Here is a 57,179-nt window from a genome sequence, read left to right as displayed (position 1 = left end):
CACGGCGTCCATCTCGGCGCGGATCTGCGCGCGCTCTTCCGGATAGCCCTCGAACAGCACGGAGGTGAAGATCAGATCTGTCGATGCGGTCGAATGCCGGTAGGAATAGCCCATCTCGGCATTGGAAAGCACATGCTTGTCGCCCTTGCGGTCGACCGCATGGACTTCGATCAGCCGCTCGCGCGTCTCCACGCCATTGGCCCCGGCATTCATGCGCGCCGCGCCACCGATGCCACCGGGAATGCCGTAGAAGAAATGGAAGCCGCCGATGCCGTTGTCCATCGCCATCGCCGCCACATGTTTGTCAGGGCAGATGGCGCCGGCCAGGATGCGGTTTTCGCCGGCAAGTTCGACGAAGCCGAACCCCTTGGCCGACAGGCGCAGCACGACGCCGGGAATGCCGCCATCGCGCACCAGAATGTTGGAGCCGACGCCGACCACCGTCAGCGGCACCTCTTCCGGCAATATCTTCAGGAAGGCGATGAGATCGTCGATGTCATGCGGCTGGAACATCAGCTCGGCCAGGCCGCCGGCCCTGAACCAGGTGACGCGGTCCATCGGGGCATCCGGCGTGATACGGCCGCGGATATCCTTTACACCCTCTCCGAGAGACGCGAGAAGCTTTTCCCCATTCACCTGTTTCATACGGACTTTCCCGATAGGCCTTCCAGTTGCTTGGGCAGCGCCGCTGCCCAGGATGTGATGCTCCCAGCCCCCAACAGAACCACGAAATCGCCAGGCTTTGCAACCTCCGCGACCATCTGCGGCAAAAGCTCCGCCGAGGTGAGAAAGCGGGCGTCGCGATGGCCGCCGGATTTTATGCGCGAAACCAGCGACACGGAATCGATACCCTCGATCGGATCCTCCCCCGCTGCATAGACAGGTGCCAGGAAGATGCTGTCGGCATCGTTGAAGCAGGCGGCGAATTCCTCGAACAGGCTCGCAAGACGACTATAGCGGTGCGGCTGGTGGACCGCGATGATGCGCCCCTTGCAGGATTCGCGGGCAGCGCGCAGCACAGCCTTGATCTCGACGGGATGGTGACCGTAATCGTCGAAGATCTGCACCCCGTTCCATTCGCCGGTCAGCGTGAAGCGCCGCTTGACGCCGCCGAAGGAAGCAAGCCCCTTGGCGATATCGGCGCTCGATATGCCGAGCCGGTTGGCAACGGCAATCGCCGCCGTCGCGTTGGAGATATTATGCCGTCCGGGCATCGGCATGACCAGCCCCTTGAGCTCGATCACCTGGCCGGTGCGGCGGCGGCGGATTTCGACGTCGAAGATCGAGCGCGTGCCGTCGATGCGGACATTCTTGAAGCGCACGTCGGCCTGCGGGTTCTCGCCATAGGTGATGATCTTGCGGTCCTCGATGCGGCCGACCAGCGACTGCACCTCGGGATGGTCGAGGCACATGACGCCGAAGCCGTAAAACGGCACGTTCTCGACGAACTGCCGGAAGGCGGCGCGCACGGCGTCGAAATTGCCGTAATGGTCGAGATGTTCCGGGTCGATATTGGTGATGACGGCGACATCGGCCGGAAGCTTGAGGAAGGTGCCGTCGGATTCGTCGGCCTCGACCACCATCCACTCGCCCTCGCCCATGCGGGCGTTGGTGCCGTAGGCATTGATGATGCCGCCATTGATGACGGTCGGGTCAAGCCCGCCGGCTTCGAGCAGTGTGGCGACCAGCGAGGTGGTCGTCGTCTTGCCATGCGTGCCGCCGATGGCGATCGCATTGCGGAAGCGCATCAACTCGGCCAGCATTTCAGCACGGCGCACCACCGGCAGCAGCTTTTCGCGCGCGGCGACGAGCTCCGGATTGCTCTTCTTGATCGCCGTCGAGACGACCACGACTTCGGCCTCACCCAGGTTTTCGGCTCGGTGACCGACGAACACCTCGATGCCCTTGTCGCGCAGGCGCTGGACATTGGCACTGTCGGCCTGGTCCGATCCCTGCACTTTGTGGCCGAGATTGTGCAGCACCTCGGCAATACCGCTCATGCCGATGCCGCCAATGCCGATGAAATGGACGAGACCGATCGTCTTCGGCAGTTTCATGCGCGTGTCCTCTTGAATTCCGCAATTGTCCGTCCGGCGGCAATAGCCTCAACCATGTCGGCAAGCAAGTTTGCGGCGTCGGGTTTCCCAGCGAGTTTCGCTGCCGCCGCCATGTGCGAAAGCTTTTCCGGATCGTTCATGACAGCCGTCAGGATCGCCGCAATCTTCTCCGGCGAAAGCTCTGACTGGGCAATCACCTTCGCCCCGCCGGTCGCAGCGAGTGCCGCGGCATTCGCCGCCTGGTCGTGATCGAGGGCGTGCGGGTAAGGCACGAGCACGGCAGGCCGCCCGATGACGGAGATTTCCGAAACCGTCGAGGCGCCCGAACGGCAGATGACAAGATGCGCCCTCGCCAGCCTCTCGGCCATGTCGGTAAAGAAGGGTGCGATATCGGCCCCCATCTCCAGCTTGGCGACGCAGCCGCTGACCATCTCCATGTCCTCGGGACGCACCTGCTGGGTGATGCGCAGGCGCACGCGAAGCGCGTCGTCGAGCAGGCTGATCGCCGTCGGCAGCGCCTTGGAAAAATATTGCGCGCCCTGGCTGCCACCGAAGACGACGAGGTTGAAGGCCTCACCCGGATGCGACGGCGTGTAAGGCACCTCGGCCGCGGCAATGATCGCCGGGCGGACGGGATTACCCGTCATCACCGTCTTGTCTGGAAAGGCGGCACCGCCCTCCGGCAAGAAACCGCCGGCGATGGCCTGCACACGGGTTGCTAAGGCCTTGTTGGCGCGGCCCATCACGGCGTTCTGCTCGTGGATCATCGAGGGCACGCCGAGCCGGGTAGCGGCAAGCAGCGGCGGCACGGTGGGATAACCGCCGAAACCGACGACGATGACCGGCTGCAGCCGCTGGATCAGTTTCTTTGCGGCCCGCATGCCGCTCCAGAGCGTCCACAGCGAGCGGGCCACAGCAACCGGGTTCTTCGAGCCGATCGTCGCCGACGGCACGACATGGATCTCCTCGGCCGGGAATTTGCCGGCATAACGCTCGGCTCGGCTGTCCGTGACGAGATGCACCGAATAGCCGCGCTCCTTCAGCTTGAAGGCCAGCGCCTCCGCCGGGAACACATGGCCGCCGGTTCCCCCGGCGGCAAGCAGCACGATGCCTTTGCTCATAGTCTTCTACTCCGCCGGCATGCCGTGCGGGACGCGGAAGAGGCTCCGGTCCTGCGCGCGTTTTTCCGGTCGATGCCGCGTCAGCGCCAGAATGAAGCCGGCGGTGACGCAGATCGCCACCATGGACGAGCCGCCATAGGAAATCAGCGGCAGCGTCATGCCCTTCGCCGGCAGCAGTTCGAGATTGACGCCGATATTGATGATCGACTGGATGCCCATCTGCAGCACGAGGCCGGCGACGGCGAAGCGGTTGAAGTCGTTCCGCTCGCGATAGGCATGCGAGAGGCCGCGCAGCACCAGCACGGTAAACAGCGCAACGAGCGCCATGCAGAAGACGATCCCGAATTCTTCGGCAGCGACCGAGAAGATGAAGTCAGTATGCGCATCCGGGATGATGCGCTTGACGATACCCTCACCCGGTCCCTGGCCGAACCAGCTGCCGCGGATGATCGCCTCGCGCGCGGTGTCGATCTGGAAAGTATCACCCTCGCCGGTCATGAACTTGTCTATTCGGCCGGCGACGTGCGGGAAGACGTAATAGGCGCTGAGCAGGCCACCGGCACCGCCGATGCCGAGCAGCATGATCCAGATCCATGGCATGCCGGCCATGAAGAACATCCCGCCCCAGACGGCCGTGGTCAGGATGGTCTGGCCGAGGTCCGGCTGCGCGATAAGAAGTGCCGCAACGATGCCGAACAGGATGATCGCAAAGAGATTGCCGGGGATCTCCGGCTGGCGCGCATGTTCGGCAAACAGCCAGGCGCAGACCACGACGAAGGCGGGCTTCATGAATTCCGACGGCTGGATGGAAAGGCCGGCGATCCAGATCCAGCGCCTGCCACCCTTGACCTCCTGCCCGACGAAGAGCACCAGCACCATCATGGCGACGGAGATGATCAGGATCAGGATAGCGGTTCGCCGCACCTGGCGCGGCGTCAGGAACGAGAGCCCGAGCATGACGCCGATCGAGGGGATCATGAAGGCCGCATGGCGCTTGACGAAGTGGAAGGGTTCGAGCCCGATGCGCTCGGCGACCGCAGGAGATGCCGCAAACGACAGCATGAAGCCGATGCCCATCAGGAAGATGAACATCGCCAGGAAGAAGCGGTCGATGGTCCAGAACCAATCGGCCAGAGGCCCACGTTCCGCGCGGCTTACCATGTCATTTCTCTCCTGTTGCCGGACCGCCGATCAGCATCGCAATCCCATCAAGCGCTGCCACGTGGCCGACGAAGGCATCGCCCCTGACTTCGAAATTCTTATACTGGTCGAAGCTTGCGCAAGCCGGGGATAACATCACGGCCGAAGCACTGCTTTCGTCGCGATCGGCATCGGCTGCCGCATGCGCGACCGCGCGCTCCAGCGTACCCGAAATCTCGTAAGGCACGGCCTCGCCGAGCGTCGCTGCGAATTCCGCGGCCGCCTCGCCGATCAGATAGGCCTTGGCGATGCGCGGAAAATAGGGAGCGAGCGTCGTGATGCCGCCAGCCTTCGGCAGGCCGCCGGCGATCCAATAGATGCGATCATAACTCGAAAGAGCGGGTGCTGCGGCATCGGCATTGGTCGCCTTGGAATCGTTGATGAAAACGACGCGGCCACGCTGTCCGACCGGCTGCATGCGGTGCTTGAGTCCGGGGAACGAGGCAAGGCCGGCGCGGATGTCGTCGGCGGAAACCCCGACAGCGAGGCAGGCGGCGACGGCGGCGGCGGCGTTCTGCGCATTATGGCTGCCGCGCAGCGTCTGGATACCGTCGAGATCGGCGAAAGGCAGCATAGCGCCGCCGGCGGCCTGGATGAGTTTGGTGCCCTCGGCGTAAATGCCGTCCGCCACCACGTTGCGGCGCGAAATGCGGACCACTTTGACGCCTGCCCGCTGGACGCGGTCAGCGATCAAGGCGGAATGGCTGTCGTCGACGCCGACAATCGCGACATCGCTGCCGGCGACCAGCCGTTCCTTGATATCGGCATAATGCTGCATCGTGCCGTGACGGTCGAGATGATCGGGCGTCAGGTTGAGCAGGATTCCGGCCGACGGGTCCAGCGTCGGCGCCAGATCAATCTGGTAGGAGGAGCATTCGACGACGTAAAAGCGCTCGGCCCTCGGCGGATCGAGGGTCAGCACCGCCGTGCCGATATTGCCGCCAAGCTGCGTGTCGTAGCCTGATGACTTCAGGATATGGGCGACCAGCGCCGTCGTGGTCGACTTGCCGTTGGTGCCTGTTATGGCGATGAAGGGGCAGTCCGGCGCATGAGCGCGGCGCTCGCGCACGAAGAGCTCGACGTCGCCGACGATATCGACGCCCGCCGCACGCGCAAGATCGACCGTCCAGTGCGGCTTCGGATGGGTGAGCGGCACGCCGGGTGACAGCACGAACAGCGTCTGCTGGCTCCAGTCGATGTTGTGCAGGTCTTCCGTTCTGATGCCTTCGGCCGCAGCCTTGGCGACGCTGTCGGGATTGTCGTCCCAGGCGGTCACATCGGCACCGCCTGATATCAGCGCCCGGGCAGTGGCGAAGCCGGAGCCGCCGAGCCCGAAGAGCGCGACCTTCCTGTCCTTGAGCGTCGTGACCGGGATCATCGCCGCCTCACCGGAGCTTCAGCGTCGAGAGACCGAGCATGGCAAGGCCGACGGCGACGATCCAGAAGCGGATCACCACCTGGCTCTCGGTCCAGCCCTTCTTCTCGAAGTGATGATGGATCGGCGCCATCAGGAAGACGCGCCGGCCGGTCATCTTGAAGAAGCCGACCTGGATGATGACCGAGAGCGTCTCGATGACGAAGAGGCCGCCGATGATTGCCATGACGATCTCATGCTTGGTGGCGACGGCGACGGTGCCGATCGTGCCGCCGAGTGCCAGCGACCCGGTGTCGCCCATGAAGATGGCGGCCGGCGGAGCATTGAACCAGAGAAAGCCGAGGCCGGCGCCGATGACGGCGCCGAGCACGACGGCGAGCTCGCCGGTGCCGGGCACGAAATTGATCTGCAGGTAGTTCGCAAACACCACGTTGCCGGCGAGATAGGCGATGACGCCGAAGGAGGCGGCTGCAATCATCACAGGCACGATGGCAAGTCCGTCGAGACCGTCCGTCAGATTGACGGCATTGCCGGCCCCGACGATGACGAAGCCGCCGAAGACGACGAACATGATGCCGATATTGATCATGAAGTCCTTGAAGAAGGGAAAGGCAATCGAGGAGCCGAAGGTCGAGCCGGCAATCCCCGAAGCAAGGGCGGTGCGCATCATGAAATAGACGGCGATGCCGGCGATGACGAATTCGATGCCGAGACGCGCCTTGCCGGAAAAGCCCATGTGGCTCTGCTTCGTGACCTTAAGATAATCGTCGTAGAAGCCGATCGCGCCGAAGCCCAGCGTCACCAGCAGCGTGGCGACGACATAGACGTTGGAAAGATCGGCCCAGAGCAGCGATGCGCCGACGATACCGGCGAGGATCATCAGCCCGCCCATGGTCGGCGTGCCGGCTTTCTTGAAGTGCGTCTGCGGCCCATCGGCGCGGATCGGCTGGCCCTTGCCCTGCCGGATGCGCAGCGAATTGATGATCGTCGGCCCGAACAGGAAGACGATCAGTGCTGAGGTGAAGAGAGCAGCCCCCGTGCGGAAGGTAATATATCTGAACAGGTTCAGAAATTTGAAATATTCCGACAGTTCGACAAGCCAGATCAGCATTCAGGGCCCCTTGTTTACCCGATCAAAATTCGCGTTGCGTGTCGGCAAATGCCGGGAACTTGTCAAGGAGCGCGGCGACGATCTTGCCGAAACCGATGCCCAGAGACGATTTCACCATCAACACGTCGCCTGGCGCGACCGAGTTCAATACATAGTCCGTCAATTCGTCCGTGTTCTCGCGATAGTCGACGTGGACGCTTTCCGGCAACGATTCCTTCAGCGCAGCCATCTCGGCTCCAGCCAGCCAGACATGCTCGATGCCGGCCGCAAGCAGGGGCACGGCAAGGTCGGTATGGACCTTCTGCGCAGAGTCGCCCATCTCCAGCATGTCGCCGAGCACGGCGATACGGCGTCCGCGGCCGGTCGGCTCGGAGGCCGCCAGCAGCGCGATCGCCGCGCGCATCGAGGCTGGATTCGCATTGTAGCTCTCGTCGATCAGCATGAAGCTGCCGCCGCCGATTAAAAGCCGGTGGCGCTTGCCCCTGCCCTTTTCCGGCCTCAGCGTCGCAAGCGCTTCGATCGCCTTCTGCATATCGGCGCCGACGATCCTGACGACCCCGAGTGCTGCGAGCGCATTCTCGGCGATATGGCGGCCCGGCGCGCCGAGCGCGACTTCCAGCGTCTCGCCACCAATCGTCAGCCACAGCGTCGAATTCTCGTCGGAGCCATTGAATTCTGCGAGCCGGAATTCGGCCTTGGCATGCTGGCCGAAGGAATGGATATGCTCGATGCCGAGCGATTGCGCCGTGCGGTCGAGGAAATTGAACTGGTCGTTGTCGCGATTGAGCACGACATGGCCGCCGGATTCGAGCCCCTCGAAGATCTCGGCCTTGGCAGCGGCGATTTCCTTGATGTTCTTGAAGTTGCCGAGATGGGCCGGCGCGATCGTGGTGATGATGGCGACATCGGGACGGATCATCCCCACCAGCGGCCGGATCTCGCCGGGGTGGTTCATTCCGACTTCGAAAACGCCATAATCCGTATCCTCAGGCATGCGCGCCAGCGTCAGCGGCACGCCCCAATGATTGTTGAAGGAGGCGACGGAGGCGTGCACCTTGCCGCAGGGCGACAGCACATGCCGCAGCATTTCCTTGGTGGTCGTCTTTCCCACAGATCCGGTCACCGCGATGATCCGGGCCCGCGAGCGCTCGCGCGAGGCAAGGCCGAGCCGGCCAAGTGCCGCGAGCACGTCTTCCACGACGATCATCGGCACCGTCAGGCGGCCCATGGCGGGAAGCCTCGCCTCGCTGACGACGAGAAGGGAAGCGCCGTTCGCCGTCGCCATCGATGCGTAGTCGTGACCGTCGACACGGTCGCCCTTGATCGCGAAGAAGGCTTCGCCTGGAGTAATCGAGCGGCTGTCGATGGAAATGCCGGTGATGCCTTCGGGCAGCGTGCCGAAAGGGCGCCCCGCCATCGCTGCGATCATGTCTTCCGTCGTCCAGAGCCAGCTCAAGATTTCAACTCCTCCAAGGCCTTGCGCACCTCCGCATGATCGGAGAACGGCAGGGTGACGCCGCCGATCGTCTGCCCTTCCTCATGCCCCTTGCCGGCGACGATCAGCGTATCGCCGGATCTCAGCATGCCAACAGCCTCGCGGATCGCCGTGGCGCGATCGGCGATTTCCGCGGCGCAGCTTGCTGCTGCCATGATCTCCGCCCGGATCGAGGCCGGCTCCTCAGAACGCGGATTATCGTCGGTGACTATAACGACGTCGGCAAGTCGGCAGGCGATTTCGCCCATGATCGGCCGTTTGCCGCGGTCACGGTCGCCGCCGCAGCCGAAAACGACAATGACGCGGCCGGTGGTGAAGGGTCTGACCGAGCCCAGCACGTTTTCCAGCGCATCCGGCTTGTGGGCGTAGTCGACATAGGCGAGCGCGCCGTCTTTTGTATGGCCGACGAGTTCGAGACGGCCGGACGCGCCGGTGAGCTTCTCGAGCGCCGCCATCGCAACCTTTGCGGCCACGCCGGTCGACATGGCAAGCCCTGCCGCGACCAGCGCGTTGGCCACCTGGAAATCGCCGGCCAGCGGAATGTCTACCTCGAAGATCTCGCTGCCGATGTGTATCTCGGCCATCTGCTTGTGGCGGAAGTGCTCGACGCGCTTCAACGAGAGGTAATCGCCCTTTCGCCCAACGGTACGAATGTCGTGACCGGCATCGGTTGCGGTCTTGATCGCCTTCGACGACCACGGATCGTCGGCGAAGATCACCGCCGGTGAACCCTTCGGCAGCAGCGTATCGAAAAGCCGCATCTTGGCGGCCATATAGGCCTCGATCGTGGGATGATAATCCATGTGGTCGCGGCCGAGATTGGTGAAGGCAGCGGCAGCAAGCTTCACCCCGTCGAGCCGGCACTGGTCGAGGCCGTGGCTGGACGCTTCCATCGCGGCATGCGTCACGCCTTCTCCGGCGAGTTCCGCCAGCAGCGCGTGCAGAGACACCGGATCGGGCGTTGTCAACGAGCCATATTCGTTACGCGTCGGCGAGACGACGCCCGTCGTGCCGATCATCGCGGCCGCGTGGCCCGCATGCGCCCAGATCTGCCGGGTGAAAGAAGCGACGGAGGTTTTGCCCGCCGTGCCGGTGACGGCGACCATGGTATCGGGCTGCTTGCCGTGGAAACGCGCGGCGGCGATGGAAAGGAAACGGCGCGGCTCCTTGACCGCTAGCACGGGGATCGAAGCATCGACGGCTTGGGAGGCGATCGCGACGGCAGCGCCATGGCCGGCGGCATCAGCGATGAAGCCCGCGCCGTTCGCCTTGGTGCCGGCGACTGCGACGAAGGCATTGCCAGGCGCCACCTTGCGGCTATCCGAAGACAGGCCTGAGATATCAAGCAAGCCTGCCGGGCCTTCGAGCTGTGCTTCAAGTTCCGGAAACTGATCTCCGGCCAGGTCTCGCAATTTCATCGAACGCACTTTTCTCTCTTGAAGCCGGTTCACCCCTCGCGAATCGGCGTCGATATTCATTCACACTCAATAAGACACCAGCAAGGCCGATCCGCCCTCCCCGAATTTCGGCTCGATGCCGAGAATGGGGGCCGCGCGGCTGATGATCTCACGAGCGATCGGGCCGGCGGTGCCGGCGGAGATCGTTCCGCCATATTGCTTCTCACCGGTCTTCGGCTCGTCGCAGAAGGTGATCACGGCATATTTGGGATCATTGATCGGGAATGCGGCAATGAAGGAATTGAAGTTCAGCGTTGCCGAATAACGCCCGTTCACCACCTTGTCGGCCGTACCGGTCTTGCTGCCGACGGCAAAGCCCGGCACGCGGGCAACACGCCCGGATCCCTTGTAGCCGTTGAAATCAAGGAGATAGCGGATGTTGTCGCTGGTCGACTTCTTGATCACCTGCGTAGCGATCTGATCGGCCTGTTCGCGCGTGCGCGGCAGGAATGTCGGCTCGATCAGCTTGCCGCCATTGACGAGGGCGGCGGCGGCCACCCCTGTCTGCAGCGCCGTCGTCGAGACGCCATGGCCGAAGGAAATCGTGATCGAATTGATCTTCTTCCAAACGCGCGGCTGGCTCGGCATCTTCACTTCGGGCAGTTCGGTCTGCATCTTCGTCAAGAGGCCGAACTTGGTCAGATAGTCCTTCTGCGCATCGATGCCGACGATGTCGATGACGCGCGCCGTACCGATATTGGAAGAATATTGGAAAATCTCGGGAACGGTCAGCCAACGGCGCTGCCCGTGAAAATCGTGGATGGTGAAGCCGCCGATATAGATCGATTTGCTGGCATCGAAACTGTCGGTCATCTTCACCTTGCCGCTATCGAGCGCCATGGCCAGCGAAAAGGTCTTGAAGGTCGAGCCCATTTCGAAGGTGCCGTTGGTCATCCGGTTGAGCCAACCGTCCTTGGCGCCTTCCTGCGGATCGTTCGGATCGAAATCCGGCGCCGATGCCATCGCCAGCACTTCTCCCGTATGCACGTCGATGACCGCGGCACCGGCGCCCTTGGACTGGAAGTTGTTGACGGCGTTGACGACCGCGTCCCGCACGATGTTCTGCACGCGCAGGTCGATCGATAGCCGCACTGGCTCGAGCGGCTGATCGCTGGTCATGCCGACCGAGGCGAGATCGGCAAGCCCCTGGTCGTCGATAAATTTCTCCATGCCGGCGACACCGCGGTTGTCGATGTTGACGTAACCGAGGATGTGCGCGGCGGTCGACCCGCCCGGATAAAAGCGGCGCTTCTCCGGCCGGAAGCCGATGCCAGGAATGCCGAGCGCCAGGATCTGGCTCTGCTGCTTCGGCGTCAGCTGCCGGCGCAGCCAGGCGAAATGCGAGGTCTTGACCGAGAGCTTCTTATAAGTGTCCCTGACGTCGAGCTCGGGCAGCACCGTTGCAAGCTTCTCCACTGCCTCGTCGGCGTCGACGATCTTGTTCGGTTCGGCAAACAGCGAGACGGTGCGGATGTCGGTCGCCAGTACCTCGCCGTTGCGGTCGAGAATGTCCGGGCGCGAGGCCATCAGCCGGTCGGGCGGCAGAATGCTGGAGACGACCTCCTGATCCTTCATCGCATATTCGACGAGGCGGCCGCCGATGACGGCGTAGACGCCCATGAAGCCAAGGATCAGCAGGCCGACGCGGCTTTTCGCCTGCCCGGATTTCTTCTTGCGCGATCCCTCGATCGCCAGGCCGGCGGGGGAAGGACCGCCGAACCGGTTATAGACGCCGGCGGAGAAATGCGCCTGGCTCTTCAAAACCATGATGCGGGAAAGAAACGACATTATTCCTCCACCGATCCGGTTTCGATCTGGTCTGCATCCTCTGCCTCGCCGCGTGGCGCAGGCATCGGAATGGGCTGCGCCTTGGCGGTGGCTTGCGCGCCCTTGGCGGTGTCCGGCGCGCTCTTGGCGCTGGCCACGGTCGCGCCTTTGGCGCTGGCCTTGGCCTCCGTCACGTCAGGTACGGGAACCTCGGATTTCAGCATCGGCAATTCCTTGGCATGCACGAGCGCCGTCGATTCCGTCGGCTGCAGCTTCAATTCGTCATTATAGGCCTTGACCAGCCGCTCCAGCCGGTTCGGCTGCGATTGCAGCGCCCAGTCGGCCTTGAGAAGGTCGATCGTGTCCTTCTCAAGCTTGATCTCGGCTTCGAGGCGATGAACCTCCTCGAGCTTCAATTCGGCGCGGTGCTTGATCGTGTAGGTCACGGCGGCGGTGGCCGTCATGACGCCGATAAGCACGAGATCGAACGTTTTCAGCATATCAACCACCAAGCTTTCCGAGACTGGCAAGATTGGGAAACCCAAAGAGCGACATATCCGCGGCTTCGGCGGCGGCGTCCGTCCTCAGGCCGGCGCGCAGCTTGGCGGAGCGGGCGCGCGGATTGATCTCGGCCTCCGCCTCGCTTGCCGAAACCATCGCCTTGCCGATAGCCGCAAAAGTTGCCGCTCGCTCATGCGCGACCGGCAGATGCCGTGAACCCGACGCCTTGCCGGCGCGGTCGGAGAAGAATTTCTTGACGATGCGGTCTTCCAGCGAATGAAAGGTGACGACGACGAGCCGCCCGCCGGGCTTCAGCGCCGTTTCCGCCGCAAACAGCGCCTGCGCCAGTTCGCCGAGCTCGTCATTGACGAAGATGCGCAATGCCTGGAAGACGCGCGTTGCCGGATGGATCTTGTCCTTCATCTTGCGCGGCGTAACGAGCTCGATGAGACCGGCGAGATCGCGCGTCGTCTCAAATGGCTTTTCGGCGCGACGCTTCTCGATCGCATGCGCGATGCGCGGCGCCTGGCTTTCTTCGCCGAGAAAATGGAAGATGCGGATGAGATCGGCGACCTTGGCGCGGTTGACGACATCGGCGGCCGAAACACCTTCGGCCGACATGCGCATGTCGAGCGGTCCGTTCTTCTGGAAGGAGAAGCCGCGCTCGGCCTCGTCGATCTGCATGGAGGAGACGCCGATATCGAGCACGACACCATCGAGCCCGCCCTGCGGCGCATGATCGGCGAGATGCGAGAATTGCGAATGAACAAGCTTGAGACGACCACCATGGGCGGCGACCATCGCCTGCCCCGATGCAATCGCCGTCGGATCGCGGTCGAGCGCAATCACCTCGGCGCCGGCCGCAAGGATGGCCGAGCTGTAACCGCCCGCACCGAATGTACCATCGAGGATGAGCTTGCCGGGCGCGGGCGCCAGCGCCGCAAGCACTTCTTCGAGTAGAACAGGAATGTGACGAACCGGTCCGCCACCGGCATCAGTTGAACCTCCGCCAGGATTCGCCACCATTCCGTTCCCTCGTTCTTTCAGGAACGCTTGCCCGCCAGCTTGCGCTCCCCTCGTGCTTGCGCCTGTGCGGCCACAAAAGCCTGCGGCTGCCAGAGCTGAAAATGATCCGCCCGACCGACGAAGGTCACTTCGTCCGAGATACCGGTAAAGCCGCGAATGAAATCCGTGACCATTAGCCGCCCCTCGGCATCGAGCTTCATGAAGACCCCGCCTCCATGAATGAGAAGCGACATCTCGTTCGCATCCGGCGAAAACGGATCCTCCGCAGCAATCTGCCGTTCGAATCTTTCGAGAAGATCCGGACCGCCGATGCTGATCGCCGGAAACACAAAGTCCTGGAAGCAATAGAGCTCCTGAACATTGCGCTGCGCCAGCACGGAACGAAAAGCCGAAGGCACGGAAACCCTGCCCTTGGCATCGATCCTGTTGGTCGCGTTCGAAAGGAAGCGGTTCATGACACGAAACATCCGTTCCCGCAGGGATCCGGACCAAAAGACGCCCGAAACTCCCGATATCAGGCACAGCTTCGCAAGCCGGATGAGCCAAAACCCCTCCGACGCTTCCGGAGAGGAAGACGCCTTTGCTTTGCGATGAATGGGCAGGTGATTGCCCTGGTGCTGTGCGCATTTGGGATAGCATGGGACCATATGGGCGTCAATGGGATACGCCCATTTTGCAATGGACGCATGATCAAAAATTTATAAGCCGTTAAGTTTAACAAAGGGTTAGCATCGCCATCTTACAAACGACACGTAGTGGTGGCTAAGCGAACAAAATCAACCCCTGAATGCATTAACATCCGCTCGATAACAGTCAGTTTCAGCGACTTACGGTGAAAATCCGGCCGACGCGCCGCAAGATGTTAATCGCCAGTTGGCCTGTAAGCCGGGTTCTGTAAGGCTCCGGCGTGAACCGGAACGTGGCAGCCATTCCTCTGGGACAGCGTTCGCACGCTGCCTCGCGCAACCCACCCGGATGACTGGCCTGGAAACCAGCCGGAAGGCCTTTCGGCCTGCCGCGTCATCCCTATTCGGTCTTGCTCCCGGTGGGGTTTACCGTGCCATTTCCGTTGCCGGAGATGCGGTGGGCTCTTACCCCACCCTTTCACCCTTACCTGTCATGACAGGCGGTTTGCTTTCTGTGGCACTTTCCCTGAGGTCGCCCTCGCCGGACGTTATCCGGCACCGTGTTTCCGTGGAGCCCGGACTTTCCTCACCCTACCGCCTTTCGGCATTGGTAAAGCGCGGCTGCCCAGCCAACTGGCAGGGCTCCCATAAACGAGAGAGATCGCAATTGCTATCGAAATAAATGATATCGCTTGGAGCTATTCCAGCAAAAGTGCGCAGCGGTTTTGCGTCCGCAATTGCGTAGGAACAAAAGAGAGAGCACTTCCGTGATTCGGAGAAAAACGGAAATGCTCTAGCGAAATTGCGGTGTGAAATCCGTGGAGTAGCCCTCTTCGCCGATTCCGCCTGATAAAAGCAGCTCGGCCCCAAGCCGGCCGATTTCGTCCGAGCTCTTGGCCGACGTGCCGGCGCAGCCCGTCAGCACCGCGATCTCGGGCGAGGAAGTATAGCCAATCATCGGATAGCCGCTTTCCGTATGCGACACGACGCAAGCGGCCGTCGAAATCGAAAGCGGCACGATATTGGGCACAAGACCTTCAACGATGCGTTTGAGATGCGCGCGCACCGTATCGCGCCCCTCGGTCTTGAACCAGGCGCGCATCTCCGCGTCGTCGCTAAGCGCCAGATCGTCAGGATCGCCGCCGATCTTCAGGTAAAATTTGCCGTTGGGATACCGGATCGGCGGCAGCAGGTAGATATCGATGCCGGGCGCCCTGAGAATGAGCGACGGCATCGCGGCCAGGCGCACCGCGTCGGCCTCGCTTACTTCAAAGAGCGTCACGGTCCGGGCATAAACCGTCATGGCAACCGGCCGCGGCAACAGATTCTTCGCAATGGAAAATCCGCCCGCTGCCAGCAGCACCTTTGCACCGCGATAGGTCAGGCCACCGGCCGTCTCGACGGCGGCCCATCCGCCCTCGCTGCGGATCGAAATGACATGATCGCGGATGACGGCAGCACCTGCCTTTTCCGCCAGCAGCGATTGGGCTTTCACAAGCTTGCGCGGACTGATGTGGCCGGCCCCCCTCGCCTCGAAGACGCCCGTGCCCCCATCAGGAAAGGCGAAGAAGGGAAAGGCGGCCTTCAGCCCGGCCTCATCGAGAAGGCTGGTTTCGACGTTCAGCGAAATGGCGGCCCGCCGGGTCTTCTCGATATAATCGCCTCCCGTCGGCGCGACGGCGACGCAGCCCACCTCCCGATAGAAATCGATACCGCTGTCGCGGGCGATCTCGCCATAACGGCCGATCGAGCGGTTGGCGAGCAGTGCCCAATTGCGGTCGGGATCGATGGTACGAGTGATGCGCCCCTCGTCATAATGGCTGGCGAAGACGCCCTGATGCGCCTTGCGATCATCCGGCTCGTCCGGGCCAATCACCGCGACACCGTCCACTTGGCGCGCCAGATGCCGCGCCGCCGCTGCCCCCATCAGCCCGCGGCCGACGACGATGTATTTGAAATCGACTGCCATAACATTTCCCCTCAACCAAAGATCGGCGTCAGCTCGCCGCCGAAATCCTGATCCCCGAGCCTTCCTTCCGCCAGAAGCACCGCTCCCAGCCGCCCGAGCTCGTCGGAGGATTTGGCCGCGACGAAATTGCCGCCGGTCAGCACCGCGATGCGCGGCGACTGCGTAAATCCAGCATAGGGATAACCGGTCGGCGTGAAATTCGCCACACAGGGCGCCGATGTGACAGGGCAGCCGGCAAGCTCCGGCATCAGCTGCAGGGCGACACGCGCAAGATGATCGCGCTCGGGAGCACTGCCGTCGGAACGGAACCACGCGCCGGCATCCTCCAACTGGCTGAAAGAAAGCGCCTCAGTGTCGCCACCGAGCTTCAGATAAGTCTTGCCGTCGGGATAACGCACCGGCGGCAGGATATAGATGTGATCTTCTTCTCGGTCACCGAGCACGATCGTCGACGGCATGCCGCCGAAAACCGCCATCTCGCGCTCGCCGAGTTCGTAGAAGGCGACCGTGCGCGCCATCACCCTGGTATCGACGGGACGCGGCAGCAGGGTATGGAAATTGCTGAAACCGCCGGCGGCCACCAGCACACGTTCGGCGCTGTAGCTTCGGCAGCCGGCCGTCACCTCGACATGGGAACCGGTATCGCGCACGGATGTCGCGGTTGCCTCGATCAGCGAGACGCCGCCCTGTTCGGCAAGCATGGTCTGCGCCCGCACCAGCGCCCGCGGGTTGATGTAGCCGGCGCGCCTGCGCTCGAAATACCCGCTGAAATCCGGATCGACGGCAAGATAGGGAAACCGCCGGCGAAGGTCTAACGGCGCGATGGTCTCGATATCGCTGCCGAGTGTCCGGCTGACGGTCAGCGCCCTTTTGATATAGTCCTGCTCGCCCTTCTCAGGAGCGGCAAAGAGACAGCCGACCTCCGAATAGAAGGAAATGCCGCTCCTTGCCTCGATCTCGCGGTAGCGGTCGAGCGCGCGGGCGGCGAAGGTTCCCCAGGCAAGATTGCCGTCGAAGGTGCGGGTGATGCGCGCTTCGTCGTAATGGCTGGCGAAGACACCGTGATGAGCCTTGCGCTCCTCAGGCTCGCGCGGGCCGATCAGCGCGATGCCGTCGGCCATCGAGGAGAGATGCCGTGCGGCGGCAGCCCCCATCATGCCGCGTCCGATGATGATAAACCTGAAATCGACTGCCATATCCCACCTCGTTTCAAGGTGGGATATCACGGCAAGCGCACTGATTCACATCGCAAAATTGCCGCAAGGGAATTTCGTCAGGACGCGTCAGGCTATGCTCAGTCGAGCATCGCCAGGACCTTGCCGCAATAGGTCTTCGACACCGGGTTCATGCGCGTGGCGGCATGGCCGGCATTGTATTTCAGGATAGTGTTGCAGGTCTGCCCGCCGCCGAGCTGATGGGCAGCCGCCAGATACTTCATACCGTATTTGATGTTGGTCTCCGGATCGAACAGGCCCTTCTTCGAGCCGGAATAACCCATCATCCGCGCCGTCGCCGGCTTGATCTGCATCAGGCCGACTTCACCGGCGCTGCCGCGGGCGTTCGGATTGAAATTGCTCTCGACGCGCACGACAGCCTGGGCGAGTGCGACGGGCACGTCGTATTCAGCGGCATATTTGTTGATCAGTGCGGCATAGGGAATGCTCGTGGAAAAATCCGGCATGGCATAGCCGCTCTGGCGATCGACGGTTTTCAGCGAGATGGTTTCGGCCCGGGCACCCCAGTCATCACCAGCCAAGGCAACACTATATCCCGCCAGCAGCATGCCAACGCATGCCGCAGCACCAACAATCATATTCTTCATGTAGTCTCTTCACTCCGACCCAAAGAATTGCAGGACTGCGCGCCTCGCCGTCATCCGGTCACACGCGACCCAGGACTGGTCGCGTTCCGTAGCAATTCTTATCGTTTCATTTGGCGCTCATGGTTACACTTGAAAACAGCCGCGAGCGCTGTTCAGCGGGCGTTCTTAGACCATCGCAATGAGGAGATAATAGGGAAATGATGTGGCGAGGCGGTTTTCTCGCCGGCCGCGAGAAATCCGTCCTGATATCCGGTTCTTCCGGTCAGGTATAACGCGGCAGCGACGACAGCAGCCGGTGCAGCGTGTCGATCGTCGAGAAATCGGCGATGCCATCTACCCGTTGGGGCCGGAAATGGCGCTGGAAAGCTTCCACATCGCCCGCCGTTTTCTCGGAGAATTCGCCCGTGATTTCAGTGCCGTAACCATAGAGCGACAGCATCGACTGCAGCGCCTCGACAGGCTGGCCAGTATCGCCGCGCTGGAAGAAGCGCCCGCCGGTGATCGTTGCCGGCTCGACCCAGTGCCCGATGCCCGCCCGGTGGAGCTCGGCCCAGGGGAATTTCTCGCCCGGATCGACCTTGCGGATGGGGGCGACATCGGAATGCCCGAGCACCCGTTCCGGCACGATCGACCAACGTTTGACACAGTCGCGACACAATTCGATCACCGCGGCGATCTGCTCTTTCGGATAATCGGGGAGTCCGCCGGGATGGCCGGCATTAGCGATCTCGATGCCGATCGACAGAGAATTGATGTCCGTCTCGCCGTGCCAGCTGCTTTTTCCCGCATGCCAGGCACGCCGTGTTTCCGGCACGAGCTGCACCACCTCGCCGTTTTCATGCACAAAATAGTGGCTGGAAACCTGGCTCTCGGCGCGACAGAGCCAGTCGAGCGCGCCATCAGCCGTTGGCATGCCGGTATAGTGCAGCAGGATCATATCGGGATGGCGCCCGTCCGCCCGCTCGCCATGGTTCGGCGAGGGCTGCACGCGAGCGCTTCTGCAGTCGGCCTCGAAAGAGGTCATGCCGCGCGGCGTTCCTTCTCGATCGCCTCATAGGCCGCGTTCAGCGCCGCCATGCGCTCATTGGCGATCACATGGAATTCCTTCGGCACGCCGCGCGAGATCAGCCGATCGGGATGATGTTCGCTGACAAGGCCATGGTAACGGCGGCGGATGGTCGGGAAATCGTCCGAAGGCGAGACGCCGAGAACCTTGTAGGGATCGCCGCCGGACGAGACGTGGCGGGCAGCGATCTGCTCGAAGCGGGTCTCGCTCATCTCGAAGATCTCGCCGATATGACGCAGGAAATTCAGTTCCTTCTCGTGGATCAGCCCATCGGCCTTGGCGATGTGGAAGAGGCCGTCGAGCACGTCTTCCAGCACTGTGCAATTGGCTGCGCAAGTAACGCAGAGCGTGGAAAGCCGTTCGGCATAGGCTTCGTAGCCGGCGACGTCCTGGCGCGCGAGGTTGTAAAGCCTGGCGACGTTCTTTGCCTGATCCTGCGGGAATTCGAAGATTTCGCGGAAGGCTTCGACCTCCTTCTCGCTAACGATGCCGTCGGCCTTGGCCATCTTGGCCGACAGCGCGATGATCGCCACGGAGAAAGCCACTTTACGCCGGGTCTCGGGATCGCCTTCGAAAACCGTGCGGATAGCCTCGACCACCGCAGACAGCGCATTGCCTGCGGTATTGCCAATGGCATTCAACAGCTTTTCCCAGAAGGACATCGAAAATCTCACACACTTGTCAACTTATAACAAACAGCTTGACCAAAGAATCGCAGCCTTTGCAAGGCGACTATTGGTCGTAGGGCCGAACACAGTTTTCACGATTTGGTAATTGTCGCACCGCAGCAAACGATTCATCGCCCCGCTTTATCTTACCTTAAGGCCTGGCTAGCGGTCGCCGCCATTGGCCAGGCACGTAGGCTGCGGAGCGCGCGATGGAAATTTCCACAACAGATCCCCGACAGGCAGACCGGGCTTGAAACGATTATATCCGCACTTCCGGTCGCCTTTGCAGTTCAACACTGCAGAAAGGCGCATTTTTCGTAAATTCTTTACTTTACAGGGCCCTTTCCCTGCCGCATCCATGCGTTAGCTAACGCTGCCGCACCGAAACACCGTAGGAGGGATCATGGCCAAACAGAAAGTCGCAATGCTGACCGCCGGAGGCCTGGCGCCCTGTCTTTCTTCCGCCGTCGGCGGCCTCATCGAACGCTACAGCGACATCGCACCCGATCTCGACATCGTCGCCTACAAATCCGGCTACCAAGGGGTGCTGATCGGCGACAGCCTCGAGATCACCCGCCAGATGCGCGAAAAGGCGCCGCTGCTGCACCGCTACGGCGGCTCGCCGATCGGCAATAGCCGCGTCAAGCTCACCAATGCCGCCGACTGCGTCAAGCGCGGCCTGGTCAAGGAAGGCGAGAACCCGCTGCGGGTCGCCGCCGAACGTCTTGCCAATGACGGCATCACCATTCTCCACACGATCGGCGGCGACGACACCAACACCACGGCCGCCGACCTTGCCGCCTACCTCGCCGCCAACGGCTACGATCTCACCGTCGTCGGCCTGCCGAAGACTGTCGACAATGACGTCGTGCCGATCCGCCAGTCGCTCGGCGCCTGGACGGCCGCCGAAGTCGGCGCGCATTTCTTCGACAATGTCAGCAACGAACAGACGGCCGCACCCCGCACCCTCGTCATCCACGAGGTCATGGGCCGCCATTGCGGCTGGCTGACGGCCGCCACCGCTCGCGCCTATCTCCAGCGCACCAGCCGCAACCAGTATGTCGACGGCCTGATGATGGACGCGCATCTGAAAAGCATCGACGCCGTCTACCTGCCTGAGATGGCCTTCGACCTCGACGCCGAAGCCGCCCGCCTGACGGAAAGCATGGACCGCAACGGCCATGCCACGGTCTTTGTCTCGGAAGGCGCATGCCTCGACGCCATCGTCGCCGAGCGCGAAGCCGCCGGCGAGACCGTCAAGCGCGATGCCTTCGGCCATGTGAAGATCGACACGATCAATGTCGGCGCATGGTTCCAGAAGCAGTTCGCCAATCTCTTGAACGCCGAGCGTTCCCTCGTGCAGAAATCAGGCTATTTCGCCCGCTCGGCGCCCGCCAACGGCGACGACCTGCGGCTGATCCAGAGCATGGTCGATCTCGCCGTCGAAAGCGCGCTCAATAAAGTCTCCGGCGTCACCGGCCATGATGAAGGCCAGAACGGTAAATTGCGCACTATAGAATTCCCGCGCATCAAGGGCGGCAAGGCTTTTGACCTTTCGACGGCATGGTTTGCCGAAGTCATGGACAATATAGGCCAGAAATACAAAGAAGCGTGATTGACGGATGGTTAATATGATGTCTTTGCTTGTTCCCGAGGAATAGGAGGAGACACCATGTCACTTGAAGCTTGGCTCGCGTTTGCGGCGGCATCCGCCATCATGCTGGCCATACCGGGGCCGACGATACTGCTCGTCGTTTCCTATGCGCTCGGTCATGGACGCAGGACGGCGTTTGCGACGGTAGGCGGCGTGGCGCTCGGTGACTTCACCGCGATGACCGCTTCTCTCTTCGGTCTCGGTGCTGTTCTGGCCGCCTCCGCGACCCTCTTCACCGTGTTGAAGTGGATCGGCGGCGCCTACCTGATCTGGCTGGGACTCAAGCTCTGGCGGGCTCCCATCATCGGCGAACCGATTGCCGACAACGACAATCTGCCGGAGGAGAAGTCCCTCAAGATCTTCCTCCACGCCTATATTGTCACCGCCCTCAATCCGAAGAGCATCATCTTCTTCGTCGCCTTCGTGCCGCAGTTCCTCAATCCGGCCCTGCCCTTCCTCGGCCAGATGGCGATCATGGAAGCGACCTTCCTCGTGCTGGCGATCCTCAACGCTTCCACCTACGCGTTTCTCGCCCATGCCGCGCGCGGACTGATTCGCAAGGCGAGCATCCAGCGCGCCGTGAACCGAACCGGAGGCACTCTGCTGATCGCTGCAGGTGCCGTAACGGCCGGGTATCGTCGTATTGCAGCCTAGTAATACTCCGTGGTTGCCGGAATGCCACGAATAGGTTAATGGGGTCACCAGGGCTTAAGGTTTTTGGTAACTTTTATACGCTGCCGGGGCGGCGCGATTTCACGAAAGTGGCGGAATGGTAGCGATCGGATCATCCGGCCTGAAACGCAGTCTTGTCGTTTCCACGATACTCTGCGGCGTGATGACGGGATGTGCGAGCGTCGAATACACGTCCCAGGCCGAACTGACAGCCGCCCAGACCGTCGTGCCGATGCCGAAGCCCGGCGAAGATGCAACACTCGCCGCGATCCCGACAGCCGAAGGCGCAGCTGTCGCTGGCGCCACCATTCCTCAGGCATCACCCCCCTCCCTGACCGCAACGGCGATGCCGGCCGTGGCAACCTCTCAGCCTGCCGATCTCGCCATGCAGGCAGGCATACAGCCGGCAGCCTACGCGCAGATTCCGCTGACGCCCGAGATGACGGCGATCCAGTCCGTCGTGCCGACGCCGCGTCCGGGAGCGCCCGCACAGCCGACGACGCAGCTTGCCTTTGCCGCGACACCGCAAAACAGTGCGCTTGCAGCACTTGCCGCAGTTGACACCACGCCACGCGCCAGCATGGATTACGGTTTCGACGAATCCGGGCCGATCGATCCGCCGACGGCGCCCCCGATGTTCAGCGACGACGACAAAGACGATGCGCCGACGGTCGAAAAGAGCTTCGTCACCAAGCTCATCGCCAAATATTCGAAGGTCTACGAGATTCCCGAGACGTTGCTCCACCGCATCGTCCATCGCGAGAGCCGCTATAATCCGAAGGCCTACAACAAGCGCGGCTATTTCGGCCTCATGCAGATCAAGTACAACACCGCCAAGTCCATGGGTTATGACGGTGCCCCGGGCGGCCTCTTCGATGCCGAGACCAACATCAAATATGCCGCGAAATATCTGCGCGGCGCCTGGCTCGTCTCCGACAATAAGGAAGACGATGCCGTCCGCCTCTATGCGCGCGGCTATTATTATGACGCCAAGCGCAAGGGCATGACCGACATCGCCCAAGGCAACTACTGACAACACCAAGGCAATTGCTGAAACGGTGATCGCAGCTCCGGTCTATGGCTGCGGCTGCGCCTTTTGTTGTGACCCGGCCTGCTGTTTCGGCTCCCCCGATTGTGGCACGGCCGCCAGGATCGCCTTGAGCAGCGTCTGCGGCTGATAGTCGAGCCGGATTGGCGTCAGGCCGAGCCGGACGACGACCAGATTGGCGGAAGGCACGATCGCCATGCTCTGCCCGTCATGCCCCGTCAGCCAGAACGTATCCTCCGGCAGTCCGAACGCGGCGCTTGGGCCGCCAGGAGCGAGCCAGGCTTGGCCTTGCGTATACCGCCCGTTCGACGCTGCCGTCGGGGTGCGCATGGCGCCGACGAAACCCTCCGGCAGCAGCCGCTGGCCGTTCCACACGCCATCCTGCAGCAGGAACTGCCCGAAGCGCGCCCAGTCATGCGCCGTCGCATAGAGATAGGAGCTTCCGGCAAACGTGCCGCGCGCATCGAGTTCGAACACCGCGCTCGTCATGCCGAGCGGCGAAAACAAGGCGTCGTGCGGATAGGAAAAGGCGGCCTGCGCATTGCCGACCCTGTCCATCCAGATGCGTGACAAGAGCACGGCCGTACCGCTCGAATAGCGGAAGCGCTGGCCGGGTGCTGCCTCCATCGGCGCATTGGCCGGCAGCGATACCATGTCGGGATCGAGATAGAGCATGCGCGTCACATCGGCGACGTCGCCATAGTCCTCGTTGAAGGCAAGGCCGCTCTCCATGCCGAGCAGGTCGGAAACCTTGATCCTGGCGCGCGCATCGTTCTTCCACTGCGCCAGCAGGTTATCATCGTCGAAGGAGATCTTGCCGTCGAGCATCAGCCGGCCGAGGACCGCCGCATTCACGGTCTTCGTCATCGACCAGCCGATGAGCGGCGTCTTTGCCGAGAAGCCGGGGCCATAGGCATCGGCGACGATGCGGCCATTGCGCACCACGACGATCGCCCGCATTGCAGGGCCGGCCACGCCGGCATCGGCAAGCAGCGCGGCGATCTTGCCGTCCGCCGGGTTGCCGGTGCCCTCGCCCTCCGGCCACAAGGCGTCATTCGCCTGCATCTTGGCCGGCGGATCGAAAGGCGCTGCATTCGCCGCCGCCTCGAAATTGCCGTCCGGCACGCTCGCGCAGCCGAAAGCGCCGCGATAGAGCGCATAACTCGGCGCAAACAGTCCCATGAAGCGCGCCGTCACGCGGTCGTTGTCGCGGTCGACGCTGACACGCACGAGCCGCAGCAGCGGATTTCCGGGCGCCTGGACATCGTCATGAAGCACATCCTCGGCCCCCCGACCGGCGATGAAGACATTGGAGCAGACGATCTTGGCGGCATAGCCGTCGCCGACGCTGAGCAGTTCCGGCGGCCGGATGAAGAGCCAGCCGCCGGCAGTGATGACGAGGAGAACGAGAAGGAGAGCAAGCGCCTTCAGGATACGCAGGACAAATCGCATGGCATTCCTCCATGGCGGGAGAGAAGCAGGAATCACACGCGCCGGAAAGGGGCCGAAGCGAAGAACGGCCATCGTCCCGATCACTTTCCCAGGAGAGCCATCCCGGTTGCTCGCCCGAGGAGGTCGAAGCCTCCGAAGAACGGCGCCCACAGCCCACGTCATCAAACTGTAGCAGAGGCGCGCTACACGCCCTGAACGCTAAAAAGGTGACAGACTCATGTCAGAATTTGCACCGGATGCCGGCTTCCGCAAGAACCGGAAACTCAAGGACGCCCTTCTCCGCCATAAGGCTTTTTCGAAGGATGGCCTTTCCGAGCGTCTCTTCGGCCTTCTCTTCTCCGGCCTCGTCTATCCGCAGATCTGGGAGGATCCGGATCTCGACATGCAGGCGATGGAGCTGAAGCCCAACCATCGCATCGTCACCATCGGCTCTGGCGGCTGCAACATGCTCGCCTATCTCTCCAAGGCGCCGGCCTCGATCGACGTCGTCGATCTCAACCCGCACCACATCGCGCTGAACCGCCTGAAGCTTGCCGCCTTCAAGCATCTTCCCGGCCATGCCGATCTCGTCCGCTTCCTGGCGATGCCGAACGAGAAGTCGAACAGCCGCGCTTACGACCAGCATCTCGCCGCCCGTCTCGATGAGGCAACCCGTAGCTACTGGAACGGCCGCAAGTACGGCCGCCGCCGCGTCACCGTCTTCGACCGCAACATTTACGAAACGGGCCTGCTCGGTCGCTTCATCGGCGCCGCCCACCTTCTGGCCCGCCTGCATGGCGTCAAACTGCGCGAGATGACCAAAACCCGCTCGATCCGCGAGCAGCGCCAGTTCTTCGACGAGCAGATCGCGCCGCTCTTCGAAAAGCCGGTCGTGCGCTGGATCACCAGCCGCAAGAGCTCGCTCTTCGGCCTCGGCATTCCGCCGCAGCAATATGACGAACTTGCAAGCCTCGCCGCCGATCATTCGATTGCGCCGGTGCTGAAGCACCGCCTGGAAAAGCTCGCCTGTCATTTCCCGATGAGCGACAACTATTTCGCCTGGCAGGCCTTCGGCCGCCGCTACGGCACCGAAGCGGAAGGCCCGCTGCCGACCTACTTGAAGTCGGAGCACTATCAGGTGATCCGCGCCAATATCGACCGCGTCAACGTCCACCATGCAAGCTTCACCGAGCTTCTGGCCCGCGAGCCGGCCGCTTCGCGCGACCGCTACATCCTGCTCGACGCGCAGGACTGGATGACGGACGAGCAGTTGAACGACGTCTGGACGGAAATCACCCGCACGGCGCGCGAAGGCGCCCGCGTGATCTTCCGCACCGCCGCCGAAAAAAGCATCATCGAAGGCCGTCTGGCTCCGGCGATCCGCGACCAATGGGATTACTTCGAGGAGAAGTCGCTTGAACTGACCGCGCTCGATCGGTCGGCAATCTACGGCGGCTTCCACATTTACGGGAAGAAGGCGTGAGCAAGGTCGGCACTGAGACGGCAGGAAAGAGCGATGAACATGCCAGCCTCATGGATGGCATGTACCGCTACCAGCGGCACATCTACGACCTGACCCGCAAATATTATCTTCTCGGCCGCGACAGCACGATCCGCAATCTCGACGTTCCCGAAGGCGGCACCCTGCTTGAAGTCGGCTGCGGCACCGGGCGCAACATGGCCTTCGCCCACAGGCATTTCCCGACCGCCAAGCTGTTCGGCCTCGACATTTCCCAGGAAATGCTGATTTCGGCACGCAAGACCTTCTCCACCAAGGCGACGATCCCGGAATTCCGCGTCGCCGAAGCCACGGCGTTCACGCCGCGCGAATTCGGCGTCAGCGGCTTCGACCGCATCCTGATTTCCTATGCCCTGTCGATGATCCCGGACTGGGAGCGCGCCGTCGATGCATCGATCGCCGCACTCAATCCCGGCGGCCAGCTGCACATTGTCGATTTCGGCCAGCAGGAAGGCTTACCGGCCTGGTTCCGGCGCATGCTGCAGTCCTGGCTTGCGAAATTCCACGTCACCCCGCGCCCCGATCTGCGTGAGGTTCTGGAAGCGCAAGCCCATGAAAACAACGCGATATTGTTGTTCGATACCGCCGGCGGTGGTTATGCCTGGCGGGCTGCCATTATCAGCAAGCGCTTATAATTCGCTTGAAACTAACCGATTTTTTACGTTGATATGGTGAAAAGAGGGTTATCCTCTGCTGACTCGTCTTTTTCGAAGGTCAAGTTGTGGGGCAAAAAGATCATTCGAGTTACGACGGGACGCCCATGCGCCGGCTTTTGTTTTGCGTTTTGCCCCTGGCCATCATGCTGGCTGGCTGCACTTCTTCCGGTTATGACTATCTCGAAACGGCATCGATCAAGCCAAAGACGCGCTTCAAGGATACCGATCCGCAGGATTTCGGTCCGAAGCATCCGCAGCAGAACCAGGTCCACGGCATCGATATCTCCAAATGGCAGGGCGACATCGATTGGGCCACGGTAAAGAATTCCGGTGTCGCCTTCGCCTTCATCAAGGCAACCGAAGGCAAGGACAGGGTCGATCCGCGCTTCGACGAATACTGGCGCGAAGCCCGCGCAGCCGGCATCCCGCATGCCCCCTATCATTTCTATTATTTCTGCTCTTCGGCCGATCAGCAGGCAGACTGGTTCATCCGCAACGTGCCGAAGGAGGCCATGCGCCTGCCGCCAGTGCTCGACGTCGAATGGAACGCCGAATCGAAGACCTGTCGCTACCGCCCCGACGCTGAAACGGTGCGCGCCGAAATGCAGCGTTTCATGGACCGGCTGGAGGCCTATTACGGCAAGCGCCCGATCATCTATACCTCGGTCGATTTCCATCGCGACAATCTCGCCGGCTACTTCCAGGATTATCATTTCTGGGTCCGTTCGGTGGCAAAACACCCCGAAGTGACCTATTCCGACCGCCGCTGGGCCTTCTGGCAATATACCTCGACCGGCGTTATTCCCGGCATCAGTGGGCCGACCGATATCAATGTCTTTGCCGGCAGCGCAAAGAACTGGAACAATTGGGTCGCGGCCGTTTCCAAGGATAGAAATTCTTAGTAACGTCTTGCGATGTTTCTTGCTTCCGTCACATTCGTCTGTGAAAGCGACGGCATTCTGTTTGATATAAGGACCACATCCATGCACCGCTCGCTCGCAAGCCGCTCTGCACTCGCCCTTCTGTTTGCCCTCGCCCTCGCAGGCGGCGCGGCCGCCCAGCAGGCGCCAGACGCAGCCCCGGCAGCGCCCTGCGGCGGCGATCTGTCCACCTTCCTCGAAGGCGTCAAGAAAGATGCGGTCGCAGCCGGCGCCAGTGCGGTAGCCGCCGACGAGGCCTTTGCCGGCGCCGAGATCGACCCCAAGGTGCTGAGCCGGGACCGCGCCCAGGGCGTCTTCAAGCAGACCTTCCTCGAATTCTCCCAGCGCACTGTCAGCCAGGCCCGCCTCGACATCGGCCGCCAGAAGATGAAGCAATATGCCGACGTCTTTGCCCGCGCCGAGCAGGAATTCGGCGTCCCCCCGGGCGTCATCACCGCCTTCTGGGCAATGGAAACCGATTTCGGCGCCGTCCAGGGCGATTTCAACACCCGCAATGCCCTGGTGACGTTGTCACACGACTGCCGCCGCCCGGAACTCTTCCGTCCGCAGCTCATCGCCCTCGTCGAGATGGTTCAGCACGGCGACCTCGACCCCGCCACCAATACCGGCGCCTGGGCCGGCGAGATCGGCCAGGTGCAGATGTTGCCGCGCGACATCATTGCCTATGGCATGGATGGCGACGGTGACGGTCATATCCGCCTGAAGCAGAGCGGCCCGGACGCCATTCTGACGGCGGCCAAATTCATCCAGCATCTCGGCTTCGAGCGCGGCCAGCCCTGGCTGCAGGAAGTGACCCTGCCCGATAATCTGCCCTGGGAAAAATCCGGCCTCGGCGGCACGATGAAAGCGGGCGAATGGTTCGCGCTCGGCGTCAAGCCGCGCGACGGCAATACCGCCTTCGGTAATCTCGAAGGCGATCTCGTTCTGCCGCAGGGCCGCATGGGACCGGCCTTCATCGCCTATCCCAATTTCAAGATCTATCTCGAATGGAACAAGTCGTTCATCTACACGACTTCGGCCGCCTATTTCGGGACCCGCCTTTCGGGCGCCGAGCCCTATCTCAAGGGGGTGCCGGAACAGGGGCTCGCCAGCGACCAGATGAAGGCGCTGCAGACCAAGCTGCAGTCGCTCGGCCATGATGTCGGCGAGATCGATGGCATCCTCGGCTCCGGCACGCGTGTCGCAATCCAGAAGGAACAGCAGCGCCTCGGCATGCCGGCCGATGGATGGGCGACGCCTGCCCTTCTCAACGCTCTCTGATCTCCGCTGACACTTTACCGCCGCCCGCTTCGCAAGAAACGGGTGGCACGATCCGCTGCTTGCGCTAAAGCATCAAGCCGAAACCCGTGCCGATTTTCGGCAGAACGAGCAGCTTGCGGTGGAGCAATCGGCATGGACAGCAGAATGAATGCCTGGACCTGGGGTCTGCTGGTCCTGCTCGGCCTGATCTGGGGCGGCTCCTTCTTCTTTGCCCGCATCGCCGTCCAGCATGTGCCGCCGCTGACCCTCGTCTTCTTCAGGCTGCTGCTCGCAGCGCTGGCGCTGCATGTCTATATCGCCGGCCGTTTCGACTTCTATGCGATCCTCAAGGCCCGCTGGCGCGAATTCCTGATCCTCGGGTTCATCAACAATGCCCTGCCGCATGCGCTGATCTTCTTCGGCCAAACCCGCATCGGCGCCGGTCTTGCGGCGATCCTGAATGCGACGACACCGATCTGGACGGTACTGATCGCCAATTACTTCACCTCAGACGAGAAGCTGTCGCCGGCAAAGATCGCCGGCTGCCTTGTCGGCCTGGTCGGAACGATCGTGCTGATCGGCCCCGGCCTGTCGGCCGGTGGCGAAGCCCCCCTCTGGGCGATGCTTCTTCCCGTACTTGCCGCGATCTCCTATGGCTTTGCCGCCACTTACGGCAAACGCTTCAAGAATGTTCCTGCCCCTGTCACCGCAGCCGGCCAGTTGACCGCCTCCTCGCTGATTGCGCTGCCGCTGTCGCTACTGGCCGACCGCCCCTGGACGCTTGCTGCACCGCTCGATGCCTTCCTCGCCATCCTGGCGCTGGCACTGCTGTCGACCGCCTTCGGCTACATCCTCTATTTCCGGATTATGGCGTCGGCCGGCGCCACCAACGCCTCGCTCGTCACCCTGCTGGTGCCGCCGAGCGCCATCCTTCTCGGCGTGCTCTTCCTCGGCGAAAGGCTTGCACTGGGTGAATTCGCCGGCATGGCGCTAATCGGTTTCGGCCTCGTCATTCTCGACGGCCGCGCCTATCGCATGCTGGCAAGGGCCGCCTGAAACCGGTTGCGAATTCCATATGTTTTCAACCGGTTGTGAGCCCGCCATGTTTTAGGCGCATAGATAAATGCTCAATCGCCCGATTTAACGGCATGTTAAATTGTGTGAACAAAAATTTGTCGCGAATTATTGATTTATTTCAGAGGCTTGCAAGAGCGCTACTCGACTTATCCACCGAACCGTTCTGCAGCGCAGCATAAGATCTGCTTCCCAACCGACATATTTCAGACATATTATCGGCCGGTTAACGCGAGGAGACAGACATGGGACTCACGCAATCCTTGAATGTTCTGTTGGTCAGTGCAGCGTTTGCTTTCGTCTTGTCCATGCTCTTCATCTGAGCTGGCCGACGAAAGTGTAATGACTGATAGTGCCTAAACTCCTGAATAGCTGATCAATCCGCCAACGAAAAAGCGCATGTCCCGCCCGACATGCGCTTTTTACTTTTGAACGTCCCGAAAGGATCAGGCGGCTGCGCCCGCACTTTTTGTTTCCCGGCGGGATATGCCGAGATTGTCGAGCACGGCGGAAACCAGCGGCGCACGGTTCATCGTATAGAGATGGAAATCATGGATGCCGCGCCGGACGAGATCCTCGATCTGTTCGGCAGCGACTTCGGCCGCGACCTTCGCCCGCTCCTCAGGCTTGTCGTCGAAGCCCGCAAAGCGCTCGTCGAGAAAGGTAGGGATGATGGTGCCACAGGCCCCGGCGAAGCGCTTCAGCTGCGTCAGGTTCTGGATCGGCATGATGCCTGGCACGACAGGAATCGAGATGCCGGCGCCGCGCACCCGCTCCAGGTAACGCTCGAAATTGTCGTTGTCGAAGAAGAATTGCGTGAGCGCCCGGTCGGCGCCATTGTCGGCCTTGCGCTTCAGCATGTCGATATCGGCGGCCGTATCACGGCTTTCCGGGTGTTTTTCCGGATAGGCGGAGACCGAAATCTCGAAATCGCCGATTTCCTTGAGGCCGGCCACCAGCTCCGCCGCATTGGCGTAACCGCCGGGATGCGGCTGGTAGGGCGCGCCGGCGCCGCCGGGCGCATCGCCGCGCAGCGCCACGAAATGCGTTACGCCGGCTTTGCGGAACGTGTCGACCACCTGATGCGTCTCTTCCTTGGTCGCACCGACACAGGTGAGATGCGAGGCGGTGGCAAGCGGCGTCTGCGACAGGAACCGCGTGACGGTGGTCAGCGTCGGCGCTTTGGTGGTGCCGCCGGCGCCATAGGTCACCGAGACGAAATCCGGGTCCCAGTCCTGCAGCTGACTGACGGCATGCCAGAGCTGCCCTTCCATTTCCTCCGATTTAGGCGGGAAGAATTCGAAGGAGACCCTGATGTTGCGGCCGCGCGCTTCGTTTTTCAAAACCATGTCATACCCTCCCGGCAAATGTAGGTTCGGCACCTTCGCTCGCCTGCGAAGCCATGAGGCGCCTCGGATCGCGCGCGAGCCAGACGGTAACCGTCAACCCCTGCTCGCTTTGCTGACCCGGATGAAGATCGACGACCTGCTCGACGTCGAGCCCGGTCTTGCGCAGCCAGTCGGACATTGCCTGGTGCGAAAAGCCGAGACGGACATGCGCATGCTCGTCGCGGAGATATTCGAGCGTGTGCGGCGCAAGGTCGATGACCACGAGCCGGCCACCCGGCCGGAGCATGCGCGCCGCTTCCGCGATCGCAATTTCCGGCTGATCGAAGAAATGCAGCACCTGATGGATCGTCACCAGATCGAAATCCTGTCCCTCGAACGGCAGGTTCAGGATATCGGCATGGCGCACGGTGGCCTTGGTGATGCGGGACTTGTCGAGATTCGCACGCGCCACGCTCAGCATGTCGCGGCTGGCATCGACGCCGGTCGCGCGGCGGTAGAGCCCGGACAAGAGTTCGAGGATGCGGCCGGTGCCGGTGCCGAGATCGAGCAGCGAGTCGATCGGCTGGCTGCCGAGCAGCCGGATGACAGCGGCGTCGACCTCTTCGTCGGCCGCATGCAGGCGGCGAAGCTCGTCCCACTCGGCCGCGTTGCGGCTGAAATAGGCCTGCGCCCGCTCGGCGCGCTGACGCTTGACCTGCGAGAGCCGCTCGCCGTCGCGAAGGATGGTCGGATCGTTCTCGGAAACATGCTTCAGCAGCGCCCGCACCAGCATGGCGGCCTTGCCGTCCTGCTTGAGGCGGAAATAGGCCCAGGCGCCCTCCTGGTAGCGTTCGATCAGTTCGGCCTCGCCGAGCAGCTTCAGGTGACGGGAGATGCGGGGCTGGGATTGGCCGAGAATTTCGGTAAGATCGGTCACCGTCAGGTCGCCGCTGTCAAGAAGCGCCAGAAGACGCAGGCGCGTGGGCTCGCCGGCCGCCTTCAAGACGTCCACCAGCGCATCCAGTCCAAGCTTCAAGGGTTCGCTCATCTTCGATCCAATCAAGATATAAAGATATCTTTATGTGATTTGAAAAGCGGTGGCAAGCGAGAATTAGCTCTCTCCACGAAATTGCCTGCTCAGATTGCGACAGAGCCAGACATGAAAAAGCCCCGGCCGAACCGGGGCTCTCGCAAGCGAAAACAGATGGAATAAATCAGCGCGTCAGGCGCTTGTGGGCCTGGCTGCCCGGGTTAAGGGCGTCGGGGCCAAGGCGGCGCACCTTGTCCTGTTCATAATCCTCGAAGTTACCTTCGAACCATTCGACATGGCCGTCGCCTTCGAAGGCGAGGATATGCGTCGCCAGACGGTCGAGGAACATGCGATCGTGGCTGATGATGATGGCGCAGCCGGCGAAATTCTCCAGCGCGTTTTCCAGCGCACCCAGCGTTTCCGTATCGAGGTCGTTGGTCGGTTCGTCGAGCAGCAGAACGTTGCCGCCGGCCTTCAGCATCTTGGCAAGGTGAACGCGGTTGCGCTGACCACCGGAGAGATTGCCGACCTTCTGCTGCTGGTCGCCGCCCTTGAAGTTGAAGGCGCCGCAATAGGCACGGGAGTTCATGTCGAACTTGCCGAGCTTGATGATTTCGGCGCCGCCGGAGATTTCTTCCCAGACCGTCTTGTCAGCCGCAAGCGCGTCACGGCTCTGGTCGACATAACCGAGATGCACGGTCTCGCCGATACGGATCGAACCGCCATCCGGCTTTTCCTGGCCAGTGATCATCTTGAACAGTGTTGTCTTGCCGGCGCCGTTCGGGCCGATGATGCCGACGATGCCGCCCGGCGGCAGCTTGATCGACAGGTCGTTGATCAGCGTGCGGCCCTCGAAGCCCTTGGTGATGCCTTCCATCTCGATGACCACCTGGCCGAGGCGCTCGCTGACCGGGATGATGATCTGCGCGTCGCCGGGACGCTGCTTCTCGGCGGCATCCACCAGCTGCTCGTAGGACTTGATACGCGCCTTGGACTTGGCCTGACGGGCCTTCGGGCTGGAAGCGATCCATTCCTGTTCGCGGCTGATCGCCTTCTGGCGCGATGCGTCTTCGCGGCTTTCCTGCAGCATGCGCTTGGCTTTCGCCTGCAGGTAGGCCGAGTAGTTGCCTTCGTAAGGAATGCCACGGCCGCGGTCGAGTTCGAGGATCCATCCGGTGACATTGTCCAGGAAGTAGCGATCGTGGGTGATCATCATCACGGCGCCCGGATAGTCGCGTAGATGCTTTTCGAGCCAGGCGATGGTTTCGGCGTCCAGGTGGTTGGTCGGTTCGTCGAGCAGCAGCAGATCCGGCTGCGAAAGCAGCAGACGGCAGAGCGCGACACGGCGACGCTCACCACCGGAAAGGCTGGTGACTTCGGCGTCGCGCGGCGGGCAACGCAGCGCTTCCATCGCCATTTCGACCTGGCTTTCCAGATCCCAGAGGTTCTGGCTGTCGATGACGTCCTGAAGCTTGGCGCCCTCTTCCGCCGTCTCATCGGAATAGTTCATCATCAATTCGTTGTAACGATCGAGGACAGCGGTCTTCGAGGCAACGCCTTCCATGACGTTCTCGAACACCGTCTTGTTGGGATCGAGATGTGGCTCCTGCTCCAGATAGCCAACCGTCGCACCCTCGGCGAGCCAGGCTTCGCCGGTATACTCCTTGTCCTGGCCCGCGATGATGCGCAGTACGGTGGATTTACCCGCGCCGTTCGGACCGAGGATACCGATCTTGGCATCCGGGTAGAACGAAAGGTGGATATTCTCCAGGATCTTCTTGTTGCCATAGGCCTTGTTGAGGCCGGACATATGATAAATGAACTGACGTGCCATGCTGCGCTGCTCCGGGCGGGAAACTTTGATTGTGCCGCTATGTAGGCGAAACAGCGCCTCCGGGCAACGCCGAAACCCGGTTTACTCAGGATTTCCGGTCAAAAGCCCGCAGCGTCGACGACGCCCTCGTCGCAGCCGAACGACGTTTTTCCAGCACCTTGGATCAGATCGGCAAGCTCGGCACTTTTCGCCGATGCCGCTCCGGCAGCTTCCGAAAGCCCGATCGTCAGCTCGCTGATCATCCTGACATTGCCGGCCCGCCGGCAGCTCATCTTGACACGATCGCCGGCACCCGGTCCAAAGCTCTTGTCGAAAGCCGCCTTGATCGCTTCGGCCTTGACCGGCTTGCCGATATTGGCAGCGAAGAGATCACGCACAGCCGACGCGTTGAGTGCACCCACGAGATGCACACCGACGCCGAAATAGTCGTCGGCACTCATCTTCGTGCAGGTGCCGTGCTTCACCCATTCATGCCGTTCCAGGCCGGATTGCGTGCCGGGCATCGCCTTGGCAAGCGCCGTCTTCGTCTCCGCTGCAAGCGTGACCTCCGGCAGCTTGTTCCAGTCGCCGTCCTTGTCGGCGGTCTTCTGATCGGCGCTCACACCACAATAATCCTGCCGCATCGGCCAGAGCCCGTGCAACGAGAAGTTCGTCGCGTCAGGGCGCTCGCCGGTCTGGCTGGCGCATTCGGCCTTCTTCTGGTTTGTCTGGCAAAAAGCCGGCTGCCAGCTCGCCGCCAGAATGAAGCGGGTGCGCCCGCCGGCCTCCTGCGCCACGGCGGCGCCGGCAATAACCATCGACACAGCGAACGACAAGGTACGCAATTGCATGCTGCTCATTTCAACCCCCAAAAAGAACAATACAGGAACAAATAAGCATCAAATTCAGAAGGCCGCAACCCTGAATCGCAACAAGGCTGCAATTTGTTATCGGATAACCAAACGCCGATGTTGCAATTACCCGGCGATCTGGTCTGTTGCCGCCGGGAGGACCCACATGTTTTCTGAAACGCAAAGGCTCGCCGTGCCAGGGGCGTCGCTGGCCTATCACCATGCCGAGGCCATCACCCCCGCACGCGGGATCCTGTTGATATCGCATGGCTTGGCCGAACATTCGAAACGATACCGCTCCTTTGCCGAGGCGATGGCGGTGCGCGGCTATCATGTCTATGCCCACGATCATCGCGGCCACGGCGAGACGACGGCAGCCGATGCGCCGATCGGCCGCTTTGCCCGGCGTGGTGGGGTCGAAAGGGTGATTGGCGACGTCATCGCCATGCGCGGCCATGCGGCCTCCTGCCATCCCGGCCTGCCGGTGATCCTCTTCGGCCATTCGATGGGCGGCCTCATCGCCCTCAATGCAGCCGTCACGGCTCCGGCCGACTTCGATGCTGTCGCCGTCTGGAATTCGAATTTCGCCGTTGGCCTTGCCGGCCGCGCCGCCCAGGCGATCCTGCTTGCCGAGCGCATGCTGAAGGGCTCTGACGTGCCGAGCGGCCTGCTGCCGAAGCTCACCTTCGGCACCTGGGCCAAATCCATTGCCGGCCGCCGTACCGAGTTCGATTGGCTGTCGCGTCGTCCTGATGAAGTTGACAAGTATGTCGCCGACCCGCTCTGCGGCTTCGACGCCTCAGTCTCTCTCTGGCTCGATCTCTTCGAGCTGACCTTCCGCGCGCCGCAGAAAATCCATCTCGACCGGCTGCCGCGGGATATGCCGATCCATCTGGTCGGCGGTGGAGAGGACCCGGCGACGGAGCGTGGAAAAGCCGTGCTCTGGCTGTCAAACCATTTGAAAGACCAAGGCTTCTCCCGTATCAGCAGTGAGATATATCAGGACATGCGACACGAAACACTGAATGAGATCGGCGCGGATGCGGCGATCGCAGCCTTTGGCGAGTGGTGCGACAGGGCCGTCGCAAGATCCTGAGCGACCAATATCCTGAGTACAGGGATTTCATCATGAACAGCACCTCCGCCCGCCCCGTTTCGTCCGCCTCCGACGTGACGACGGGGCTTGCGCTGATGGTTCTCTCGGTGATGGTCTCGCCGCTCATCGATATTTTCGCCAAGCTTGCGATCACGACCGTGCCATCCGGGGAGATCACCGCCGGCCGTTTCATCGTCCAGGCGCTCTGCATGCTGCCACTGGTGATATGGCGGCGCAGCTTCGCCGATTTTTCCTGGCGACAGAGCCTGTTCCATGCCATCCGCGGCGCGATCATCACCGTCTCGATGATCTCCTTCGTCACGACGCTGAAATATATGGCGGTCGCCGACGCGATCGCGATCTTCTTCGTCGAGCCGATCATGGTGACGATCCTCGGTGGCATCTTCCTGAAGGAGACGATTGGCTGGCGGCGTTATACCGCCTGCGGCGTCGGCTTCTTCGGGGCGATGCTGATCATCCAGCCGAGTTTCGAAGAGGTCGGCTACATCGCGCTTCTGCCTGTCGTCAGCGCGCTGTGCATCGCCATCTTCGTGCTGATGACCCGCGCCCTCTCGCGCAGGGAAGACCCCTGGTCGATGCAGTTCCAGATGAGCATCTGGGGCCTGCTCTTCTGTGTCCTCCTGCTTTTCCTCGGTCAGGGAACCGGCTCGGACCTCTTCGATCCGGTCATGCCGGAAGGCCGCGCCTGGTTCTATGTCGCCGGCGTCGGCGCCATGGCCGCAATCACCGGCATCCTCGGCGTCTACGCCTATCGCGCAGCACCGGCCTCGACGCTGGCGCCGCTGCAATATTTCGAGATCGTCTCGGCGACAATCTTCGCCTGGCTGGTCTTCGGCGACTTTCCGGATGCGGTCAAATGGCTCGGCATTGCCATCATCGTGGCATCAGGCTTCTACATCCTCTGGCGCGAGCGCCGCTTTGCTTCAAAGCCTGTATCCGATACATCTGAGGTGACGCTGGCGCCATAGAAATTGCCGGGAGGAACATGACAGAGACCGTGATGAAAAAACCACCGCTTGCCGGCATCCGGGTGATCGAGCTTGCCCGCGTGCTCGCCGGCCCCTGGGCGGGACAGATGCTCGCCGATCTCGGTGCCGACGTCATCAAGGTCGAAAATCCCGACGGCGGCGACGACACGCGCCAATGGGGGCCGCCCTTCGTCGAAGGTGCCGATGGCGAGAACCTCTCGGCCGCCTATTACCACGCCGCCAATCGCGGCAAGCGCTCCGTCACTGCCGATCTGAAGAGCGCCGAAGGCCAGGATTTCGTCCGCCGCCTCGTCTCCACCGCCGACGTGGTCATCGAGAATTTCAAGCTCGGCGGCCTCGTCAAATACGGGCTCGATTATGACAGCCTGCGCAAGGTGAACCCGAAGCTCGTCTATTGCTCGATCACCGGCTTCGGCCAGAACGGCCCTTATGCCAGCCTCGCCGGCTACGATTACATCGTCCAGGGCATGTCCGGCTTCATGTCGATCACCGGTGAACCAGGCGGCCAACCGATGAAGGCAGGCGTCGCCATTGCCGATATCTTCACCGGCATTTATGCCGTCTCGGCGATCGAAGCCGCCCTGATTCACGCCCTCAAGTCAGGCGAAGGCCAGTTGGTCGACATGGCCCTGCTCGATGTGCAATCGGCCGTGCTCGCCAATCAGAACATGAATTATCTGGTTTCCGGCGAGGCACCGACCCGCCTGGGCAACGCCCATCCCAATATCTCGCCCTATGAGGTCGTGCCGACGGCGGACGGCTACCTCATTCTCGCAGTTGGAAACGACGGGCAGTTCCGTCGCCTCTGCACCATCCTTGGCCTGGAGGCCATCGCCGGCGACGAGCGTTTCGCCACCAACAAGGCCCGCGTCGGCAATCGTAGCGAAGTGCGACGCCTCGTCTCCACCGAGACGTTGAAATGGCAGAAGGCGGATCTGCTGAAGGCCTGCGAGGAGAACGCGGTTCCATCAGGCGCCATCAATACGATCGAGGAAATGTTCGCCCATCCGCAGGTGCAGGCTCGGGGCCTGCGCATCGACCTAGCGGATGCCGCCGGTACCGTCATCCCCGGCGTCAGGACACCTGTGGTGCTGTCGGAGACGCCGCTGCGTTACATCAGGCCGAGCCCGCGTCTTGGCGAACATCAGGCCGAAGTTCTGGCGGAACTCGTCGAGCTCGAGAGGAAGGCATCGTCATGAAGAAGGCATTGTCATGAAGAAGACGGGCGGAGAACTGATCGTCGAGGCGCTGAAGGCGAATGGCGTCAAGCGTCTCTCCTGCGTGCCCGGCGAGAGTTTCCTCGCCGTGCTCGATGCGCTGCGCGACAGCGATATCGACGTCCTCGTCTGCCGCCAGGAGGGCGGAGCGGCGATGATGGCGGATTGCTGGGGCAGGCTGACCGGCGAACCCGGCATCTGTATGGTGACCCGCGGCCCCGGCGCCACCAACGCCTCCGCCGGCCTGCATATATCAAGGCAGGACTCGATCCCGATGATCCTGTTCATCGGCCAGGTGCAGCGGGAAGCACGCGAGCGCGAGGCCTTCCAGGAGGTCGAGTTCCGCCGCGCCTTCACCGAATTCGCCAAATGGGTGGGTGAGATCGACGATGCCGCCCGTATTCCCGAATTCGTCACCCGCGCCTTTGCGGTCGCAACCTCCGGCCGGCCCGGTCCTGTCGTGCTGACGCTGCCGGAGGACATGTTGCGCGATGAGGTCGAGGCACCCCGCGCCAGGCACTATGCCAACGTCGAGGCCCATCCCGGCCGCCGCCAGATCGACGATTTCTATCTCCGCTTGCTGAAGGCCGAACGGCCGATGGTGATCCTGGGCGGCACACGCTGGGATGCCGATGCCGTCGCCGATTTTCAGAGCTTCGCCGAGCGTTTCCAACTGCCCATCGGCTGCTCCTTCCGCCGGCAGATGTTGTTCGATCATCTTCATCCCTGCTATGCCGGCGATGTCGGCATCGGTATCAATCCGGCATTGGCAAAAGAGATCAAGGAGAGCGACCTGCTGATCCTCCTCGGCAGCCGCATGTCGGAAATGCCGTCCTCGTCCTATACGCTGATCGATATCCCCTATCCCCAGCAATCGCTGGTGCACATCTATCCCGACCCTTCCGAGCTCGGCCGCGTCTATCGCCCGGATCTTGCCATCTGCGCCGCACCGGCCGATTTCGTCGCCGCGCTCGCCGACCTGGAAGCGCCGGGCGAACCGCACTGGACCGAGCGCACCGCACGCCTGCACCAGGCCTATCTCGCCTGGTCGACGCCGCCATCGACAGGTCCGGGCGCCGTCCATATGGGGCCGATCATGGAATGGCTGGAGGCCAATACCGGACCGCAGGCGATCTTCACCAATGGTGCGGGCAACTACGCCACCTGGGTGCACCGCTTCCATCGTTTTCGCCGTTTCAACACCCAAGCCGCCCCCACCTCCGGCTCGATGGGTTACGGCCTGCCGGCGGCGGTGGCCGCCAAGCGGCTGTTTCCCGAGCGCGAGGTCATCTGCTTTGCCGGCGACGGCTGCTTCCTGATGCACGGCCAGGAATTCGCCACCGCCATCCGCTACGGCCTGCCGATCATCGCAGTCGTCGTCAACAACGGCATCTACGGCACGATCCGCATGCATCAGGAGCGCGAGTATCCCGGCCGCGTCAGCAGCACCGATCTGACCAATCCCGACTTCGCAGCCCTTGCCCGCGCCTATGGCGGCCACGGCGAGACGGTGGAAACGACAGCGGATTTCGCCCCCGCCTTCGAGCGGGCACGCGCCAGCGGCAAACCGGCGATCATCGAGGTCAAGCTCGATCCCGAAGCGATCACGCCGACACGCACACTCTCCGAAATCGCGCAAACAAAAAGCCGGTGAGCACGCGCAGTTCTCACCGGCTTCAGGCAATCGAAATGGTGCGACTTAGTCGAGTGCGGCCGTGATGATGAACTCGACCTTGTATTTCGGCGCAGCGAGCTTGGCTTCGCTGGTGGCGCGAGCCGGCGGGTTGGCCGGATCGATCCAGCCCTCCCAGACGGCGTTCATCTCGGCGAAATCAGCGATGTCGGACAGATAGATGATCGTCTGCAGGATCTTCGACTTGCTGCTGCCTGATGCAGCCAGCAGCCGGTCGACTTCGGCAAGCGAGGACTTGCACTGATCGGTGACGCTTTCGCCCTCGCCGACCTGACCTGCGAGATAGACCGTGTTGCCGTGAATGACGGCGCCGCTCATGCGCGAGCCGACGTCGATACGCTTGATGTTCATTATAGTCTCCTGAGTGAATGGAAGGTGACGGCGCTGAGGTTCAACGCCGGAAAATCGGCCCCCCGGAACGGGGGCTCAATTACGGATATGGTGGGTCTTCTGGTAAATCGCCGTCGAGCGCGCGCCAGAGCGGCAATAGCCGAGCATCGGCCGCGGGAATTCATCGAGCGCGTCGACCATGCCCTGCACGGCTTCCTCGGTCACGCCCATCGGTCCAACCGGCACATGGGCGATCTCGAGGCCGAGCTCCTTGGCGCGCGCCTCGATGACGGAGAACGACGTCTGGTCGGGACTTTCGTGATCGGGGCGGTGGCAGACGATCGATTTGAACCCCAGCGCCTTAATCTCGTCGAGCTCCTCCAGCGTGATCTGGCCCGAAACCGAATATTCATCGTCGATCTGGCGAATATCCATCGTCTTGTCTCCTCAAAAATCGTGGGCTGAAGGTCTACGACGGAGGTCTGCCAGCGTCAACAACGCTTCGTTCACAGGAAGGTAAAGGTCAGCGCATAGCTTCGGCTCTCGCCGGGCGCCAACATGTTGAACTCACCAGCGGCCTGAAGCTCGTCGCGCGATATCCAGCGATGCGAAACCGGCTCGATACCGATGATATGGGCGGGCGCCTTCTGGTTCCGCCAGACCTGCAGATGGGGCAGCGTGTCGGCGCGGAAGCGCACACGCAGCGTCCTGCCGCCGATTGCGGCGATCGGTCCGAGGCGGACCTCTGCGAAGCCCTCCTCCGTCGCCGGCGCCGTGACGCAGAAGATGCCGCCCGGCTCCTCGCCGAACGCCCAGGGGAAACCGCCATTCTCCAGCATCTGGCCTTCGAGCCGCGTGCCCTCGTCCAGCCATTTGCCGCCGGTGTTCATGTGGTACATCAGGAAGGTCGGCACAGTCCGATCGCTCATATTGACGACCCGGTCCTCGAGCCGCACCTCGCCGGTCGCCCCATCGATCCGCCACAGCCGCTCGACACGCTGCGGCAGTCCCTCGACGGTGGTGATGTCGATATCGGCGCGGCATTCGGCATTGCCGCTCTCGAACTTCGTCCACAGCACCTTTGCCGCATGGCCGGAGGCCGATCCGTGCAGCGGATAGACCTTGCCATCGTCCCGGCCGGGAATCGGCTGGCGGTGGCGGATATGATCCGGCCCGCAGGTGAAGAGAAAGCCTTCGAGCGAGTGGTCGATTCGCGCATCGCCGTCGTCGGGAATGGCGCGTTTCGGCGCGATGTCGACGCCGTCGACAATGCATCCGCCGATATCCAGCACCGATGTTTCGTCCAGCATCAGGCGCGGCCCGCTTGCGGCGGCAAATTCGATCATCACGGTCTCCTCGGGGAATTGTCAGCCCCTTAGAGCGCCGTGCGTCCTTTCGGACGCACAAAGGACGCTCTAACACTTTGAATCGACGCATTGTGCTTTTCGAAAATTGATTCCGATTTTCGGAAAGCACGATGCGCTAGCGTTAGGTTTCGCGCCGCCATTCGTCAATCGGTGCCGTTCCTATCTTGTGGTTTTGCAGCAACCGTGGAATTCGCGGAACTGCCACAAGGACGCAAACGTTTATGAGTAAAAGGAAATCTTAGTGATTTTCATATTTTGTTCAGCACGGTTTCATAAATTCCACACTAGCGTCAAAATTCGCATGTGTGTGTCTGCCCAGTCACTGTTCGAGGTGTGAGACGTGAATCGCTTTTTAAAATCGGCATTTTGCCTCGCAGCCAGCTTGGCTGCCCTTGCGGCTATAGCGCCGGAGGCAGGCGCGCAGCAGTTCCGCGACCGCCGCCAGAGCGATATCGTGCTCGTGACGCCGAACGGCGAAATCCTCGACTACGTTCCAACTGGCTATACCTACGCCCGGGATCGTAGCGGCAATCGCGTGTTGATCGATGCCTATGGCAACGTCGTCGCTACCGAGATGCGCGCCCGGGGCTACTATCCGCCGCGGCCGGGCCCGCGCGAGGTCTATAACGACCAGTACGGCGACGACCCCTATTATTCCGACAACAATCCCGATGGCGATACGCGTTATTCCGAGCGGGGCGCCGTCACCGGCGGCATTCCGCGCGATGCGGCGATCGAACGCCGGCCGCTCGGCGAGCAGCCCTATCCCGATGACAACAGTATCGGTAATCCGCAGCCCGGCGACGATTATGCCTCGATCGACCCCGATCAGCAGATCCCGCCCGCCGACGCGCCCAAGACCGCGCCTGATGAGCCCGTCATCACGCTGAAGAACAAGTCGAAGCCCGAAATCGTCGCGCTGCAGGTCTTCCTCGATCGTGCCGGCATCTCTCCGGGTGTCATCGACGGCCATATGGGCTCGAACGTCACCAAGGGGATCTATGCCTATGACCAAATGACCGGATCGAAGCTCGATCCCAACGACACCGATGCCATTCTGGAAGAGCTGCGCATGAACGGCGGCCTGCCCGTCGTCAGTTACACGATCACGCCGGCCGATGCCGCCGGTCCCTTCGTTGCGGAGATCCCGGAGGATTATTCGCACAAGGCGCTGCTGCCGTCGCTCGCCTATACCTCGACCACCGAAATGCTGGCCGAACGCTTCCACATGGATGAGGCCTTTCTCAAGGAGATGAATCCCGGCGCCGATTTCAGCGTTCCCGGCACCGTCATCAAGGTCGTCAATCCGGGTGAGCCGAAAAGCGGCGAGGTTGCCCGTATCATCGCCGACAAGGGCCGCAAGCAGGTCTTCGCCTATGACGGCGCCGGCAATCTCCTCGCCGCCTATCCGGCATCGATCGGCTCCACCGACACGCCCTCTCCGTCAGGCTTGGTGAACGTCGAGCGTGTCGCCTTCAATCCCGGCTATACCTACAATCCGAAGATCAATTTCCAGCAGGGTGCCAACGACAAGATCCTCAACATCCCGCCCGGCCCGAACGGTCCCGTCGGCACCGTCTGGATGGCGCTTTCCAGGCCGACCTACGGCATTCACGGCACGCCCGAACCCTCGAAGATCGGCCGCACCCAGAGCCACGGCTGCATCCGCCTGACCAACTGGGATGCCACCGAACTGGCCAAGATGGTCAAGCCGGGAGTGACGGTCGAATTCGTCGACTGAACATACCATCGCGTCTTCGGGCGGAATAACCGCAAAGCGAACAGACAACAATGTCACGCGACTGGATCGACCAATACGCGGCGGGATCGGCGCTGCCCCGCACTTTGACACAACAATCTAGCGCGGGCCGCGACGGCAGTTCAAAATTGCTCTCCCGTACCAAAGTTTGGAACCCGAAAGCGCGCCAAAAAGCTATTAAATCTGTAGATTTCACTTCCTAACATTTTGGAGGTCGTATGAAATCGCTAGTTCGATTGGCTTTAAGCGTTTTGGCGGGTTTGGTCGCAGTCGGCACGGCGCAGGCTGCCGATGTCTCGGAAATCCGCGTGGACTGGGCGACCTACAACCCGGTCAGCCTCATTCTGAAGGATGAAGGGATCCTGGAAAAGGAATTCGACAAGGATGGGATCAAGATAACCTGGGTCCAGTCCGCAGGCTCCAACAAAGCCCTGGAATTCCTGAATGCCGGCTCCCTCGACTTTGGCTCGACGGCGGGTGCAGCTGCATTGATCGGCCGCGTCAACGGCAACCCGATCAAATCCATCTATGTGTATTCGCGTCCGGAATGGACTGCGCTCGTAACACGCAAGGATACCGGCATCGCCAAGGTCCAGGACCTGAAGGGCAAGTCCATCGCCGTGACGCGCGGCACCGACCCGCACATTTTCCTGGTGCGCGCCCTTGCCGATGCAGGTCTGACTGAAAAGGACGTTTCGCTTGTTCTGCTACAGCACGCGGACGGCCGCCTTGCGCTGAAACGGGGCGACGTCGACGCTTGGGCCGGCCTCGATCCGATCATGGCCTCCGCCGAGATTGAAGATGGCGATGTGCTGTTCTATCGCAAGCCGGAAAACAACAGCTGGGGCGTGCTTAACGTGCGCGAAGAGTTTGCTATCGCGCATCCTGATCTCGTCAAACGCGTGCTTGCCTCCTACGAGAAGGCGCGCATTGAAGCTCTGAAAGATCCGACCAAGCTCAAAGCCGCCCTCGTTGCCGCCACCAAGCTGCCCGACACGGTGATAGAGCGCCAGCTGGAGCGCACGAACCTCACCTATTCCGTGATCGGCGATGCACAGCGCGAGACGATCGAAGCAGCGGGTCTCGCTTTGCAAAAGGCCGACGTCATCAAAGCGGATGTCGATGTCGTTAAGACCGTATCGTCGCTGGTCGATCCCAGCTACGCCTCGGCCGCTCTCGGCCAGTGAAGCGATAGAAAGAACGTTCCCATGTCCTTGGTGCACATCGCGCTGTCATGGCACAATACGGAAACAGGAAGGGAGACCCGGCAGCGCCGGGTTTCGCCTTTCGATCGCCCGATTGTCGGAATCGTGTTTCCGGTTGCGTTGTTTGCCGCCTGGGAAATCCTCGTTCGTGCGGGAATAGTCGGAGGCCGTTTGATGCCCCCGCCCTCGAAAATTCTCTATACGGTCTATGCGCTGGCGGCCTCCGGCGATCTGGCAACGCATGTCGGCGCGACGCTGCGCAGAGTGGCAATCGGCTTCGCCTTCGGGTCCCTGGCGGGGACCGCTCTTGGGGCGCTGACCGGGTACTCCAAACCGCTCGCACGTCTGCTGGATCCGACCCTGCAGGCTCTGCGAGCCATTCCCTCCATTGCCTGGGTGCCGCTGTTCATCCTGTGGTTCGGTATTTTCGAAGCCTCCAAAGTCGCGCTGATTGCCGTTGGCGTCTTCTTCCCGGTCTATCTAGGAGTCTATGGCGCCGTCGTCGGCGTCGACAGGCGCATCGTAGAGGTCGGTCGCGTCTTTCGGCTTTCGGGCTTCGAGCTCATTCGTCTGATCTTGCTGCCGGCGGTCCTTCCGGACTTTATCCTTGCCCTGCGCGCAGGCCTGGGCCTCGGTTGGATGTTCGTCGTTGCGGCGGAATTCATGGGCGCATCCGAAGGCCTGGGATATCTTCTGGTGGATGGTCAGCAACTCGGAAAGCCGGATCAGATTCTGGCGGCTATTTTGATCTTTGCCGTTGTCGGCAAGGCGACCGATAGCCTGCTTCTGATTGCGAGCGCGCCGTTCCTGCGCTGGCGCGACACCCATGCGAGCGGGATCTGACATGCTTGACATCCGCTCCCTATCCAAGATCTATCCCAACGGAACACATGCTCTGCAAGACTTCTCCCTCAGTATCGGCAAGGGAGAGTTGGTCGCGGTCATCGGAGGATCGGGTTGCGGCAAGAGCACCCTTCTGAGACTGTTGTCGGGCCTCGAAGGCCCTACACAGGGCGAAATCAGCTTGGAGGGACGGCTGCTGACAGAGCCGGACTCGCTCGTGAATATCGTCTTCCAGGAGCCCCGGCTCTTTCCATGGCTGACAGTCGCGGACAATATCGGTTTCGGCCTGCGCCATCTGGCAAGCAGCGAACGGGATGAGCAGGTATCGGCGGCCCTGGAGAAGATTGGCCTTCGCGGCCACGAGAAGCGCTGGATAAAGGAGCTGTCCGGCGGGCAGGCGCAACGCGTGGCCCTGGCGCGAGCACTCGTGACGAAGCCGGCCGTTCTCCTCTTGGACGAGCCCTTCTCCGCACTCGATGCGATGACGCGTGTCGAACTCCAGGATCATCTGATCGATCTATGGCGCGTGAATGCCACGACGATGCTGCTCGTCACGCACGATATCGAAGAGGCAGCCTTTTTGGCGGATCGCGTCGTCGTGATGCGCCCCTGGCCGGGACGCATTCTAGAGGTGGTCGATATAGGCCTGCCGCGACAACGCAATCGCATGTCGGACGAATTGGCCGAAGTCAAAAGGCGGCTTTCCGACCTTCTGGCTCATTCTCTCAATGATGGCAGCCGCACGGCAAGCGCCTGAAAAACGAAATGCGTCGCGGAGCCAACCGGACGCACTTCGTTCGAGGATGCGGGAACTCAGGCTGCCGTCGCCATGCGGGCGGACGCCACCAGCCTTACCGGCAGCTTGCGCATCATTTCCTCGGCAAAACAGGTGGCGTTTTCACGGGCCTTGTCGAGATTGCTGACGCGCGCGGGATCGATCGTGTGCAGCGTGCCGCCACAGTCGAAGATGTCGCGAAAGGCGGAGCGTTCGATAATTGCGGTGTCCAGCACCGGCACATGCCGCTCGCTGAGCAGCGACTTGACGACTTGCAGCGCCCGTGTCGTCACCATCGAGTTGACGCGGGTCAGCACCACCGAATGGCCAATCTTGATGCCGGCCTTCTCATCCAGATACTGGAGCAGTTCGAGCACCTGCGCGCCACCGCGCGCATCCATTGCACAGCCCTGGATCGGAATCAGCACGTGGTCGGAAAGGCCGACGGCTGTGGCAAGCAGCGGATTGCGTGCACCCGGCAGGTCAACGATGAAATAGTCGGTATTGTGCTTGTTCTCGCTGATATGCTGCGGCAACGAGGCGGTTGTCACGAAATCGATCACCGAAAGATTGGCCACGTGACCAGAGATCTCGTGCCAGCGTGAAATCCAGTGCTGCGGATCGGCGTCGAGAATGGTGACGCGATAGCCTTTGCGGGCAAGCTCGGTCGCGAGCAGGAGAACAGCGGTCGTCTTGCCGGCGCCTCCCTTGGTATTTGCGAATGTGATAACAGGCATGTTCGGTCCTCGGAAGGAAAGAGGTGCGAGCCGGAATCGCTCTTTTACGCACCCTCGGAGCATCGTGCGGTTAATCCATCCTTTCTAATCATGGTTAACAAATTCGAAACACGCGCGGCGAAATTGCAGCCGGTATTTTTCACATCCCTAAAACTTGGGATATCGCGGCAACGAAAAAAGCCCGGAAAACCGAGGTTTTCCAGGCCAGTCAAAAGGTCCGCTCTTATATTGTCAGAAGCAATCCCTGAAAAGGACCTTGGTATTTTCGAGCGTCATGGCAACCGGGTTGCCGCCCGCACTCGGATCTTCGATCGCCATGGCCGACAATTCGTCGATGCGGTCGGCAGCGATTCCCATCGCCGACAGCGTCTCCGGCACCCCGAGTTCGGAGCGGAGCTTCAGCACATAGTCGTAGAACCCGTCGAAACCGCCGGAAATGCCGAGATAGGCGGCGGCGCGGCCGATCTTCTCCTCGATCGCCTTGCGGTTGAAGCGCAGCACCGCCGGCATCACCACCGCATTTGTCATGCCGTGATGGGTGTTGTAGACGGCGCCGATCGGGTGCGACAGCGCGTGAATGGCTCCGAGCCCCTTCTGGAAGGCGACCGCACCCATGGCGGCCGCCGCCATCATGTTGGCGCGGGCTTCCAGATCGGTGCCTTCCCTATAGGCGCGCGGCAGGAATTCCTTGACGAGCCGCATGCCTTCGAGCGCGATGCCGGCCGACATGGGGTGATAGAAGGGCGAGGAATAGGCCTCGAGGCAATGGGCGAAGGCATCCATACCTGTGCCGGCCGTAATGATCTTCGGCATGCCGACCGTCAGTTCCGGATCGGAGATGACGACCCCAGGCAGGAACTTCGGATGGAAGATGATCTTCTTCACATGCGTCTCGGAATTGGTGATGACGCTGGCACGCCCGACTTCCGAACCGGTGCCTGCCGTTGTCGGCACCGCGACGATCGGGGCGATGCCCTCGAGACTCGCACGCGTCCACCAGTCGCCGATATCCTCGAAGTCCCAGACCGGCCGCGTCTGGCCGGCCATGAAGGCGACGCACTTGCCGAGATCGAGGCCGGAGCCGCCCCCGAAAGCAACGACGCCGTCATGGCCGCCGTCCTTGAAGGCCCTGACGCCGGCTTCGAGGTTCTTCTCGTTCGGGTTCGGATCGACATCAGCAAAGATTGCGCGGCCGAGACCGGCATCTTCGAGGATATCGAGCGCAGTCTTGGTGATCGCCATCGAGGCAAGGCCGCGGTCGGTGACGAGTAGCGGCTTCTTGATGCCGAGGCTCTTGCAGGCGTCGGCCAGTTCAGTGATGCGGCCCCGGCCGAGCTTGACCGATGTCGGGTAGCTCCAATTTGCGGTGATGTTGCTGCTCATGCTGTGACTTTCTTCAGATGGAAGGATTTCGGACGCGTCAGATTCTGGAAGCCGATGATCGACAGCGAGCCGCCGCGGCCAGTCTCCTTGACGCCGGTCCAGCAAAGTGCCGGGTCGAGATAATCCGCGCGGTTCATGAAAACAGTGCCGGTTTCGATCTCGCGACCGAGCCGCCCTGCCCGCTCGACATCTTTGGTCCAGAGCGAGGCCGTCAGCCCATACTGGCTGTCGTTCATCAAAGCGAGGGCCTCCTCGTCGCTCTTCACCTTCATGATGCCGACCGCCGGACCGAAAGTCTCTTCACGCATGAAGGCCATGGAGTGGTCGACGTCGACGAGAATCTGCGGTGCAAGATAGGCGCCGCCGTCATCCTGGGGGAAAAGCTTGGGATCAACAAGCGCTTTGGCGCCCTTGGAAACCGCATCGGCGATCTGCTCGCGCACCACCTTGGCGAAGCGCTTATGTGCCATCGGCCCGAGCGACGTATCGGGATCGAGAGGATTGCCGAGCTTGTAGTTCGACACCCAGGCAACCGACTTCTCGACGAAGGCGTCATAGAGCGATTCATGCACGTAGATGCGCTCGATGCCGCAGCAGCACTGGCCGGAATTGTAGGTCGCGCCGTCCATCAGCGTGTCGACGGCTGCCTCGAGATCGGCGTCCTCCATGACATAACCCGGATCCTTGCCGCCGAGTTCGAGGCCAAGGCCGGTGAAGGCGCCGGCGGCGGCCCGCTCCATCGACCGCCCGCCTTCGACCGATCCCGTGAAGTTGACGAAATTGAAGCTGCCGGCGGCAATCAGCGCCGACGTCGTTTCGTGGTCGAGAAAGACGTTCTGGAACACATCCTCGGGAACACCGGCCTCGGTGAAGGCCTGCACCAGCCGCTCACCGACCAGTAGCGTCTGCGAGGCATGTTTCAGCACCACGGTATTGCCGGCCATCAGTGCCGGCGCAATCGTATTGATCGCCGTCATATAGGGATAGTTCCACGGCGCGACGACAAAGACGACGCCATGCGCCTGGCGCTCGATGCGGCGCTCGAAACGCTCGCTCTCCTCGACGACGAGAGGCGCCAGCGCATCCGCCGCGATCGAAGCGACATAGTTGGAGCGCTCGTTGAAGCCCTTGTATTCGCCGCCATATTTTACCGGCCGGCCCATCTGCCAGGCAAGCTCTTGCACGACGACATCGGACATCTCGTTCAGCCGCGCAGCACCCTTCAGCACCAGCTGCACACGCTCTTCGAGCGGCCGTTTCGCCCAGGCCTTCTGCGCCTTGCGCGCGCGCGCCACCACGTCCCTGGCGGCATCGAAAGAAAGGGCTGCGCGTTCGGCATAAACCGACCCGTCAACCGGTGAAATGCATTGGATCATTGCCATGATCGAATCCTGTCCTCGTATTCTTCAATATCTTTGCGAAGGCCGTAGCCCCTCATCCGCCTGCCGGCACCTTCTCCCCGTAAACGGGGCGAAGAGGATATGCCGCACCGGCTTTCCCCAACATCGACGCCGCGTTTGGCACGTCCCCTCTCCCCGCTTTTACGAGGGGAGGGTTAGGGTGAAGGGCAAGCAACCCGCAAATGCCTATTAAGCTCTTTCGAAACCGCGCGCCACTTCCCAGTCGGTGATACGGCGGTCGTATTCTTCCTGCTCCCATTCGGCAGCGCGGGTGTAATGGTCGATCACGTCGTCGCCGAAGGCTTTGCGCAGCATTGCCGATTCCGTCATTTCGGTCGTGGCCGCACGCAGCGTGCGCGGGATTTCGCGAACGCCCTTGCCGCCATAGGCGTCGCCGACAAAGGGGGCTTCGAGTTCCAGCTTGTTCTCGATCCCGTCAATGCCAGCGGCAAGCAGCGCGGCAAAGGCGAGATAGGGATTGAGATCGGAGCCGCCGACGCGGCACTCGATACGAATTCCCTTGGTTTCCTCACCGCAGAGCCGGTAGCCGGCGGTGCGGTTGTCCTTGCTCCAGATCGCCTTGGTCGGCGCAAACGTGCCGGCCATGAAGCGTTTGTAGGAGTTGATGTAGGGCGCCAGGAAATAGGTGATCTCGCTCGCATGGGCGAGAAGCCCGGCGACGTAATTGTGCATCAGCGGCGACATGCCGTACTTGCCGGCATGGTCGAAGAACAGCGGCTTTTCCTCCAGGCTCCAGAGCGACTGGTGGATATGCGAGGAACTGCCGGCCGCATTGTAATTCCACTTGGCCAGGAAGGTGATGGCCTTGCCCTTCGACCAGGCGATCTCCTTGCAGCCGTTCTTGATGATTGCGTGGCGGTCGGCCATGGCGAGCGCATCGGCGTAGCGCACGTTGATCTCCTCCTGGCCGGCCGAAGCTTCGCCCTTGGAGTTCTCGACCGGGATGCCGGCGCCCTGCAACCCGGTGCGGATCGCCCGCATCACCTCTTCCTCCTTGGTGGTCTGGAAGATGTGGTAGTCCTCATTGTAGGCGCTGGCGAGCTTGAGGTTGCGGTAGCCGGAAGTCTGCGCCGCCTCATAGCTCTGGTCGAACAGGAAGAATTCGAGCTCGGAGGCCATGTAGGCCTTCATGCCCATATCCTCGAGCCGCTTCACCTGCTTCTTCAGGATCGCGCGTGGCGAGTGAGCGACTTCCTCAAGCGTATGATGGTCAAGCACATCGCAGAGCACCAGCGCGGTGCCTTCCAGCCAGGGAATTCGACGCAGCGTCGCAAGATCCGGCTTCATCGTGTAGTCGCCGTAGCCCTTCTCCCAGCTCGTCGCCTTGTAGCCGGAGACGGTCTCCATCTCCATGTCGGTGGCGATCAGGTAGTTGCAGCTGTGCGTTTCCTTCCAGGCGCTCTCGACGAAATATTCCGCCTGGAAACGCTTGCCCATCAGCCGGCCCTGCATATCCACCTGGCAGGCCAGAACCGTGTCGATGCGCCCTTCGGCAACATCTTTCCTGAGGTCGTCGATTGTGTAGCTGCTGCTCATGATTGATCCGCCTAAATTGGATTGACAAAATCGGGGCAACGAAATCGCATGCGCTCGGCCGGACTTTTCGGCCCGATGCCTTTTCGTTGAACCGTGATGGGGCCGCAGGATGCGGCCCCGCCATTTGAGAGGGAAGCCTTGATGCTTAGTTTTCGCCGCTTTCGCCGACGGCTGCTTCGGCGGCCGCGATCTCGGCCTGACGCTTTGCCACTTCGGCGCCGATCGGCGGCCCCTTGAAGCGACGGCTTTCGAAGCCGAACCAGACGATCGCGGTCAGCACCAGGAAACCAACGGTGATGTAGAGCGCCCATTCATTCGGCGGCTGGATGCCGAGGATGAAGATCAGGATCATCGCGATCACAGTCAGCACCGCGAAGAGCTTGAAGACGCCTTCGCCGAGGTTCCATGGCCCCATCTTGTCCCACTTCGACGTGCCCCAGGCGAACAGGCCGAGCGTGATCGGGATCGCGAAGGAGAAGAACAGGAAGATGACCGTGCACGAGACGACGATCGTATAGACCGGCGTGTCGCCGATCGAAACGAGCGAGGAACCCCAGACGAACAGAACCGACAGGATCGAGCCGGTCCAGATCGCAGCCACCGGCGTGCGGTATTGCGGGCTGACCTTCGACAAGGCCTTCGATGCCGGCAGACCGCCGTCACGCGAGAAGGCAAAGATCATGCGCGAGACCGAGGTGACGGTCGCAAGCCCGCACAGCCACTGGCTGACCAAGATGGCAAGATAGAGAGTATCCTTGACGATCGGGTTCACCTGGCTGTCCATCGCCCAGAAGAACACGTTCCAGCCCTGCTTTGCCGCATCATCCATATTCGGCAGCATCAGAACGAAGGCGCAGAGCATGATGTATCCGAAAAGCGCCGACCAGAGAACCGACGCGACCATGCCGCGCGGGACCGATTCGGCAGCCTTGACTGTCTCTTCCGACGTATGCGCCGAGGCGTCATAGCCGGTGATGGTGTAGATCGGCAGAAGCAGGCCGAGAAGGAAGACCCAAGCACCGGAAGTGGAGGGCCAGACATTGCCGCCGACTTCGCCGGAATAGTTGGCGAAGGTAAAGAGGCGACCGATCTCATAGGAGGGCGCTGCGATCAGGCAGACGGCCGCCAGCGCGATTGCTGTTGCAAAGATCAGATAACCCGAAAAGTCCGTCAGCTTCGCGGTCAGTCCGATGCCCATGTGATTGACGAGCGCCTGCGCGCCGGTGATGACAACGAGGAAGGCGATGCGCACCATCGTCGTATCCGTCAGCCCGAAATAGCTGGTGCCGAACGAACCCATGAAGAAATAATAGGTGCCGACGTTGATGGCGCCGAGCACAGTGACGAGACCGAGCAGGTTGAACCATGCGGTCAGCCAGCCGGTGAAACGGTTACCGAGGATGGAGCCCCAGTGATAGAGGCCGCCGGCCGTCGGATAAGCGGAGCTGATCTGCGCCATGGCGACGGCGAAGACGAGCGAGATGAAGCAGCCGAGTGGCCAGCCGATGCCGATGGCGGCTCCGCCGGCGCCCGAGGTTGCCTGCGCCAGCGAATTGATGCCGCCGGAGAGGATGCAGATAATGGAGAATGATACGGCGAAGTTCGAGAACGAACTCATGCGTCGTTCGAGTTCCTGGGCATAACCCATGGAATGCAGGATGTGCACATCCTGCTTCTTGTCCAGTTCGGAATAATCCGACATGACTTCCCCCTGTTCACGATCGGCCGCGGGATTGCGGCCGGTTCAGTGCCAATTGTCCGCGGCATTTTCGCCGTGCGGACGTCCGCAGTTAAACTGCTCCCTCGGGTCTTCTTTTTATGTCAGGCGTCCAGGCTTTGCTGGAGCAGCCTTTTCAGATAGTCGGCCATGACCCCTTGGCCGATATTGTCTGCGATGAGGTCGTTACGGACCTCGATCATCACATTGCGCAAGCCGTTCGAAAGCCCGTGCAGGATCAGCGTGTGGGTCACGCCGTCCTCAGGCCCGTAAGGCTGGTTGCGTTCCGTCCTGTAAAGCGGCGCCTCGGCCGCGACCTCCAGCATCCGGTCGGCGAGCCGGCTGTCCTCATCGTGCAATATGCCGAGTTCGACGGCACGTTCGCGGCCGTGATAGACCGGCGTGAAGCTGTGCATCGTCACGATGACGCTGTCTTGTCCCCTCGCCCGGCGATCGCGGATCAGTCCGCGAATGGCGTCATGGAAAGGAACGTAGAGCGCGTCGGTGCGCGCAAGCCGTTCTTCAGGGCTCAAATCCTTGTTGCCGAGAACGGCGTAGATCTCGCTGGTTTCCGGCATGGCGCCGGGTGAACTGGGCGGCCGGTTGCAGTCATAGATAAGCCGCGAGAACCGCTGGTAAACAAGCGTCGCGTCGAGCGCTTCCGATATGCTGCGGGCGACCGCAAGCGCGCCCGGGTCCCAGGCAATGTGACTGGAGAGCGCCTCGCTGGGCAGGCCGAGATCGCCGAAAAGGGCTGGAAGCGCATTCGAAGCGTGCTCGCAGATGAGAAGCACCGGACTCCGGCCGTGGATGCGCTCGATCCCGACGCAGTCACCGTCCGCTTCGCTGAGGATTTTCGGTCGGGCTAGCACCAAAGGCGCCACTCCTTATCCCTTAACAAATTCCTTATGAAGAAAAGAATTCTTCAGGTTTCAACCCGTGTCAAGCATCCACTGAAAATTTCTTTTCATGACAGTGGTTGACATGGATTATGACAGCGTTGTTAACTTTGAGTGGGAAAGTGGCGCCAGACCATCCCGGGGAGCATAAGTACGTGACAGTTGCGTCGAAGACGGTTTCGGACGTCATACACTCGCATTTGGGGGTGTTGACGCGTGCCGAGAAGCAGCTGGCCGAAAGCCTGCTCGACAATTATCCGGTGTCCGGGCTCGGTAGCATCACTACGATCGCCGAGAACGCCGGCGTCTCGACGCCGACCGTCGTGCGCATGGTGCAGAAGCTCGGCTTCAAGGGCTATCCGGACTTTCAGGCGCATCTGCATCAGGAAGTCGAGGCGACGATCTCGAACCCCATCGCCAAACATGACCGCTGGGCGCAGAACGCCCCAGGCACCCATATTCTCAACCGTTTCGCCGATGCGATCATGGGCAATCTGCGCCAGACGCTGACCGATCTCGACACCGCGACTTTCGACAGCGTCGCCGCGTTGCTCTCCGACCGTAAGCGCGGCCTTTATTTCGTCGGCGGTCGCATCACTGGCGCGCTTGCCGAATATTTCTTCACCCATATGCAGGTCATCCGGCCGGCAACGACACTGCTATCGTCGAATTCCAGCAGCTGGCCGCAATATGTCCTCAACATGAATGCCGGCGACATCCTGATCATCTTCGACATCCGCCGCTACGAGCAGGAGATGGTGAGCCTCGCCACCGCCGCCCGCAAGCGTGGCGCCGAAATCGTCGTCTTCACCGACCAGTGGGCCTCGCCCGCCGCCAAGCTCGCCAGGCATGCTTTTCGCGTCCGGATCGAGGCGCCGTCGGCCTGGGATTCCTCCGTCGTCACCCTTTTCATCGTCGAAGCGCTGATCGAGGCCGTTCAGAATTCGACCTGGGACGAGACGAAGGAGCGCATGAAGACACTGGAAGGCCTGTTCGAGCAGACCAGGCTTTTCCGTAAACCCGGCTAGGAGGACAAGATTAAAACAGAAGAAAAACAATGACGGATTTTCACGGAACCACGGCGCGCTGTCGCAAATGAAACATTGCCGCAACCGCCTGCTATTTAGGGTGAAATGAACGTCATCCAATCGTCATACAAGCTTCATGTAAGCTCATTAACAGCATCGCCAGACACTGAAAACCCGAAGGAGAACAACAGTGATCTCTAACATTTCTCGACTACTGTCGCTTTCTACTGCGATGATCGTGGCTTCGACCGCGATTGCCGCTGCCGAGCCGAGCGCTGAACTTATCGCCGCCGCCAAGAAGGAAGGCACGCTGACGACGATCGCTCTTCCGCACGACTGGTGCGGCTACGGCGAAGTCATTGCCGGCTTTAAGGCCAAGTATGGCCTCGAGGTCAACGAGCTCAACCCGGATGCGGGTTCGGGCGACGAAGTCGAAGCCATCAAGGCCAACAAGGGCAACACCGGCCCGCAGGCTCCTGACGTCATCGACGTCGGCCTCTCTTTCGGCCCGTCTGCAAAGAAAGACGGCCTGATCCAGCCTTACAAGGTCTCCACCTGGGACTCCATCCCGGATACCGCCAAGGATGCCGAAGGCTACTGGTACGGCGACTACTACGGCGTTCTCTCGTTCCTCGTGAATAAGGATCTCGTCAAGGAATCGCCCGCCGATTGGGCCGACCTGAAAAAGAGCGACTACGCAAACAGCGTTGCCCTCGCAGGCGACCCCCGCACCGCCAACCAGGCCGTCCAGGGCGTCTATGCCGCCGGTCTTTCCGCATCCGGCGGTGACGCTGCCAAGGCCGGCGAAGAAGGTCTGAAATTCTTCGCCGAATTGAACAAGAACGGCAATTTCGTGCCGGTCGTCGGCAAGGCGGCTCCGTTCGCGCAGGGCTCGACGCCGATCATCGTTGCCTGGGATTACAACGCCCTCTCCTGGGGAGAAAGCCTCAAGGGCAATCCTCCGTTCGAGGTCGTCGTTCCGAAGTCGGGCGTCGTTGCCGGTGTCTACGTCCAGGCTATCTCAGCCTTCGCTCCGCACCCGAACGCTGCCAAGCTCTGGATGGAATACCTTTATTCCGACGAAGGTCAGCTCGGCTGGCTGAAGGGCTATTGCCACCCGATCCGCTTCAACGATCTTGCCAAGAACAACAAGATCCCGAAGGAACTGCTCGACAAGCTGCCGCCGGCTGCAGCCTATGAAAAGGCCGTTTTCCCGACGCTCGAAGAACAGTCCGCTGGCAAGGAAGCCATCACCAAGAACTGGGATTCCGTCGTCGGCGCCGCCGTCAAGTAGCCTCTAATCCTGCCTCCCCGCCGCAAGGCGGGGAGGTTTTCTCACTCCGACGCCCCAGGATGAGCTTTTCCATGAGCACCGTTTCAACGCCTATGGTGCGCAGTGCCCCCTTGATCAACAGAGATCGCGTGATCGACTGGCTGGGCATTGCACCCTTCATCATTTTCTCCCTGCTGTTCCTGATCATCCCCACGCTTTATCTTGTGGCGGGCGCATTCCTGACGCCCGAGGGCGATTTCACGCTGAAGAATATCGGTGATCTCTTTACCCCATCCATCATGAGCGCCTACTCGATCAGTATCCGTGTCTCGGTGGCGTCGGCTCTAGGCGGTGCGCTGATCGGCTTCTTCCTCGCCTGGGCCGTCGTGCTCGGTGGCCTGCCCGCCTCCGTCCGTTCGACGCTCTTGACCTTCTCCGGTGTCGCCTCGAATTTCGCCGGCGTGCCCCTTGCCTTCGCCTTTCTCGCAACGCTCGGCCGCACCGGGCTTGTGACGATTTTCCTGCGCGAATGGTTCGGCTTCAATCTCTACGGCACCGGCTTCAATCTGCTGTCCTTCTTAGGCCTCACCATCACCTACATGTATTTCCAGATACCGCTGATGGTGCTGATCCTGACGCCGGCCCTCGACGGCATGAAGAAGGAATGGCGTGAAGCCTCGCAGATCCTCGGCGCCACCAACCGCCAGTACTGGACGATGGTCGCGCTGCCGATCCTTTGGCCGAGCCTGCTCGGCACGACGCTGTTGCTCTTCGCCAATGCTTTCGGCGCCATCGCCACCGCTTTCGCGCTGACCGGCAGCTCGCTGAACATCGTGCCGATCCTGCTCTACGCGCAGATCCGCGGCGACGTTCTGCACAATGCCAATCTCGGTTACGCCATCGCGCTCGGCATGATCGTCATCACCGGCGTCTCCAACGTCCTTTACCTCATGCTGCGCATGCGCGCCGAACGGTGGCAGAAATGAAAGCTCAACGTCTCGGAGCCTGGATCGCTGTCATTCTGGGTGCATCCTATTTCGTCATTCCGTTGATCGGCACAATCGAGTTTTCGTTGCGCATGCGCCGCGGCGAATACAGCCTCGATGCTTATGAGTCGGTATTCTCCGACATTCAGTTCCGCGAGACCTTCGGCTATTCCATGCTGATGGCGTTGCTCACCATCGTCTTCGGCATGCTGCTCGTCGTGCCGACGGCCTATTGGGTGCGCCTGCGCCTGCCGCAGATGCGTCCGGTCGTCGAATTCATCACGCTGCTGCCGCTTGTCATTCCGGCGATCGTCATCGTCTTCGGTTACCTCAGAATGTATAATTCGTCCTCTTACCTACCGTTGACGGGTTCGACGACCGGCACCA

Annotated in this window: 51 protein-coding genes and 1 other RNA gene (2 of these 52 running past the window's edge); 20 read left to right on the top strand and 32 right to left on the bottom strand. The window is 61.5% G+C overall.

The window, feature by feature from the left end:
* The 18 genes from murB to BS629_RS17865 form a co-directional block, all read right to left on the bottom strand.
* Positions 1–645, bottom strand: partial view of a UDP-N-acetylmuramate dehydrogenase gene (gene murB / locus BS629_RS17950; protein ID WP_018242859.1) — the 5' portion only. The gene continues 330 nt to the left of window position 1, outside the view; the window shows 645 of its 975 coding nt (coding positions 1–645); it begins with the start codon at positions 643–645; the stop codon falls past the left edge of the window.
* Positions 642–2,057 (bottom strand): UDP-N-acetylmuramate--L-alanine ligase, encoded by a 1,416-nt coding sequence (murC, locus tag BS629_RS17945; protein WP_018242860.1) that lies wholly within the window; start codon positions 2,055–2,057, stop codon positions 642–644. Before murC ends, murB begins: the two co-directional genes overlap by 4 nt.
* Positions 2,054–3,178 (bottom strand): undecaprenyldiphospho-muramoylpentapeptide beta-N-acetylglucosaminyltransferase, encoded by a 1,125-nt coding sequence (gene murG, locus BS629_RS17940; protein ID WP_018242861.1) that lies wholly within the window; start codon positions 3,176–3,178, stop codon positions 2,054–2,056. The genes murC and murG overlap by 4 nt, the downstream gene beginning before the upstream one ends.
* 6 nt (positions 3,179–3,184) lie before the next feature.
* Positions 3,185–4,339: a putative lipid II flippase FtsW gene (ftsW, locus tag BS629_RS17935; RefSeq protein ID WP_018242862.1), complete on the bottom strand. Its 1,155-nt coding sequence runs from the start codon at positions 4,337–4,339 to the stop codon at positions 3,185–3,187.
* Between the two features lies 1 nt (position 4,340).
* A complete protein-coding gene (murD, locus tag BS629_RS17930; protein ID WP_018242863.1) occupies positions 4,341–5,756 on the bottom strand; it encodes a UDP-N-acetylmuramoyl-L-alanine--D-glutamate ligase in 1,416 nt (471 codons plus the stop codon).
* Between the two features lie 7 nt (positions 5,757–5,763).
* A complete protein-coding gene (mraY, locus tag BS629_RS17925; protein WP_003541415.1) occupies positions 5,764–6,864 on the bottom strand; it encodes a phospho-N-acetylmuramoyl-pentapeptide-transferase in 1,101 nt (366 codons plus the stop codon).
* 22 nt (positions 6,865–6,886) lie between these two features.
* Complete coding sequence (locus BS629_RS17920) at positions 6,887–8,320, bottom strand: UDP-N-acetylmuramoylalanyl-D-glutamyl-2,6-diaminopimelate--D-alanyl-D-alanine ligase (protein WP_018242864.1); 1,434 nt, start codon at positions 8,318–8,320, stop codon at positions 6,887–6,889.
* On the bottom strand, positions 8,317–9,837 hold the full coding sequence (locus BS629_RS17915; RefSeq protein ID WP_018242865.1) for a UDP-N-acetylmuramoyl-L-alanyl-D-glutamate--2,6-diaminopimelate ligase: 1,521 nt from the start codon (positions 9,835–9,837) through the stop codon (positions 8,317–8,319). Before BS629_RS17915 ends, BS629_RS17920 begins: the two co-directional genes overlap by 4 nt.
* A gap of 6 nt (positions 9,838–9,843) precedes the next feature.
* A complete protein-coding gene (locus BS629_RS17910) occupies positions 9,844–11,604 on the bottom strand; it encodes a peptidoglycan D,D-transpeptidase FtsI family protein (RefSeq protein WP_018242866.1) in 1,761 nt (586 codons plus the stop codon).
* Positions 11,604–12,083 carry a cell division protein FtsL gene (ftsL, locus tag BS629_RS17905; RefSeq protein ID WP_026188471.1) on the bottom strand — a complete coding sequence of 160 codons (480 nt, stop codon included), beginning with the start codon at positions 12,081–12,083 and terminating at the stop codon, positions 11,604–11,606. Before ftsL ends, BS629_RS17910 begins: the two co-directional genes overlap by 1 nt.
* A 1-nt stretch (position 12,084) precedes the next feature.
* Positions 12,085–13,110, bottom strand: coding sequence for a 16S rRNA (cytosine(1402)-N(4))-methyltransferase RsmH (gene rsmH / locus BS629_RS17900; RefSeq protein ID WP_018242868.1), 1,026 nt, complete (start codon positions 13,108–13,110; stop codon positions 12,085–12,087).
* Positions 13,111–13,127: 17 nt separating this feature from the next.
* Positions 13,128–13,565: a division/cell wall cluster transcriptional repressor MraZ gene (mraZ, locus tag BS629_RS17895; protein ID WP_026188472.1), complete on the bottom strand. Its 438-nt coding sequence runs from the start codon at positions 13,563–13,565 to the stop codon at positions 13,128–13,130.
* Between the two features lie 410 nt (positions 13,566–13,975).
* Positions 13,976–14,373, bottom strand: an RNA gene (gene rnpB, locus BS629_RS17890) — RNase P RNA component class A.
* A gap of 156 nt (positions 14,374–14,529) precedes the next feature.
* Positions 14,530–15,705, bottom strand: coding sequence for an NAD(P)/FAD-dependent oxidoreductase (locus BS629_RS17885; protein ID WP_018242870.1), 1,176 nt, complete (start codon positions 15,703–15,705; stop codon positions 14,530–14,532).
* Positions 15,706–15,716: 11 nt separating this feature from the next.
* Complete coding sequence (locus tag BS629_RS17880) at positions 15,717–16,901, bottom strand: NAD(P)/FAD-dependent oxidoreductase (protein WP_018242871.1); 1,185 nt, start codon at positions 16,899–16,901, stop codon at positions 15,717–15,719.
* Positions 16,902–16,999: 98 nt separating this feature from the next.
* Complete coding sequence (locus tag BS629_RS17875; protein WP_077988334.1) at positions 17,000–17,527, bottom strand: lytic transglycosylase domain-containing protein; 528 nt, start codon at positions 17,525–17,527, stop codon at positions 17,000–17,002.
* A 262-nt stretch (positions 17,528–17,789) separates the two neighbouring features.
* Positions 17,790–18,551 (bottom strand): N-acetylmuramoyl-L-alanine amidase, encoded by a 762-nt coding sequence (locus BS629_RS17870; RefSeq protein WP_018242873.1) that lies wholly within the window; start codon positions 18,549–18,551, stop codon positions 17,790–17,792.
* On the bottom strand, positions 18,548–19,255 hold the full coding sequence (locus tag BS629_RS17865; RefSeq protein WP_018242874.1) for a J domain-containing protein: 708 nt from the start codon (positions 19,253–19,255) through the stop codon (positions 18,548–18,550). The genes BS629_RS17870 and BS629_RS17865 overlap by 4 nt, the downstream gene beginning before the upstream one ends.
* 409 nt (positions 19,256–19,664) lie before the next feature.
* Here BS629_RS17865 and BS629_RS17860 point away from each other — a divergent pair, with 409 nt between their 5' ends.
* From BS629_RS17860 to BS629_RS17850, 3 genes are all read left to right on the top strand, one after another.
* Positions 19,665–20,876, top strand: coding sequence for a pyrophosphate--fructose-6-phosphate 1-phosphotransferase (locus tag BS629_RS17860; RefSeq protein ID WP_018242875.1), 1,212 nt, complete (start codon positions 19,665–19,667; stop codon positions 20,874–20,876).
* 57 nt (positions 20,877–20,933) lie between these two features.
* The gene (locus BS629_RS17855; protein ID WP_018242876.1) at positions 20,934–21,569 is read left to right on the top strand and encodes a LysE family translocator; all 636 of its coding nucleotides are present in this window, start codon (positions 20,934–20,936) and stop codon (positions 21,567–21,569) included.
* A gap of 115 nt (positions 21,570–21,684) precedes the next feature.
* Positions 21,685–22,620 (top strand): lytic transglycosylase domain-containing protein, encoded by a 936-nt coding sequence (locus tag BS629_RS17850; protein WP_018242877.1) that lies wholly within the window; start codon positions 21,685–21,687, stop codon positions 22,618–22,620.
* Positions 22,621–22,662: 42 nt separating this feature from the next.
* Here the strand turns inward: BS629_RS17850 and BS629_RS17845 are convergent, their stop codons facing one another.
* On the bottom strand, positions 22,663–24,087 hold the full coding sequence (locus BS629_RS17845; protein ID WP_018242878.1) for a serine hydrolase domain-containing protein: 1,425 nt from the start codon (positions 24,085–24,087) through the stop codon (positions 22,663–22,665).
* A 217-nt stretch (positions 24,088–24,304) separates the two neighbouring features.
* Here BS629_RS17845 and BS629_RS17840 point away from each other — a divergent pair, with 217 nt between their 5' ends.
* The 5 genes from BS629_RS17840 to BS629_RS17820 all read left to right on the top strand — a co-directional run bounded on the left by BS629_RS17840 (position 24,305) and on the right by BS629_RS17820 (position 29,477).
* On the top strand, positions 24,305–25,549 hold the full coding sequence (locus BS629_RS17840) for a BtaA family protein (protein WP_018242879.1): 1,245 nt from the start codon (positions 24,305–24,307) through the stop codon (positions 25,547–25,549).
* A complete protein-coding gene (locus BS629_RS17835) occupies positions 25,546–26,220 on the top strand; it encodes a class I SAM-dependent methyltransferase (protein ID WP_077988333.1) in 675 nt (224 codons plus the stop codon). The genes BS629_RS17840 and BS629_RS17835 overlap by 4 nt, the downstream gene beginning before the upstream one ends.
* A gap of 125 nt (positions 26,221–26,345) precedes the next feature.
* Positions 26,346–27,143, top strand: a complete 798-nt coding sequence (locus BS629_RS17830) for a glycoside hydrolase family 25 protein (RefSeq protein ID WP_018242881.1) — start codon at positions 26,346–26,348, stop codon at positions 27,141–27,143.
* An 81-nt stretch (positions 27,144–27,224) separates the two neighbouring features.
* Complete coding sequence (locus BS629_RS17825; RefSeq protein WP_026188473.1) at positions 27,225–28,442, top strand: lytic murein transglycosylase; 1,218 nt, start codon at positions 27,225–27,227, stop codon at positions 28,440–28,442.
* Between the two features lie 132 nt (positions 28,443–28,574).
* Complete coding sequence (locus BS629_RS17820; protein ID WP_018242883.1) at positions 28,575–29,477, top strand: DMT family transporter; 903 nt, start codon at positions 28,575–28,577, stop codon at positions 29,475–29,477.
* Between the two features lie 464 nt (positions 29,478–29,941).
* On the opposite strand, the gene metF is transcribed toward BS629_RS17820, so the two are convergent.
* The 4 genes from metF to BS629_RS17800 all read right to left on the bottom strand — a co-directional run bounded on the left by metF (position 29,942) and on the right by BS629_RS17800 (position 34,526).
* The gene (gene metF, locus BS629_RS17815; protein WP_018242884.1) at positions 29,942–30,844 is read right to left on the bottom strand and encodes a methylenetetrahydrofolate reductase [NAD(P)H]; all 903 of its coding nucleotides are present in this window, start codon (positions 30,842–30,844) and stop codon (positions 29,942–29,944) included.
* A 1-nt stretch (position 30,845) separates the two neighbouring features.
* On the bottom strand, positions 30,846–31,871 hold the full coding sequence (locus BS629_RS17810) for an ArsR/SmtB family transcription factor (protein WP_018242885.1): 1,026 nt from the start codon (positions 31,869–31,871) through the stop codon (positions 30,846–30,848).
* A 166-nt stretch (positions 31,872–32,037) separates the two neighbouring features.
* Positions 32,038–33,687 (bottom strand): energy-dependent translational throttle protein EttA, encoded by a 1,650-nt coding sequence (ettA, locus tag BS629_RS17805; protein ID WP_018242886.1) that lies wholly within the window; start codon positions 33,685–33,687, stop codon positions 32,038–32,040.
* A gap of 98 nt (positions 33,688–33,785) precedes the next feature.
* Positions 33,786–34,526 carry a ribonuclease T2 family protein gene (locus BS629_RS17800; protein WP_018242887.1) on the bottom strand — a complete coding sequence of 247 codons (741 nt, stop codon included), beginning with the start codon at positions 34,524–34,526 and terminating at the stop codon, positions 33,786–33,788.
* Positions 34,527–34,683: 157 nt separating this feature from the next.
* Between BS629_RS17800 and BS629_RS17795 the strand changes: the two genes are divergently transcribed.
* The 4 genes from BS629_RS17795 to BS629_RS17780 are packed head-to-tail and all read left to right on the top strand — an operon-like array spanning position 34,684 to position 39,494.
* The gene (locus tag BS629_RS17795) at positions 34,684–35,613 is read left to right on the top strand and encodes an alpha/beta fold hydrolase (protein WP_018242888.1); all 930 of its coding nucleotides are present in this window, start codon (positions 34,684–34,686) and stop codon (positions 35,611–35,613) included.
* 32 nt (positions 35,614–35,645) lie between these two features.
* Positions 35,646–36,602 carry a DMT family transporter gene (locus BS629_RS17790; protein WP_026188474.1) on the top strand — a complete coding sequence of 319 codons (957 nt, stop codon included), beginning with the start codon at positions 35,646–35,648 and terminating at the stop codon, positions 36,600–36,602.
* 17 nt (positions 36,603–36,619) lie between these two features.
* A complete protein-coding gene (caiB, locus tag BS629_RS17785) occupies positions 36,620–37,822 on the top strand; it encodes a succinate--glutarate CoA-transferase (RefSeq protein ID WP_018242890.1) in 1,203 nt (400 codons plus the stop codon).
* A gap of 13 nt (positions 37,823–37,835) precedes the next feature.
* Positions 37,836–39,494 (top strand): thiamine pyrophosphate-binding protein, encoded by a 1,659-nt coding sequence (locus tag BS629_RS17780; protein ID WP_018242891.1) that lies wholly within the window; start codon positions 37,836–37,838, stop codon positions 39,492–39,494.
* Between the two features lie 45 nt (positions 39,495–39,539).
* On the opposite strand, the gene BS629_RS17775 is transcribed toward BS629_RS17780, so the two are convergent.
* The 3 genes from BS629_RS17775 to BS629_RS17765 form a co-directional block, all read right to left on the bottom strand.
* Complete coding sequence (locus BS629_RS17775) at positions 39,540–39,884, bottom strand: RidA family protein (RefSeq protein ID WP_018242892.1); 345 nt, start codon at positions 39,882–39,884, stop codon at positions 39,540–39,542.
* Positions 39,885–39,959: 75 nt separating this feature from the next.
* Positions 39,960–40,298, bottom strand: coding sequence for a protein tyrosine phosphatase family protein (locus tag BS629_RS17770; protein WP_018074112.1), 339 nt, complete (start codon positions 40,296–40,298; stop codon positions 39,960–39,962).
* 71 nt (positions 40,299–40,369) lie between these two features.
* Positions 40,370–41,209 carry an aldose 1-epimerase family protein gene (locus BS629_RS17765; RefSeq protein ID WP_018242893.1) on the bottom strand — a complete coding sequence of 280 codons (840 nt, stop codon included), beginning with the start codon at positions 41,207–41,209 and terminating at the stop codon, positions 40,370–40,372.
* 361 nt (positions 41,210–41,570) lie between these two features.
* Between BS629_RS17765 and BS629_RS17760 the strand changes: the two genes are divergently transcribed.
* From BS629_RS17760 to BS629_RS17745, 4 genes are all read left to right on the top strand, one after another.
* Complete coding sequence (locus tag BS629_RS17760) at positions 41,571–42,971, top strand: L,D-transpeptidase (RefSeq protein ID WP_018242894.1); 1,401 nt, start codon at positions 41,571–41,573, stop codon at positions 42,969–42,971.
* A gap of 236 nt (positions 42,972–43,207) precedes the next feature.
* Positions 43,208–44,176, top strand: coding sequence for an aliphatic sulfonate ABC transporter substrate-binding protein (locus BS629_RS17755; protein WP_026188475.1), 969 nt, complete (start codon positions 43,208–43,210; stop codon positions 44,174–44,176).
* A gap of 21 nt (positions 44,177–44,197) precedes the next feature.
* Positions 44,198–45,037: an ABC transporter permease gene (locus BS629_RS17750; RefSeq protein WP_018242896.1), complete on the top strand. Its 840-nt coding sequence runs from the start codon at positions 44,198–44,200 to the stop codon at positions 45,035–45,037.
* 1 nt (position 45,038) lies between these two features.
* A complete protein-coding gene (locus BS629_RS17745; protein WP_018517480.1) occupies positions 45,039–45,794 on the top strand; it encodes an ABC transporter ATP-binding protein in 756 nt (251 codons plus the stop codon).
* Positions 45,795–45,850: 56 nt separating this feature from the next.
* Here BS629_RS17745 and BS629_RS17740 read toward each other — a convergent pair whose 3' ends face one another.
* The 6 genes from BS629_RS17740 to BS629_RS17715 all read right to left on the bottom strand — a co-directional run bounded on the left by BS629_RS17740 (position 45,851) and on the right by BS629_RS17715 (position 53,481).
* Positions 45,851–46,549, bottom strand: a complete 699-nt coding sequence (locus BS629_RS17740; RefSeq protein ID WP_018242897.1) for a ParA family protein — start codon at positions 46,547–46,549, stop codon at positions 45,851–45,853.
* Positions 46,550–46,780: 231 nt separating this feature from the next.
* Positions 46,781–47,932 carry an iron-containing alcohol dehydrogenase gene (locus tag BS629_RS17735; RefSeq protein ID WP_018242898.1) on the bottom strand — a complete coding sequence of 384 codons (1,152 nt, stop codon included), beginning with the start codon at positions 47,930–47,932 and terminating at the stop codon, positions 46,781–46,783.
* Positions 47,929–49,314 carry an aldehyde dehydrogenase family protein gene (locus tag BS629_RS17730; protein ID WP_018242899.1) on the bottom strand — a complete coding sequence of 462 codons (1,386 nt, stop codon included), beginning with the start codon at positions 49,312–49,314 and terminating at the stop codon, positions 47,929–47,931. The genes BS629_RS17735 and BS629_RS17730 overlap by 4 nt, the downstream gene beginning before the upstream one ends.
* Positions 49,315–49,521: 207 nt before the next feature.
* Complete coding sequence (locus BS629_RS17725; protein ID WP_018242900.1) at positions 49,522–50,889, bottom strand: glutamine synthetase family protein; 1,368 nt, start codon at positions 50,887–50,889, stop codon at positions 49,522–49,524.
* A 145-nt stretch (positions 50,890–51,034) separates the two neighbouring features.
* Positions 51,035–52,591: an amino acid permease gene (locus BS629_RS17720; RefSeq protein WP_018242901.1), complete on the bottom strand. Its 1,557-nt coding sequence runs from the start codon at positions 52,589–52,591 to the stop codon at positions 51,035–51,037.
* 119 nt (positions 52,592–52,710) lie between these two features.
* Positions 52,711–53,481, bottom strand: coding sequence for an N-formylglutamate amidohydrolase (locus BS629_RS17715; RefSeq protein WP_018242902.1), 771 nt, complete (start codon positions 53,479–53,481; stop codon positions 52,711–52,713).
* Positions 53,482–53,660: 179 nt separating this feature from the next.
* On the opposite strand from BS629_RS17715, the gene BS629_RS17710 reads away from it, so the two are divergent.
* From BS629_RS17710 to BS629_RS17695, 4 genes are all read left to right on the top strand, one after another.
* Complete coding sequence (locus tag BS629_RS17710; RefSeq protein ID WP_018242903.1) at positions 53,661–54,533, top strand: MurR/RpiR family transcriptional regulator; 873 nt, start codon at positions 53,661–53,663, stop codon at positions 54,531–54,533.
* A gap of 190 nt (positions 54,534–54,723) precedes the next feature.
* Positions 54,724–55,827, top strand: coding sequence for an ABC transporter substrate-binding protein (locus BS629_RS17705; protein ID WP_018242904.1), 1,104 nt, complete (start codon positions 54,724–54,726; stop codon positions 55,825–55,827).
* 71 nt (positions 55,828–55,898) lie between these two features.
* Positions 55,899–56,792, top strand: coding sequence for an ABC transporter permease (locus BS629_RS17700; protein ID WP_018242905.1), 894 nt, complete (start codon positions 55,899–55,901; stop codon positions 56,790–56,792).
* Positions 56,789–57,179: the 5' portion of an ABC transporter permease gene (locus BS629_RS17695; protein WP_018446585.1), read on the top strand. Its footprint extends 398 nt past the window's final position; the window shows 391 of its 789 coding nt (coding positions 1–391); its start codon is at positions 56,789–56,791; its stop codon lies off the right edge, out of view. Before BS629_RS17700 ends, BS629_RS17695 begins: the two co-directional genes overlap by 4 nt.

Origin of the sequence: Rhizobium leguminosarum bv. viciae USDA 2370 (assembly GCF_002008365.1) — a bacterium.
GTDB classification, from domain to species: Bacteria; Pseudomonadota; Alphaproteobacteria; order Rhizobiales; family Rhizobiaceae; genus Rhizobium; species Rhizobium leguminosarum.
Note: the sequence above shows the minus strand (reverse complement) of the source record. Positions and strands in the feature narration are given on the sequence as shown.

What these genes read in the sequence shown, in the direction of transcription:
- murC (WP_018242860.1), bottom strand. Translation starts at nt 2,057, where the DNA reads ATGAAACTGCCGAAGACGATCGGTCTCGTCCATTTCATCGGCATTGGC.
- murG (WP_018242861.1), bottom strand. Translation starts at nt 3,178, where the DNA reads ATGAGCAAAGGCATCGTGCTGCTTGCCGCCGGGGGAACCGGCGGCCAT.
- ftsW (WP_018242862.1), bottom strand. Translation starts at nt 4,339, where the DNA reads ATGGTAAGCCGCGCGGAACGTGGGCCTCTGGCCGATTGGTTCTGGACC.
- murD (WP_018242863.1), bottom strand. Translation starts at nt 5,756, where the DNA reads ATGATCCCGGTCACGACGCTCAAGGACAGGAAGGTCGCGCTCTTCGGG.
- mraY (WP_003541415.1), bottom strand. Translation starts at nt 6,864, where the DNA reads ATGCTGATCTGGCTTGTCGAACTGTCGGAATATTTCAAATTTCTGAAC.
- BS629_RS17915 (WP_018242865.1), bottom strand. Translation starts at nt 9,837, where the DNA reads ATGAATATCGACGCCGATTCGCGAGGGGTGAACCGGCTTCAAGAGAGA.
- BS629_RS17910 (WP_018242866.1), bottom strand. Translation starts at nt 11,604, where the DNA reads ATGTCGTTTCTTTCCCGCATCATGGTTTTGAAGAGCCAGGCGCATTTC.
- ftsL (WP_026188471.1), bottom strand. Translation starts at nt 12,083, where the DNA reads ATGCTGAAAACGTTCGATCTCGTGCTTATCGGCGTCATGACGGCCACC.
- rsmH (WP_018242868.1), bottom strand. Translation starts at nt 13,110, where the DNA reads ATGGTGGCGAATCCTGGCGGAGGTTCAACTGATGCCGGTGGCGGACCG.
- mraZ (WP_026188472.1), bottom strand. Translation starts at nt 13,565, where the DNA reads ATGAACCGCTTCCTTTCGAACGCGACCAACAGGATCGATGCCAAGGGC.
- BS629_RS17885 (WP_018242870.1), bottom strand. Translation starts at nt 15,705, where the DNA reads ATGGCAGTCGATTTCAAATACATCGTCGTCGGCCGCGGGCTGATGGGG.
- BS629_RS17880 (WP_018242871.1), bottom strand. Translation starts at nt 16,901, where the DNA reads ATGGCAGTCGATTTCAGGTTTATCATCATCGGACGCGGCATGATGGGG.
- BS629_RS17875 (WP_077988334.1), bottom strand. Translation starts at nt 17,527, where the DNA reads ATGAAGAATATGATTGTTGGTGCTGCGGCATGCGTTGGCATGCTGCTG.
- BS629_RS17870 (WP_018242873.1), bottom strand. Translation starts at nt 18,551, where the DNA reads ATGACCTCTTTCGAGGCCGACTGCAGAAGCGCTCGCGTGCAGCCCTCG.
- BS629_RS17865 (WP_018242874.1), bottom strand. Translation starts at nt 19,255, where the DNA reads ATGTCCTTCTGGGAAAAGCTGTTGAATGCCATTGGCAATACCGCAGGC.
- BS629_RS17860 (WP_018242875.1), top strand. Translation starts at nt 19,665, where the DNA reads ATGGCCAAACAGAAAGTCGCAATGCTGACCGCCGGAGGCCTGGCGCCC.
- BS629_RS17855 (WP_018242876.1), top strand. Translation starts at nt 20,934, where the DNA reads ATGTCACTTGAAGCTTGGCTCGCGTTTGCGGCGGCATCCGCCATCATG.
- BS629_RS17850 (WP_018242877.1), top strand. Translation starts at nt 21,685, where the DNA reads ATGGTAGCGATCGGATCATCCGGCCTGAAACGCAGTCTTGTCGTTTCC.
- BS629_RS17845 (WP_018242878.1), bottom strand. Translation starts at nt 24,087, where the DNA reads ATGCGATTTGTCCTGCGTATCCTGAAGGCGCTTGCTCTCCTTCTCGTT.
- BS629_RS17840 (WP_018242879.1), top strand. Translation starts at nt 24,305, where the DNA reads ATGTCAGAATTTGCACCGGATGCCGGCTTCCGCAAGAACCGGAAACTC.
- BS629_RS17830 (WP_018242881.1), top strand. Translation starts at nt 26,346, where the DNA reads ATGCGCCGGCTTTTGTTTTGCGTTTTGCCCCTGGCCATCATGCTGGCT.
- BS629_RS17825 (WP_026188473.1), top strand. Translation starts at nt 27,225, where the DNA reads ATGCACCGCTCGCTCGCAAGCCGCTCTGCACTCGCCCTTCTGTTTGCC.
- BS629_RS17820 (WP_018242883.1), top strand. Translation starts at nt 28,575, where the DNA reads ATGGACAGCAGAATGAATGCCTGGACCTGGGGTCTGCTGGTCCTGCTC.
- metF (WP_018242884.1), bottom strand. Translation starts at nt 30,844, where the DNA reads ATGGTTTTGAAAAACGAAGCGCGCGGCCGCAACATCAGGGTCTCCTTC.
- BS629_RS17810 (WP_018242885.1), bottom strand. Translation starts at nt 31,871, where the DNA reads ATGAGCGAACCCTTGAAGCTTGGACTGGATGCGCTGGTGGACGTCTTG.
- ettA (WP_018242886.1), bottom strand. Translation starts at nt 33,687, where the DNA reads ATGGCACGTCAGTTCATTTATCATATGTCCGGCCTCAACAAGGCCTAT.
- BS629_RS17800 (WP_018242887.1), bottom strand. Translation starts at nt 34,526, where the DNA reads ATGAGCAGCATGCAATTGCGTACCTTGTCGTTCGCTGTGTCGATGGTT.
- BS629_RS17795 (WP_018242888.1), top strand. Translation starts at nt 34,684, where the DNA reads ATGTTTTCTGAAACGCAAAGGCTCGCCGTGCCAGGGGCGTCGCTGGCC.
- BS629_RS17790 (WP_026188474.1), top strand. Translation starts at nt 35,646, where the DNA reads ATGAACAGCACCTCCGCCCGCCCCGTTTCGTCCGCCTCCGACGTGACG.
- caiB (WP_018242890.1), top strand. Translation starts at nt 36,620, where the DNA reads ATGACAGAGACCGTGATGAAAAAACCACCGCTTGCCGGCATCCGGGTG.
- BS629_RS17780 (WP_018242891.1), top strand. Translation starts at nt 37,836, where the DNA reads ATGAAGAAGACGGGCGGAGAACTGATCGTCGAGGCGCTGAAGGCGAAT.
- BS629_RS17775 (WP_018242892.1), bottom strand. Translation starts at nt 39,884, where the DNA reads ATGAACATCAAGCGTATCGACGTCGGCTCGCGCATGAGCGGCGCCGTC.
- BS629_RS17770 (WP_018074112.1), bottom strand. Translation starts at nt 40,298, where the DNA reads ATGGATATTCGCCAGATCGACGATGAATATTCGGTTTCGGGCCAGATC.
- BS629_RS17765 (WP_018242893.1), bottom strand. Translation starts at nt 41,209, where the DNA reads ATGATCGAATTTGCCGCCGCAAGCGGGCCGCGCCTGATGCTGGACGAA.
- BS629_RS17755 (WP_026188475.1), top strand. Translation starts at nt 43,208, where the DNA reads ATGAAATCGCTAGTTCGATTGGCTTTAAGCGTTTTGGCGGGTTTGGTC.
- BS629_RS17750 (WP_018242896.1), top strand. Translation starts at nt 44,198, where the DNA reads ATGTCCTTGGTGCACATCGCGCTGTCATGGCACAATACGGAAACAGGA.
- BS629_RS17745 (WP_018517480.1), top strand. Translation starts at nt 45,039, where the DNA reads ATGCTTGACATCCGCTCCCTATCCAAGATCTATCCCAACGGAACACAT.
- BS629_RS17740 (WP_018242897.1), bottom strand. Translation starts at nt 46,549, where the DNA reads ATGCCTGTTATCACATTCGCAAATACCAAGGGAGGCGCCGGCAAGACG.
- BS629_RS17735 (WP_018242898.1), bottom strand. Translation starts at nt 47,932, where the DNA reads ATGAGCAGCAACATCACCGCAAATTGGAGCTACCCGACATCGGTCAAG.
- BS629_RS17730 (WP_018242899.1), bottom strand. Translation starts at nt 49,314, where the DNA reads ATGGCAATGATCCAATGCATTTCACCGGTTGACGGGTCGGTTTATGCC.
- BS629_RS17725 (WP_018242900.1), bottom strand. Translation starts at nt 50,889, where the DNA reads ATGAGCAGCAGCTACACAATCGACGACCTCAGGAAAGATGTTGCCGAA.
- BS629_RS17720 (WP_018242901.1), bottom strand. Translation starts at nt 52,591, where the DNA reads ATGTCGGATTATTCCGAACTGGACAAGAAGCAGGATGTGCACATCCTG.
- BS629_RS17700 (WP_018242905.1), top strand. Translation starts at nt 55,899, where the DNA reads ATGAGCACCGTTTCAACGCCTATGGTGCGCAGTGCCCCCTTGATCAAC.